This window comes from Sporosarcina aquimarina (genome assembly GCF_033253705.1).
GTDB lineage: Bacteria > Bacillota > Bacilli > Bacillales_A > Planococcaceae > Sporosarcina > Sporosarcina aquimarina.
Window position 1 is genome coordinate 56,431 of sequence record NZ_JAUBDH010000006.1, and the last position, 57,671, is coordinate 114,101.

The 57,671-nt window shown below is 43.0% G+C and carries 50 protein-coding genes, 1 pseudogene and 1 riboswitch (1 of these 52 running past the window's edge); of the genes and pseudogenes, 33 read left to right on the plus strand and 18 right to left on the minus strand.

Features of this window, described 5'->3' with window-relative positions; translation table 11 throughout:
- Together QT716_RS10935 and QT716_RS10940 are read left to right on the plus strand one after the other, a co-directional pair.
- Window positions 1–393, plus strand: partial view of a hypothetical protein gene (locus QT716_RS10935; RefSeq protein ID WP_317936090.1) — the 3' portion only. The gene continues 96 nt to the left of window position 1, outside the view; 393 of the gene's 489 nt are visible here — the last part of the coding sequence; its start codon lies off the left edge, out of view; its stop codon occupies window positions 391–393.
- 851 nt (window positions 394–1,244) lie between these two features.
- Window positions 1,245–1,601, plus strand: coding sequence for a DoxX family protein (locus QT716_RS10940; protein WP_317936091.1), 357 nt, complete (start codon window positions 1,245–1,247; stop codon window positions 1,599–1,601).
- A gap of 52 nt (window positions 1,602–1,653) precedes the next feature.
- Here the strand turns inward: QT716_RS10940 and QT716_RS10945 are convergent, their stop codons facing one another.
- Complete coding sequence (locus tag QT716_RS10945; RefSeq protein ID WP_317936092.1) at window positions 1,654–3,069, minus strand: M1 family metallopeptidase; 1,416 nt, start codon at window positions 3,067–3,069, stop codon at window positions 1,654–1,656.
- A 166-nt stretch (window positions 3,070–3,235) separates the two neighbouring features.
- On the opposite strand from QT716_RS10945, the gene QT716_RS10950 reads away from it, so the two are divergent.
- Window positions 3,236–3,451: a helix-turn-helix transcriptional regulator gene (locus QT716_RS10950; protein ID WP_317936093.1), complete on the plus strand. Its 216-nt coding sequence runs from the start codon at window positions 3,236–3,238 to the stop codon at window positions 3,449–3,451.
- A complete protein-coding gene (locus QT716_RS10955; protein WP_317936094.1) occupies window positions 3,441–3,938 on the plus strand; it encodes a hypothetical protein in 498 nt (165 codons plus the stop codon). Before QT716_RS10950 ends, QT716_RS10955 begins: the two co-directional genes overlap by 11 nt.
- Before the next feature lie 55 nt (window positions 3,939–3,993).
- Here the strand turns inward: QT716_RS10955 and QT716_RS10960 are convergent, their stop codons facing one another.
- Complete coding sequence (locus tag QT716_RS10960; protein WP_317936096.1) at window positions 3,994–4,635, minus strand: metal-dependent hydrolase; 642 nt, start codon at window positions 4,633–4,635, stop codon at window positions 3,994–3,996.
- Window positions 4,636–4,899: 264 nt separating this feature from the next.
- Between QT716_RS10960 and QT716_RS10965 the strand changes: the two are divergent.
- The 7 genes and pseudogenes from QT716_RS10965 (at window position 4,900) to QT716_RS10995 (ending at window position 12,017) form a co-directional block, all read left to right on the plus strand.
- Window positions 4,900–6,083, plus strand: a pseudogene (locus QT716_RS10965) (MFS transporter).
- 190 nt (window positions 6,084–6,273) lie between these two features.
- Window positions 6,274–7,926: a glycerol-3-phosphate dehydrogenase/oxidase gene (locus QT716_RS10970; RefSeq protein ID WP_317936097.1), complete on the plus strand. Its 1,653-nt coding sequence runs from the start codon at window positions 6,274–6,276 to the stop codon at window positions 7,924–7,926.
- Window positions 7,927–7,960: 34 nt separating this feature from the next.
- Window positions 7,961–8,530, plus strand: coding sequence for a glycerol-3-phosphate responsive antiterminator (locus QT716_RS10975; RefSeq protein WP_317936098.1), 570 nt, complete (start codon window positions 7,961–7,963; stop codon window positions 8,528–8,530).
- Window positions 8,531–8,708: 178 nt separating this feature from the next.
- Window positions 8,709–9,554 carry an MIP/aquaporin family protein gene (locus tag QT716_RS10980; protein ID WP_317936099.1) on the plus strand — a complete coding sequence of 282 codons (846 nt, stop codon included), beginning with the start codon at window positions 8,709–8,711 and terminating at the stop codon, window positions 9,552–9,554.
- Window positions 9,555–9,581: 27 nt separating this feature from the next.
- Complete coding sequence (gene glpK / locus QT716_RS10985) at window positions 9,582–11,075, plus strand: glycerol kinase GlpK (RefSeq protein WP_317936100.1); 1,494 nt, start codon at window positions 9,582–9,584, stop codon at window positions 11,073–11,075.
- A gap of 227 nt (window positions 11,076–11,302) precedes the next feature.
- Entirely contained in the window at window positions 11,303–11,782 is a 480-nt protein-coding gene (locus QT716_RS10990) for a DUF2975 domain-containing protein (protein WP_317936101.1), read from the plus strand.
- A 10-nt stretch (window positions 11,783–11,792) separates the two neighbouring features.
- Window positions 11,793–12,017 (plus strand): helix-turn-helix domain-containing protein, encoded by a 225-nt coding sequence (locus QT716_RS10995; RefSeq protein ID WP_317936102.1) that lies wholly within the window; start codon window positions 11,793–11,795, stop codon window positions 12,015–12,017.
- A gap of 155 nt (window positions 12,018–12,172) precedes the next feature.
- On the opposite strand, the gene QT716_RS11000 is transcribed toward QT716_RS10995, so the two are convergent.
- Window positions 12,173–13,687, minus strand: coding sequence for an MDR family MFS transporter (locus QT716_RS11000; RefSeq protein WP_317936103.1), 1,515 nt, complete (start codon window positions 13,685–13,687; stop codon window positions 12,173–12,175).
- 210 nt (window positions 13,688–13,897) lie between these two features.
- On the opposite strand from QT716_RS11000, the gene QT716_RS11005 reads away from it, so the two are divergent.
- From QT716_RS11005 to QT716_RS11015, 3 genes are all read left to right on the plus strand, one after another.
- Window positions 13,898–15,565 carry a ribonuclease J gene (locus QT716_RS11005; protein WP_317936104.1) on the plus strand — a complete coding sequence of 556 codons (1,668 nt, stop codon included), beginning with the start codon at window positions 13,898–13,900 and terminating at the stop codon, window positions 15,563–15,565.
- 148 nt (window positions 15,566–15,713) lie between these two features.
- Window positions 15,714–17,234, plus strand: a complete 1,521-nt coding sequence (locus QT716_RS11010) for a DEAD/DEAH box helicase (RefSeq protein ID WP_317936105.1) — start codon at window positions 15,714–15,716, stop codon at window positions 17,232–17,234.
- A 25-nt stretch (window positions 17,235–17,259) separates the two neighbouring features.
- Complete coding sequence (locus QT716_RS11015; RefSeq protein ID WP_317936106.1) at window positions 17,260–18,054, plus strand: YqhG family protein; 795 nt, start codon at window positions 17,260–17,262, stop codon at window positions 18,052–18,054.
- Window positions 18,055–18,412: 358 nt separating this feature from the next.
- On the opposite strand, the gene QT716_RS11020 is transcribed toward QT716_RS11015, so the two are convergent.
- Window positions 18,413–18,751, minus strand: coding sequence for a winged helix-turn-helix transcriptional regulator (locus QT716_RS11020; RefSeq protein WP_317936107.1), 339 nt, complete (start codon window positions 18,749–18,751; stop codon window positions 18,413–18,415).
- A gap of 195 nt (window positions 18,752–18,946) precedes the next feature.
- On the opposite strand from QT716_RS11020, the gene QT716_RS11025 reads away from it, so the two are divergent.
- The 8 genes from QT716_RS11025 to QT716_RS11060 all read left to right on the plus strand — a co-directional run bounded on the left by QT716_RS11025 (window position 18,947) and on the right by QT716_RS11060 (window position 27,362).
- A complete protein-coding gene (locus QT716_RS11025; protein WP_317936108.1) occupies window positions 18,947–19,798 on the plus strand; it encodes a VOC family protein in 852 nt (283 codons plus the stop codon).
- A 44-nt stretch (window positions 19,799–19,842) separates the two neighbouring features.
- Window positions 19,843–20,436, plus strand: a complete 594-nt coding sequence (locus QT716_RS11030; protein ID WP_317936109.1) for an NADPH-dependent FMN reductase — start codon at window positions 19,843–19,845, stop codon at window positions 20,434–20,436.
- A 439-nt stretch (window positions 20,437–20,875) separates the two neighbouring features.
- Window positions 20,876–22,237, plus strand: coding sequence for a dihydrolipoyl dehydrogenase family protein (locus QT716_RS11035; protein WP_317936111.1), 1,362 nt, complete (start codon window positions 20,876–20,878; stop codon window positions 22,235–22,237).
- A 382-nt stretch (window positions 22,238–22,619) separates the two neighbouring features.
- On the plus strand, window positions 22,620–23,636 hold the full coding sequence (locus QT716_RS11040; protein WP_317936222.1) for an ABC transporter substrate-binding protein: 1,017 nt from the start codon (window positions 22,620–22,622) through the stop codon (window positions 23,634–23,636).
- A 16-nt stretch (window positions 23,637–23,652) separates the two neighbouring features.
- A complete protein-coding gene (locus QT716_RS11045) occupies window positions 23,653–24,660 on the plus strand; it encodes a FecCD family ABC transporter permease (protein ID WP_317936112.1) in 1,008 nt (335 codons plus the stop codon).
- Entirely contained in the window at window positions 24,653–25,684 is a 1,032-nt protein-coding gene (locus QT716_RS11050; protein WP_398293230.1) for a FecCD family ABC transporter permease, read from the plus strand. Before QT716_RS11045 ends, QT716_RS11050 begins: the two co-directional genes overlap by 8 nt.
- Before the next feature lie 32 nt (window positions 25,685–25,716).
- Window positions 25,717–26,559: an alpha/beta hydrolase gene (locus tag QT716_RS11055; RefSeq protein WP_317936113.1), complete on the plus strand. Its 843-nt coding sequence runs from the start codon at window positions 25,717–25,719 to the stop codon at window positions 26,557–26,559.
- Between the two features lie 20 nt (window positions 26,560–26,579).
- Complete coding sequence (locus QT716_RS11060) at window positions 26,580–27,362, plus strand: ABC transporter ATP-binding protein (RefSeq protein ID WP_317936114.1); 783 nt, start codon at window positions 26,580–26,582, stop codon at window positions 27,360–27,362.
- 264 nt (window positions 27,363–27,626) lie between these two features.
- On the opposite strand, the gene gndA is transcribed toward QT716_RS11060, so the two are convergent.
- Genes gndA through zwf form a run of 3 tightly spaced genes read right to left on the minus strand, consistent with a single transcriptional unit; the run spans window position 27,627 to window position 31,951 of the window.
- Entirely contained in the window at window positions 27,627–29,042 is a 1,416-nt protein-coding gene (gndA, locus tag QT716_RS11065; protein WP_317936116.1) for an NADP-dependent phosphogluconate dehydrogenase, read from the minus strand.
- Window positions 29,043–29,062: 20 nt separating this feature from the next.
- Window positions 29,063–30,412 (minus strand): glucose-6-phosphate isomerase, encoded by a 1,350-nt coding sequence (locus tag QT716_RS11070; protein WP_317936117.1) that lies wholly within the window; start codon window positions 30,410–30,412, stop codon window positions 29,063–29,065.
- Between the two features lie 36 nt (window positions 30,413–30,448).
- Window positions 30,449–31,951: a glucose-6-phosphate dehydrogenase gene (zwf, locus tag QT716_RS11075; RefSeq protein WP_317936118.1), complete on the minus strand. Its 1,503-nt coding sequence runs from the start codon at window positions 31,949–31,951 to the stop codon at window positions 30,449–30,451.
- A 255-nt stretch (window positions 31,952–32,206) separates the two neighbouring features.
- On the opposite strand from zwf, the gene QT716_RS11080 reads away from it, so the two are divergent.
- Window positions 32,207–32,833 carry a cyclase family protein gene (locus QT716_RS11080; protein ID WP_317936119.1) on the plus strand — a complete coding sequence of 209 codons (627 nt, stop codon included), beginning with the start codon at window positions 32,207–32,209 and terminating at the stop codon, window positions 32,831–32,833.
- A gap of 55 nt (window positions 32,834–32,888) precedes the next feature.
- On the opposite strand, the gene QT716_RS11085 is transcribed toward QT716_RS11080, so the two are convergent.
- On the minus strand, window positions 32,889–33,884 hold the full coding sequence (locus tag QT716_RS11085; protein WP_317936120.1) for a Gfo/Idh/MocA family protein: 996 nt from the start codon (window positions 33,882–33,884) through the stop codon (window positions 32,889–32,891).
- Window positions 33,885–34,032: 148 nt separating this feature from the next.
- Complete coding sequence (locus QT716_RS11090; RefSeq protein ID WP_317936121.1) at window positions 34,033–34,554, minus strand: cupin domain-containing protein; 522 nt, start codon at window positions 34,552–34,554, stop codon at window positions 34,033–34,035.
- Window positions 34,555–34,739: 185 nt separating this feature from the next.
- Between QT716_RS11090 and QT716_RS11095 the strand changes: the two genes are divergently transcribed.
- From QT716_RS11095 to QT716_RS11105, 3 genes are read left to right on the plus strand one after another with little or no spacing between them, the layout of a single operon-like run.
- Window positions 34,740–35,285, plus strand: a complete 546-nt coding sequence (locus tag QT716_RS11095; RefSeq protein ID WP_317936122.1) for a DUF4358 domain-containing protein — start codon at window positions 34,740–34,742, stop codon at window positions 35,283–35,285.
- 59 nt (window positions 35,286–35,344) lie between these two features.
- Window positions 35,345–36,769 (plus strand): MBOAT family O-acyltransferase, encoded by a 1,425-nt coding sequence (locus QT716_RS11100; protein WP_317936123.1) that lies wholly within the window; start codon window positions 35,345–35,347, stop codon window positions 36,767–36,769.
- Between the two features lie 39 nt (window positions 36,770–36,808).
- Window positions 36,809–37,933 carry a DHHW family protein gene (locus tag QT716_RS11105; RefSeq protein ID WP_317936124.1) on the plus strand — a complete coding sequence of 375 codons (1,125 nt, stop codon included), beginning with the start codon at window positions 36,809–36,811 and terminating at the stop codon, window positions 37,931–37,933.
- A 63-nt stretch (window positions 37,934–37,996) separates the two neighbouring features.
- Here the strand turns inward: QT716_RS11105 and QT716_RS11110 are convergent, their stop codons facing one another.
- Window positions 37,997–38,491: a DinB family protein gene (locus QT716_RS11110; RefSeq protein WP_317936125.1), complete on the minus strand. Its 495-nt coding sequence runs from the start codon at window positions 38,489–38,491 to the stop codon at window positions 37,997–37,999.
- A gap of 170 nt (window positions 38,492–38,661) precedes the next feature.
- Between QT716_RS11110 and QT716_RS11115 the strand changes: the two genes are divergently transcribed.
- The gene (locus tag QT716_RS11115) at window positions 38,662–40,608 is read left to right on the plus strand and encodes a cation:proton antiporter (protein WP_317936126.1); all 1,947 of its coding nucleotides are present in this window, start codon (window positions 38,662–38,664) and stop codon (window positions 40,606–40,608) included.
- Window positions 40,609–40,691: 83 nt separating this feature from the next.
- On the opposite strand, the gene QT716_RS11120 is transcribed toward QT716_RS11115, so the two are convergent.
- The 4 genes from QT716_RS11120 to yfkAB all read right to left on the minus strand — a co-directional run bounded on the left by QT716_RS11120 (window position 40,692) and on the right by yfkAB (window position 46,243).
- A complete protein-coding gene (locus tag QT716_RS11120; RefSeq protein ID WP_317936127.1) occupies window positions 40,692–42,437 on the minus strand; it encodes a GMC family oxidoreductase in 1,746 nt (581 codons plus the stop codon).
- 11 nt (window positions 42,438–42,448) lie between these two features.
- Window positions 42,449–43,291 carry a gluconate 2-dehydrogenase subunit 3 family protein gene (locus tag QT716_RS11125; protein WP_317936128.1) on the minus strand — a complete coding sequence of 281 codons (843 nt, stop codon included), beginning with the start codon at window positions 43,289–43,291 and terminating at the stop codon, window positions 42,449–42,451.
- 437 nt (window positions 43,292–43,728) lie between these two features.
- Window positions 43,729–45,090, minus strand: a complete 1,362-nt coding sequence (gene guaD, locus QT716_RS11130) for a guanine deaminase (protein ID WP_317936129.1) — start codon at window positions 45,088–45,090, stop codon at window positions 43,729–43,731.
- Between the two features lie 40 nt (window positions 45,091–45,130).
- Complete coding sequence (yfkAB, locus tag QT716_RS11135; protein ID WP_317936130.1) at window positions 45,131–46,243, minus strand: radical SAM/CxCxxxxC motif protein YfkAB; 1,113 nt, start codon at window positions 46,241–46,243, stop codon at window positions 45,131–45,133.
- 237 nt (window positions 46,244–46,480) lie between these two features.
- On the opposite strand from yfkAB, the gene QT716_RS11140 reads away from it, so the two are divergent.
- From QT716_RS11140 to QT716_RS11150, 3 genes are read left to right on the plus strand one after another with little or no spacing between them, the layout of a single operon-like run.
- Window positions 46,481–47,452: a glycosyltransferase family 2 protein gene (locus QT716_RS11140; RefSeq protein ID WP_317936131.1), complete on the plus strand. Its 972-nt coding sequence runs from the start codon at window positions 46,481–46,483 to the stop codon at window positions 47,450–47,452.
- On the plus strand, window positions 47,430–47,810 hold the full coding sequence (locus QT716_RS11145) for a GtrA family protein (protein ID WP_317936132.1): 381 nt from the start codon (window positions 47,430–47,432) through the stop codon (window positions 47,808–47,810). The genes QT716_RS11140 and QT716_RS11145 overlap by 23 nt, the downstream gene beginning before the upstream one ends.
- The gene (locus QT716_RS11150; protein ID WP_317936133.1) at window positions 47,807–50,413 is read left to right on the plus strand and encodes a YfhO family protein; all 2,607 of its coding nucleotides are present in this window, start codon (window positions 47,807–47,809) and stop codon (window positions 50,411–50,413) included. Before QT716_RS11145 ends, QT716_RS11150 begins: the two co-directional genes overlap by 4 nt.
- A gap of 422 nt (window positions 50,414–50,835) precedes the next feature.
- Here QT716_RS11150 and QT716_RS11155 read toward each other — a convergent pair whose 3' ends face one another.
- The 4 genes from QT716_RS11155 to QT716_RS11170 all read right to left on the minus strand — a co-directional run bounded on the left by QT716_RS11155 (window position 50,836) and on the right by QT716_RS11170 (window position 54,576).
- Window positions 50,836–51,609, minus strand: coding sequence for an energy-coupling factor transporter transmembrane component T family protein (locus tag QT716_RS11155; RefSeq protein WP_317936134.1), 774 nt, complete (start codon window positions 51,607–51,609; stop codon window positions 50,836–50,838).
- The gene (locus QT716_RS11160) at window positions 51,587–53,080 is read right to left on the minus strand and encodes an ABC transporter ATP-binding protein (RefSeq protein WP_317936135.1); all 1,494 of its coding nucleotides are present in this window, start codon (window positions 53,078–53,080) and stop codon (window positions 51,587–51,589) included. The genes QT716_RS11155 and QT716_RS11160 overlap by 23 nt, the downstream gene beginning before the upstream one ends.
- Window positions 53,081–53,085: 5 nt before the next feature.
- Window positions 53,086–53,655 carry an ECF transporter S component gene (locus QT716_RS11165; RefSeq protein WP_317936136.1) on the minus strand — a complete coding sequence of 190 codons (570 nt, stop codon included), beginning with the start codon at window positions 53,653–53,655 and terminating at the stop codon, window positions 53,086–53,088.
- A gap of 91 nt (window positions 53,656–53,746) precedes the next feature.
- Window positions 53,747–53,856, minus strand: a riboswitch (TPP riboswitch).
- 63 nt (window positions 53,857–53,919) lie between these two features.
- The gene (locus QT716_RS11170) at window positions 53,920–54,576 is read right to left on the minus strand and encodes an MOSC domain-containing protein (RefSeq protein ID WP_317936137.1); all 657 of its coding nucleotides are present in this window, start codon (window positions 54,574–54,576) and stop codon (window positions 53,920–53,922) included.
- Between the two features lie 145 nt (window positions 54,577–54,721).
- Between QT716_RS11170 and QT716_RS11175 the strand changes: the two genes are divergently transcribed.
- From QT716_RS11175 to QT716_RS11185, 3 genes are all read left to right on the plus strand, one after another.
- Window positions 54,722–55,855 carry an alcohol dehydrogenase catalytic domain-containing protein gene (locus QT716_RS11175; RefSeq protein WP_317936138.1) on the plus strand — a complete coding sequence of 378 codons (1,134 nt, stop codon included), beginning with the start codon at window positions 54,722–54,724 and terminating at the stop codon, window positions 55,853–55,855.
- A 68-nt stretch (window positions 55,856–55,923) separates the two neighbouring features.
- Complete coding sequence (locus QT716_RS11180; RefSeq protein ID WP_317936139.1) at window positions 55,924–56,637, plus strand: HAD family hydrolase; 714 nt, start codon at window positions 55,924–55,926, stop codon at window positions 56,635–56,637.
- Complete coding sequence (locus QT716_RS11185) at window positions 56,634–57,575, plus strand: N-acetylglucosamine kinase (RefSeq protein WP_317936140.1); 942 nt, start codon at window positions 56,634–56,636, stop codon at window positions 57,573–57,575. Before QT716_RS11180 ends, QT716_RS11185 begins: the two co-directional genes overlap by 4 nt.
- The last annotated feature ends 96 nt before the right edge of the window (window positions 57,576–57,671 follow it).

Genomic DNA, 57,671 nt, shown 5'->3' on the forward strand with positions numbered 1-57,671 from the left:
TATCTGTGTACGGAACCCGTTCTGCATTTTCAATCACGGGCAGATTCCGAGCGGCCAATATATTGGATTCTCTCTTGGACGGAAACTGAAGAAGGCGATGATCAGTTGCTGATTGACGAGACGCATGATACTGACTCACTTTCTCAATTCCAACGAGTTGAAGGTTTTGGTGAACCATTGATTGTGAGTTCTTCGATTCATCTGGAAAATACACGTGTTCAATGTGTGATTGTGTATGGCTATAAAGATGAAGAAAAAGAATTTTTGACATCTATTGTATTTAAATTAGAAAACGCATATGTAACACTTACCAGCGGACCGGTTTTTACGGTGCGCATGACGAACACGTTTCCGGAAAACATGGATAGGGAACTGTTTAGGGTAGGTGAATAAATGCAGTGAGGGATTAGTTAGTGCGGGTGAACTGGTGAATGTGTGAGTTGGTCATGGCTTGAGGCGAGTTCCCCCTTGCGCAAATTGAGCTGTTTCGTGTATAAGGGGAAAGATTTATAGGTGAAAATCACAAGTTTATGAGCGGAAATTGAGATTTATGATCACAATCACAAGTTTATGAGCGGAAATAGGGATTTATGAGCGAAATCACAAGTTTATGAGCGGAATCCGAGATTTATGATCACAATCACAAGTTTATGAGCGGAATTCGAGATTTATGAGCACAATCACAAGTTTATGAGCGGAAATTGAGATTTATGATCATAATTCTAAGTTTATGAGCAAAATCTCAAGTTTATGAGCGGAAATTGAGATTTATGAGCACAATCACAAGTTTATGAGCGGAATCCGAGATTTATGATCATAATTACAAGTTTATGAGCGGAAATTGGGATTTATGAGCACAATTCTAAGTTTATGAGCGAAATCCGTGGTTTATGAGCGAAATCCGAGATTTATGAGCACAATCACAAGTTTATGAGCGGAAATTGAGATTTATGAGCACGATCACAAGTTTATGAGCGAAATCCGAGATTTATGAGCAAAATCACAAGTTTATGAGCGGAAATTGAGATTTATGAGCGCAATTCTAAGTTTATGAGCGGAATTTGAGATTTATGAGCATAATCACAAGTTTATGAGCGGAAATTGGGATTTATGAGCACAATTCTAAGTTTATGAGCGAAATCCGTGGTTTATGAGCGAAATCCAAGATTTATGAGCACAATCCAGTCTGGAGCCTGGGAAATCAACTAATACACCCACTTGCACCTAAGTTAGGAGTTTTATCAATGAAGAAAATCGCACTTTATGTATTCTGCCTGTTCTTCGCGGGTGCTGGAATCGGACATTTTCTATTGGATTCATTTTTCATTATGGCTATGCCGGAATGGGTGCCGTTCCGGGCAGCCATTGTTTATATTTCAGGTGTCATGGAATTTTTATTGGCACTTGGATTATTCTTTAAGCAGACACGTGAACGGGCAGGCGTTCTAATCGCCATCTTTTTAGTACTCGTGTTTCCGGTGAACATTTACATGGCACTGGCACCAGAGAAGTTCGACTTGTCCCCGACTGCATTATGGATTCGATTGCCGTTGCAACTTGTGCTCATATGGTGGGTACTGAAAGTTAGGAAAGTGAAATGAGTGAAAAGAGGAGACCCGGCATCTAGATGTGCCGGGTTTCCTCTTTTCAATTCTATTGAATGGTTTCTTGTAAATAGACTCCGTGTTCAGTAAAGAACGGTTTCAAGTTTTCTTCCGACACTTGCTGCATGATGCGGATGAAGTCTGCAGTTGTTGCGATACCGAACTGCATCTCATCCACATAGGTTCGCATGCCTTTGAAGAACACATTTTCTCCAAGTAAGTCGTGTAATTCACTTAGCATTTGAGCCCCGCCATCGTACATAGTATTGCCGTAACGATCCGAAGTATCTTCTTGGAATGCAGACACGGGGGAAGTGATGGTATCTTCCAATTCCTCTTCTTCAATCCAGTCAAAATCGGTCGTTTCGTAGTAGGCGGCATAGCTCGCAAACGTGGTCAAAGACTCATCCAGCCAAGGCTCACGGTATTGGTCATTACCGACTAAACTGTAAAACCATTGGTGGGCAATTTCGTGTGCAACTGTAAGACCCAATTCCTCTTCGTCTGATAGCGTCGGAGTATTTATGGTCACGAGTTGAGGATATTCCATACCGCCGTCGAACGTCTGTCCATAATCCGTGCTAACAATCGTGAGTGTATTCCAAGGGTATTCACCATATTTTTCGTTATAAAGGGGCATCGTTTTTTGAGCTGCTTCCAGCATGAGCTGAGCTTGGTTTTCTTCGCCAGGAAGAAAGAGGACGATCATATCAGTCCCTTGAATCCGATCTTGAAGTGACTTGAATCCGGTATTGAACACCGCAGCGAAGTCGCGTACTTGTTTAGCGCTAAACTTGTACGTCAATCCGTCCTTAGTGTGTGAAACACTCTTACGCTCGCCGGTTGCGGCAACTTCCAAACCATCAGGAACTGTGAAGGTCACGTCATAGTCACCTGTTATTGAATAAAATGATTCTCCATCTGCGTAGTAGGGATGCGTATTCCATTCATGCGCATCATACACCGCCAAAATGGGGAACCAGTTGCCAAGGGAGACTTGGCGCTCCGACCAGCCAAAGCGGTGCTGGAGTTCGGGAATCTGGACATTAAAATCCATCTCGATAGTTGTCATTTCATCGTGTTTTAATAAAAATCCTGACAATGACAATACTGTATCTTCAATGGTGAATGAAACCTCTTCACCGTTTACATGAACAGTTTGTATGTCGATAGAGCCTTCTTCAAATTCATCAGCATTCGGCCATAGGTTGAAATAGAGGTCTTCTAGCTGGTCTTCTACATTGTTTTCAAACGCCACTTGTAGGTGAGTGTTCAGTTGATGGCGGTCTTCGTCATAGTCCGCTTCAATTTTATAATCTGGGGATACAGGTCCGTAGGTAATGGAATCAGTTGATAGTTCACTAGTGGAATAAGAGGTTGAACTGGTCGGCTGAGTAACAGATTTTTGGCTGCAGCCCGTCAAAACAAAAAGAGAACTGAGTACAAGTATGATTAGTTTGTTCATGAAGTTAGAAATTCCTTTCTATCGGACTTTAAAGAATATCGTAGCACGCGGGCGGGTCGGATACATAGTTTTACACTGTTTGGAATAAGGATAAACAAATCTAATATGTTAAGAATACTTTACATAATGTTAAGTATAGTGTACATTTTAACAAAGAGGTGTCACCATGCTGAACAATCGATTGAAAGAGTTGCGAGCGCGTCGTAACTGTACACAAATAGAATTGGCCAAACAAGCTGGCGTCACACGGCAGACGATTGGATTCATCGAAAAAGGGGAGTTTTCACCATCAGTTACACTGTCACTGAAACTGGCAAAGGCGCTTGACTGTGATATTAATGAAATCTTTTGGTTGGAAGGGGAGATAGACAATGAGGAATGATATGCGATTGACGTATCCGCTTTGGCAAATGGCTGGGATTTTAATTATTTTGGGATTCGTTCTATTAGTCGGATATGCTGGAACAGTAAAGACATTTCCAGAAGGTGGATTCGAATTTGAGATTAGCCTAAGTAGTTATTCAAGTATCTTCATACTTGTGATGTTAGCAGCGGTCTTTCTTTACCTGATTCTATTTGTTTTTAATATCGCGAAACACAATAAGAGAATGCCAAAACACAAAATATCCATGACCACCTATAAGCCACAAGAGTATTTAGAAGACGACGAACTATTTCAAGATTTAACAAAACAGGCGACAAAAAAAGTGTATACGTATTTTGCCTGGGCGCTGCCAATTATGGCAGCTGTCTATATGTTGTTACCGATTAGTAAAACATGGATGATTGCAGGGATTTTAATTCTTGCAGCAGGCCAGTATTGGATTTTCTATTGGACTATCAAGAAATTCATGTCATCAGTGGATTGAAAATAATGTTGAAAAACGAGTATTCCTTTTTTAGGATACTCGTTTTTTTGATCAATTAAAATTCTTTTTTCCACAATGGTGCAAACCATTTCACACCACGTCGGTTGACGGGAAGTACTTTCATGTCCGCTACTAAATGACTAATGTAACCAGCCAGTCCTGCAGCCATCATCCCTTCAATTGGCCATTCCATATAAAGATACTTCAGAATCAGTGCATAAAATGCGACGCCCAGCAGTGAATGGGTGTAGGAACGATGGGGCAGAAAGGATGCGAATACGATGTAACTTCCTGCGAGTATGATTCCGATGGATTCATCCAATACGAATCCAAGCAACAAGACCAGGATTCCCGTTATCGTGAGCATTCGTCGCTGGGTGATGAGCCGGGATACAATCAGAAGTGCGAGACCAATCGCACCGTATATGTAAATATCCTGACTCATCCCCTCTGTCATCACTTGGTAAATGAGTGTAAGTAAAATCACGAAGCCTGCAGTTTCCATCAGTACTTTACTAACTTTTTTCGATAAAGTAATGGAGTTACTGGCAAGTCCATTTGTGTCTAAATCAGGTGCGACCCCAGAGATCCCGCCAATGCCTGCGCAAATTAGAAGCGTGGTTAGGTCTGGTTGTGTACTGTATCCGGCAATTGCGCCAACCGCAATCCCGATACTTAAGTGTGAACTGCCTTTCATCTGAAACCCTCTTTAACTGTAAGTTTGACTTTCCTAATAGATAATAGAACGTATATTCTATGAAGGTGCTTTTCTAGTATAAACGATTATTTGAAAGAGTCCAGGATGAAATCATTAATCGGATAGAACAGGGAATAAGGGGGACTCAGCGGGGTCGTCATTCACCGTGTATAGGCAAGATTTTCATCGATTAGTTTGATTAGGTCTATACTTAAAATAGAAGTTGCAGGGCTATTGGTGCGTTAGGAGTTGAGGAAATACGAAATGGAACTTATACAAAGAGGGACAAAAGATTATAAACATACGAATTGGGCATTGTTTGCGGCGGGCTTCATCACCTTTGCGAACCTGTATATAACGCAGCCGCTTCTTCCTGAGTTCTCGGGGGAATTTCATATATCCCCGGCATTTGCGAGTTTGTCGTTGTCTGTCACGACATTCGCATTAGCCATCAGTCTGGTGATTGTAAGTTCGTTATCAGAAGCGTGGGGACGAAAACGATTAATGACGATTTCTATCTTTGCGTCGTCTATTTTAACTCTTGCCCTGGCATTTTCCCCGACTTTTGAAACGCTTCTTATCTTGCGGATTGCGCAAGGGATTACTTTTGCAGGCCTGCCCGCTATTGCGATGGCATATTTAGGAGAAGAGATGCATCCGAAAGATCTGGGTGTTGCGATGGGACTCTATATTAGCGGGAACTCCGTCGGGGGATTAGCGGGTCGGATCATGATGGGAACGTTGACAGACTTATACAGCTGGCAAATCGGGATGATTGTTATCGGAGTATTGAGTTTGATGATCAGTGCCTATTTTGTGGTGGCATTGCCGAGTTCGAAACACTTCGCTGCACGGGAACTTCAACTCGGAAATCTATGGAAGTCATTGGTGTCCCATTTGAAGGACCCCGCATGCTGAACTTGTATGGAATCGGATTCTTTCTTATGGCCAGTTTTGTCATGCTGTACAATTACATTGGATTTAAATTGCTGGCTCCGCCCTATTCGTTAAGCACAACAATTGTCGGATGGATTTTTATTGTCTACTTGGTGGGGACGGTTAGCTCGACGTGGTTTGGGAAGTTGGCGAATACGTATGGCCGCCGGAATATATTACTGACCGGTACAGTTCTAATGTTGACTGGTGCACTCATCACACTGAATGTCAGTCTGACGTTAAAGATTGTAGGGATTGTAATCTTTACATTTGGCTTTTTCGGCAGTCATTCGATTGCGAGCGGATGGGTGAGCCAGCGTGCGAAACATGACAAAGCCCAAGCGTCTTCTTTATATTTATTTTTCTATTATTTCGGTTCAAGCGTTGGCGGTACAGCAGGCGGTTTTTTCTGGTCATACTTCGGCTGGTTTGGTGTTGTCGGCCTCATCACATTCTTTCTTATGCTTGCCATCGTACTGATTCGGCTGCTAAGTTTGAAGAAGAAAGATTGAACTGCCGTAGCACGAACATTCAAATTGGATGTTTTGTATTTTCATTTGACTGTGCTATACTAGTCAACAAGTTAATAGATCGGGTTTGAGCTACTGAGAGACCTCAAGAAATAATTGCAGTTAATGCGATTGTTTTCTTGGGGTCTCTTTTTTGTTGTTTAAACTTGGATACAAAGAGGAGACGAGACAGATGACAACATTTTCAGCATTGAATCGAAACGAACTATTCAGCCAGTTGAAGTCAGACCAGTTTGACGTGGTAGTAATCGGCGGGGGGATTACAGGAGCTGGAATTGCATTAGATGCAGCCGCGCGTGGAATGAAAACAGCGCTTGTTGAAATGCAAGACTTTGCCTCCGGTACATCGAGCCGTTCTACAAAACTAGTACATGGCGGACTGCGATATTTGAAACAATTCGAAATCAAAGAAGTGGCGGAGCTTGGAAAAGAGCGGGCAATTGTCTATGAGAATGGACCCCATGTAACAACTCCTGAATGGATGTTGCTGCCCTTCCACAAAGGAGGCACATTCGGTCCTTATTCCACAGCTCTTGGACTAAAAGTGTATGACTTTTTAGCGGGTGTGAAACGCTCAGAGCGAAGAAAAATGCTGAACCTGGACCAGACAATTCAAAAAGCCCCGCTCATTAAAAGACAGGGACTTCAAGGAAGCGGATATTATGTTGAGTACCGTACGGACGATGCACGCCTTACAATTGAAGTGGCAAAAGCTGCAGCTTCAAAAGGTGCGACACTTGTAAACTATGCAAAAGCGGAATCGTTCCTATATGACGAGTCCAACAAAATTGAAGGTGTACAAGTGCGGGATATGCTGACTGGAGAGATGACAGCCATTCATGCTTCGAAAGTGATCAATGCTGCAGGTCCATGGGTAGATGAAGTGAAAGAAATTGACGGGCATTCCAATGGGAAACAACTTATCCTTTCAAAAGGTATCCACTTAGTGTTCGACCAAAGTGTATTTCCTCTGCATCAGGCAATTTACTTTGACACACCCGATAAGCGCATGATTTTCGCGGTACCACGTGATGGGAAAGCATATGTCGGGACCACAGATACGTTTTTTGATGGTGACCCAAAAGAAATGCAAATTACGGAGGAAGACCGTACGTACATTTTAGATGCAATCCACTACATGTTCCTAGAAGTCTCAGTGTCTGAGAAAGACGTAGAATCGAGTTGGGCGGGGGTACGTCCGCTTATCCATGAAGATGGAAAGAATCCTTCTGAGATTTCACGGAAAGATGAAATTTGGGAGTCGGAACGAGGGTTAATTACCATTGCAGGCGGAAAGCTGACTGGGTATCGTAAAATGGCGGAGACCGTAGTCAACAAGATTGCACAGCTCCTTCAACAAGAAAAAGGAATGACGTTCAGACGTTGCAGTACGAAAAAAATCCCCATCTCTGGCGGTGATTTCGGCGGATCTGAGAATTATAATCGCTATATGGACCAAGCAGTGAAGCGCGGACAGCTGCTTGGATTTACAGAAAGAGAAAGCAGACACTTAGCTGCGTTATATGGCACGAATGTCGATGAAGTCTTTATGATTCCTTACGATGAAAACCATACAATGCCACGAATTTTGTACGTGAAACTGCGCTATGCCATTGAAAAGGAAATGACCGTCAAACCAACGGATTTCTTCATTCGTCGGACAGGTGATCTCTATTTCAACATAAAAAATGTTGAGGATGCAAAGAAGGATGTACTAAACGAAATGGCACGCGTTTTCAATTGGACGGCTATAGAAGACCAACGCTATGAAAAAGAATTGGATAATGAGATGAGAAAAGCGACTTCTGTTGTCCAAGTAAGATAGTATAAAGCTATACTGATATATGGGGGTACAACAAATGCCTTTTCACAATCAAAAAATCTTACCAGCTGCCCGCACGTTAAAACAGTTTGAGCAGATGTTAGACAGTCCATTCGAATATGTAGTGTTACTAGAAGTGCATATTAGTAATTTGAAAACAGTGAAGCGTGAAGCAGATAAGAGATGCAAAAAACTTATCATTCACGCGGATCTTATTCAAGGGCTGAAAACAGATAATTACGCTGCAGACTTTTTGTGTAATGATATTCGACCTGCAGGTATTATCTCTACCCGTTCCAATATGATAATGAAGGCAAAAGCCAAAAACATCCTTGCCATTCAACGCATGTTTTTACTCGATACGATTGCGTTGGAAAAGAGTTATTCACTGATTGATCAGACCCAGCCAGATTTCATTGAAATGTTACCTGGTGTGATCCCTGAACTGATAGAAGAGGTCTATGAACGCACAGGCATTCCAATTATTAACGGCGGTCTCATTCGAACTGAAAAGCACATTGAAGATGCGCTTGCAGCAGGTGCTGTTGCAGTTACAACCTCTGGTCGTGAACTATGGAAGTCATTTGAGGAAAAGAGAACTTTCTGAATCTATTGTTGACAGACCCATGAAACCGCTTTATACTTGGGGACAAGTTCATAAAACGTGGTTGAGTTGAGGAGTCCACAATTAAAATCTTGCGTCCGGCAAGATTTTAATTGTGGACTTTTTTTGTGCGCTTGTCTCAATGATCCATGTCATTAAATATAAGTAGGGGGAGAATGGTATGACTCCATTTGCAGGAGAGTTGATTGGAACGATGATTTTAATTTTGTTCGGCGGCGGTGTAGTCGGCGGCGTCGCTCTAAAAAAATCGAAGGCGGAAGGCTCGGGATGGATTGTGATTACAGTCGGCTGGGGATTAGCGGTTGCACTTGGCGTTTATGCAGTCGGCCAAGCGAGTGGTGCACACTTAAATCCAGCTGTGACAATTGGATTAGCAACAATCGGTGATTTCCCTTGGGCGGATGTGCCGTCATATATCCTTGCACAAATGATTGGTGCGATACTTGGAGCTGTATTGGTTTATTTTCAATACTTGCCTCATTGGAAAGAAACAGAAGATCCAATCGCAAAACGAGATGTATTTGCAACAACTCCGGCGATTCGGCATCCGCTATCCAACCTAACGAGTGAAGTCATCGGAACGTTCATTTTGTTACTTGGGTTATTATCAATCGGTGCCAACGAATTTACCGAAGGACTTAACCCCCTTATTGTCGGTGCGCTAATTATCGCAATTGGGCTGTCCCTTGGCGGTACGACAGGCTATGCGATTAACCCGGCACGTGATCTTGGACCAAGAATTGCACACTTTTTCTTGCCAATCCCTAAAAAAGGGTCATCCGGCTGGCGTTATGCATGGGTTCCAGTAGTGGGACCGATTTTAGGAGGAACGATGGGGGCACTATTTTATAAGCAATTCTTTATTGGCGAAAATAGTATCGCATTCTGGATAGTGGGTGCTGTTGTGCTGGCATTACTAGTAGCAGCACAGTACTCGATTCGAAAAGAGACAAGTTCAGAGAGTGTTGAAACGACAACTAGACATGCAACAACACACAAGTTTTGAAATGTACACGTATAGGAGGAAGAGATCATGACTGAAAAATATATTATGGCGTTAGACCAAGGGACTACGAGTTCACGAGCAATATTGTTTGACAAAAAGGGTAAAATCTTTCACTCGGCACAACAGGAATTCACACAGCATTTTCCGAAATCAGGCTGGGTTGAACACAATGCTGACGGAATTTGGAGCTCTATTCTTTCCGTAATCGCTGGTGTTCTGTCAGAAAAGAATATTTCAGCAGAACAAATTGAAGGAATCGGCATTACGAACCAGCGGGAAACGACAGTAGTATGGGACAAGCACACGGGAAATCCAATTTACAATGCGATCGTCTGGCAATCCCGTCAAACAGCAGAAATTTGTGAAGAGTTGAAAGAAAGCGGTTACAACGACCTTTTCAGAGAAAAGACCGGATTGCTCATTGATGCCTATTTTTCTGGAACAAAAGTGAAATGGATTTTAGATAATGTAGAAGGGGCTAGAGAAAAAGCTGAAAATGGGGACCTGTTATTTGGAACAATTGATACGTGGATTGTTTGGAAGCTGTCTGGAGGAACGACACACGTAACGGATTATTCGAATGCATCCAGAACGTTAATGTACAATATCCACGAATTGAAATGGGATGAAGAGCTTTTAGAAATTCTAGGTGTCCCAGATTCAATGCTACCTGAAGTCCGTCCTTCGTCAGAAATCTATACACATGCAGATCCGGAACAATTTTTCGGACATGCTGTACCGATTGCAGGAATCGCTGGGGATCAGCAGGCTGCTTTGTTCGGACAAGCCTGCTTTGAAACTGGCATGGTGAAAAACACCTATGGTACCGGCTGCTTCATGCTAATGAATACAGGAGACAAAGCAGTGAAATCAGATCACGGACTGTTGACGACAATTGCTTGGGGCGTTGATGGTAAAGTTCAATATGCCTTAGAAGGAAGTATTTTCGTTGCAGGTTCTGCCATCCAATGGCTGCGTGATGGACTGCGCATGTTCCGTCATTCTTCAGACAGTGAACAGTATGCTTCTAGGGTAGAATCGGCAGACGGTGTATATGTTGTCCCCGCTTTTGTCGGACTTGGAACTCCATATTGGGACAGCGATGTGCGCGGTGCTGTATTTGGGTTAACACGCGGCACAACAAAAGAGCATTTCGTTCGCGCGACATTAGAGTCACTTGCCTACCAAACCAAGGACGTCTTGGATGTCATGGAAATTGATTCTGGGATTTCATTGAAAACGATGCGAGTAGATGGCGGAGCGGTTGAGAATAATTTCCTTATGCAGTTCCAGTCAGATCTATTGAATGTACCAGTTGAGCGTCCTTCTATTAACGAAACAACAGCACTTGGCGCTGCGTATTTAGCAGGACTTGCGGTCGGATTTTGGAAAGACTGTACTGAAATCGCTGCCCATTGGTCATTAGATCGTCCATTTGAGCCTGCGATGGAGCAAGAAGAACGAGACCACCTTTATAGTGGATGGCAGAAAGCCGTGAAAGCGGCAACTATGTTTAAATAAGTGGAGCAAGCAGCCGGAGACTCTTCCGGCTGCTTTTTTTTGTGGATTCGGCTGTGCAGACAATTCTCTCATAATCTACTCGTCTTTTATGTCTTTCAAGTGGGAATCTCTTAATTTCCACATTGTCATAATAACTGGATGTGCATTAATAAACGATAGTTATTTATTGATAATCGATAAATAGTAGTGTACTATTACATCTATACTAGACAAATGATGTGCTTTCTATGAAACGCGAAACATTATTTTTAAAGGTGACGCTTGTAATCATGGCGCTGCCGATTCTCGCACTTTGTATCTTTGTAGTTCCACAAATCGCAGAGTTCTTTGCAGAACTTGTTCCTAACTGGGCGTTTTTGCGCTATCCGTTTCTAGTAGGACTGTATGCGGCGGCACTCATTTACTTCGCAGCCCTTTATCAGACGATGAAACTATTAACATATATTGATAAGGACACTGCATTTTCAGAGGCTTCAGTTAGCGTATTGAAGAACATCAAACTTTGCGCGATCTTAATAGGCACACTCTTTGTGTTGTTCATGCCGCTGATTTTCTTAATGGGAGATGCTGATGATGCGCCTGGGGTCATCGTAATTGGCATAGGAATACTATTTGGCTCCGTTGTCATCGCCGTATTTGCAGCTGTCCTGCAGAAATTATTACACAATGCAATCGACATAAAATCTGAAAATGACTTGACGGTGTGAGGTGAATCCTATGTCAATTATTATAAATATCGATGTTATGCTCGCAAAAAGGAAGATGAGTGTTACGGAGTTGTCCGAAAAAGTAGGGATCACGATGGCGAATCTGTCCATATTAAAAAATGGTAAAGCGAAAGCTGTTCGATTTTCTACGTTAGAAGGGATTTGCAAGGCGCTGGACTGTCAGCCAGGAGACATTTTAGAGTACCGAAGTGAAGAGGACCATCAAGAGGGCTAATGAATGGAGAGAGATCGCGTCTCTTGATGCTGGTTATTGTCAGTTTCTTGATAGTCGCAACACTAAAACAAATAAAGCGAAAACTTCCTGTTTCTAGATTGAAGTAAACCCTTAAAAAAAGACATCGACGTGAATCCTGTCGATGTCTTTTTTCGTTATTTATTTGCTTCCTTTTTAGGTATCAAACGCTCTGGTCCCATGAAGAACACAGCAATGATTGAAATGGCTACGGGAATGAGCGCCCATAAAAATGTCGTGGAGATTGACGTGGACATTGCATTCGTGAAGATTTCCAAAATGTCAGATGGAATCGATTTACGTGTTTCAGGCAAGAAAACATTTTGGATATTTCCAATCGATTCAACCCCGCCGGCACCATCACCAGGCATTTTTGCAAAACCAGAAGTAAGTCCGCTTGCTAACAGCTTTGTTTGAATCGCACCGAAAATCGTGATTCCAAGAGCTAGACCGAACGAACGGAAAAAGGAGTTCGTTGAGTTGGCCGAACCGCGATGTCGGAAATCCATTTTGTGAACAGAAGACGCCGGCAATAATGAGAATGAAAACCCAACACCGAATCCGACAAATACCATGTAAATGGAAAGCAGTGTACGTGCTGTATCAGGCGTGATTGTGCTCATCAGAATCATGCCGATTGAATAGGCAATAACGGATAGAACCATGATTCGGCGATAGGACGTTTTCGTTTGAAGAATCCCCCCAAGCGCACTCCCCACAACCGTACCGATCAGCATTGGCATTAACACGATGCCCGCATTCGTTGCAGACCCGCCGTATACAGCTTGTACAAAAATAGGAATAAAGATTGTCAGACAAATGAACGTTGCCCCGTAAAGAAAAGCAAGTACTTGGGAAGAAGCAAAGAGACGGTTTTTGAACATCCAAAACGAAATAATTGGCTCTTTAGCTCGTGTTTCCGCCCAAATGAAGACTGCGAAAAATAATACAAAAATGCTGAACAAAGAAATACTTTGCCAAGAAGACCAAGCAAATTGTTTTCCACCAAATTCAAGACCAAACATGAGACTAACCACAGCCGTGACGAGGGAAATTGCGCCTAACCAGTCAATTGTCTGTTTGATAGGTTTTGTTGCTTCTTTATAAAACCGCAGGATCAATAATAATGATACCAAACCGATAGGGATATTGACGTAAAAAACCCAATGCCAGCTGAATGTTTCCGTAATCCAAGCACCGAGCAGAGGTCCGATGACACTGGATGCCCCGAAAACAGCACCTAAGAGGCCAGTCATTTTCCCGCGCTTTTCAGGGGGGAAGACGTCAAAGACGATGGTAAAGGCTATAGGCAGCAGTGCACCGCCGCCAATCCCTTGAATGGCACGGAAGACAGCTAATTGTGGAACGGATTGTGCCACGCCGCAAAGGGCCGATCCAATCATGAATACAATAATACCAAATATGAAAAAGCGTTTGCGTCCAAACATGTCGGAAAGCTTACCGAAAATCGGCATCCCCGCCAGAACCGCGACTGCATACGCAGAAGTGATCCATACATAACTGTCGACGCCGCCTAAATCTCCTAAAATTGAACCTAATGCAGTTGCGACAATTGTATTATCCATCGCCGACATCAAAATGCCCAGAAGGATTCCAGCGAGTACAAGTCTTAATGTACGTTGTTCTTCCATTCTAATTCCTCCTATATTTCATGTACCCGCAAGCAGTTTTGCTTATGAACTTTCCTATAATAGCACTATTTCAGATTCCTGACACTATAGAAATTTACAAGCGTCAGATGCAGTTCCTGAACTTTAACAGGGTCTCTATTTACGATTCATAATTACAGTAACCAAAGCGCATACTATCGATACTTAACTGATATAAGGAGCGGATGGAAAATGACTGCGATAGAACAAGGCCTGTCCATTTTCGCCTTGGGCGGCCTGAATGAGATTGGAAAGAACATGTATGTTGTGCAAGTGGAAGAAGATATTTTTGTGGTCGATTGCGGGGCCAAGTTTCCGGATGAAAGCTTGCTTGGTATCGATTTGATCATCCAAGACATTTCGTACTTGCAGGAAAACAAAGAACACGTCAAAGCTTTAATTATCACCCATGGGCATGAGGATCATATCGGGGGCATTCCATACTTTTTGAAACAGTTGAATCTGCCCGTGTATGCCACCGACCTGACGCTTGGACTAATTGAAATCAAATTGAAAGAACATGGATTGCTAAGAGCGACTGAACTGCACTTGATTGACGATAAATCCAATCTTTCCTTTGGTATTGTGAACATCACCTTTTTCAGGACGAATCACAGTATTCCCGATTGTGTTGGAATTGTATTCCATACACCGGTCGGGGTGGTTGTTCATACAGGTGATTTCAAATTCGATTTGACGCCGGTCAACAACGATCCGCCCGACATTCATAAGATGGCAAAAATCGGTGACGAAGGTGTACTCGTGTTGCTATCAGAGAGCACGAACGCTGAGCGTCCTGGTTTTAATCCTTCTGAAATGGCGGTCGGCAGCCATATTGATGAAGCGTTTCGAAATGCGCAGCAGAAGGTCTTCGTCTCCACATTTGCATCGAACGTACACCGTGTTCAGCAAGTGGTCAATGCAGCGGAAAAAACAGGACGGAAGTTAGTGCTGCTTGGCAGAAGCATGTTGAACGTTGTTAAGGTGGCCTCGGAACTTGGACATTTGGTCATTCCGGAGGGCATGATCATCGAGCCTTATCAAATGAAGAAAATGGATCCGCGTGCGGTTGCCATTCTTTGCACAGGGAGCCAAGGAGAACCTCTTGCTGCGTTATCCCGACTTGCCAGCTCAAACTCGAGGCACGCAGAAGTCCATCCTGGCGATACGGTCATTTTAGCCTCGTCGCCGATTCCAGGAAACGAAACGAATGTTTCCCGCATTATTGATCAGCTATTTATGCTGAAAGCGAATGTAATCTATGGCTCAGAAGAGGGAATGCATGTATCTGGACATGCTCGTCAGGAAGAACTGAAGCTTATGCTGACGCTTATGAAACCGAAATATTTCATTCCAATCCATGGTGAATATCGAATGCTTTATAAGCATAGGCAATTGGCCGAATCCGTCGGGGTGGAGCATGACAACATCTTCATCGTTAAAAATGGGGATGTAGTAGATTTCGATGGTGTATCTGCCCGACAGACGCGTAAAGTGAAAGCAGGCCGGGTTTTTGTCGATGGCTTAGGTGTAGGGGATGTAGGAAATATGGTGCTTCGCGATCGAAGACTGCTTTCTGAAGAAGGCATGCTTGTCATTCTAGTTACGGTTAGTAAAGAGACGGGGCAGCTATTGTCCGAACCTGACACGATTTCACGAGGTTTTGTGTATAAACCGGATGCAAAAGAACTGATCGAAGAGGTGAACGAAACGGTCCACATGTCTGTCGACAAGTTCAAAGGCAACATAGGCAGCGATGGTACGGTCATGAGACAGGAAATTAAGAAGTCGGTAGAAACGCTTTTGTTCGAACGCACGAAACGTAGGCCGATGATTTTGGTGTTCATTATTGAAATATAGATGACGAAAAAATAATAAGCAGGAACGCAGAAGAGCCGGATGAATCGTCGGCTCTTTTTTAAATAGAGTACTCTATAAACCAAATACATATAAATCCTATTTTTGGGGCATGCTAATTTAAAAGACATTGTTGAATGAGGGGATAGATATGCGAGTTGAGCGGTCAACAGAGTGGAAAGAAGGGTTATTAGAACGTCTCGAGAATCGCAAAGAGTGGGATAATTGGACGCTCTATCAGATGTGTTATGACATGGAGCGGGCAAAATTGATTCCAGAATTTCATGGACTTCAATCGCCTAAGCATTTACCGAATCTTACACCATATGATCATCAGCTTGAAGCAGCACAGACAGTGATTGAACGGATGAATGGAAAAGCTATTTTAGCAGATGAAGTAGGACTCGGAAAAACGATTGAAGCAGGGCTTGTCTTAAAAGAATATCTCATCAGAGGACTTGTAAAAAAAGCACTCATTTTAGCTCCGGCTTCTTTAACGAATCAATGGATTGAAGAGCTGAACCAAAAGTTCCACATTCCAGCAATTGCCTACAACAAAAAATACAACTTGGACCACTGCCCGATTGTTGTGACGAGTATTGACATGGCGAAGCGAAGTCCGCATAAAGAAATGATCTGCCAGCAAGAATTTGATTTGGTCATTATCGATGAAGCCCATAAACTGAAGAACCCTAAAACGAAAAACTATGAATTTGTCCAGCAATTGAAGAAAAAGTTTTGCTTATTGTTAACGGCAACCCCAATTCAGAATGATGTGTTTGAACTGTTTAACTTGATTTCTTTGCTTAAGCCTGGGCATTTAGGGAACCTTGAAACCTTTCAAAGTGTGTTTTCTGCAAGTAAGCATCATGTCGAAGAAGATGAGTTCTTGAAGGAACTCATCCAGCAAGTGATGGTACGGAACATCAGACACGAGACAGGAATTGAATGGACGAATCGCCTTGTAGAAATTATGCCGCTCGAGTTTACTGAGCAAGAACGAGCTGTCTACTCGATGATTTCTAAGATTCCTGTATCGGATTCGTTTACGTTGCTCACACTTCAGCGTGAAATGTGCAGCAGTCAGCTGGCCACGGTGCTGACGTTAGAGAAATTACATCAAGCTGCGACTCAACCAGAAGTTCGAATCCAGATAGAGGAGATTTTGTTGAAGCTGACGGAACTAGGGGTCCATTCAAAGGCAAAAAAAGCTGTGGAACTCATTCAACAAGCGAATGACAAAGTAATCATATTCACTGAATATCGTGCGACACAAGCCTATTTGCAAGCGGTCCTGCATGGCAAAGGCATCACAAGTCTATTGTTCAATGGAAAATTCAGCAAAAACAAGCGCGAGTGGATGAAGCAGTTATTCCAAGGTGATGCACAAGTGCTGATCGCAACCGAGTCGGGAAGTGAAGGGATTAACCTGCAGTTTTGCCATCATGTCATCAATTACGACTTACCGTGGAATCCCATGAAACTCGAGCAGCGAATTGGACGCGTTCATAGACTAGGACAGACACAAGATGTGCATATATATAATTTGGCAGTTCAAGACACAGTTGAAGACAAAATGGTGGAATTACTGGAACGGAAGATTGGTGTGTTTGAAAAAGTGGTCGGGGAATTAGATCATATCTTAACAGATGGCAAGAGGTCTATCTCTTGAGTAGTTTTGTGAATGGAGGCTATCTATGCGCCAGCAAGAAATTCATCAGTACATCCAGCGGTTTTTCCATGAAAACCAATGTAGGGTACTTGACGAAAGCTATGATCATATGACGGTTCAATTAACAATCGACATGGATAAACGCATTATGAATCGTCCATATTACTGGAGTTATGTTGAAAGTGGAGGTGTAGAACCGAATCCGGCTAAGCTTACATTGCTCACAAATCCGAGTCAGTTCTCAGCCTCGTTAGCAGGAGAGCGAATCCATTTCGGTTCACCAAGACTTCATCAGCTGTTTCAAGTGACGAAAGAACAAGGAGCCTTTGTTCAATTGTATGAGAAACCTGGTCAAAATCAGGTGACCCAAGTCACGTTAACGCCATGGCTCGGAGTAAATTATAAAATAACGTATTCCAGTGATCGGACAAAAGAAATGCTGTATTCGTTAGGGATGAATTTAATGAATGGTGCAGTCATTGATGGGTTTCAAGAGTCTGTCCGAAAACTAGATTTAGCACCATCGGTATCTGCGAATACTTACTACCTGCCTTATAATATACCTCCAATGCGCGCCTTAAACCGACTTGAAGATGTGATGGAAAACGTTGTGAATCAGGATGATCACACGTGGGTGGAGGAAGCAAAGCAACGCCAAGTGAGGGACTTACGAGTATTGGATTACTTTTACACGGGAGTGGAGGATGTGCCTGAAAGTTATGAGATGGAGAAAAAATCCATTGAGGAACAGTATGAAACGACAATCAGGATTGAAATCATTAATGGTGGATTGTTTTATTTGAACACGTCGTTAGTATGATTTCTATGGATATCAAAACAATATAGAATCTAATCAGAAAATACTGTATAGTCATCCTTAACTAGTAAAAGGAGGGGTGACCATGACATTATTGTATTTGAATTCTTCTCTGTAAACGAAAAAATACAGGAGGAATCTAAATGACACAATCATGGGTTGAACCCTTTTATCGGAAGCAATTTGAGTGGATGGATTAGGAATTGGAATTAGATAACTTGAATCCAGAGCCATTTAATGAGTTTTTTAACAACTAATTGTCTTGCCGCGGCTATGAATTAGAGTTTGTTGACTCAATATAAAGAATGATCTTTTCATAAAAAACAGAGAGCTTGCCATATGCAAGCTCTCTTTGTCAATTTTAGTCAAGATCGCAAGACCCGTCATCTTCTGATGATACCCAGATGTGCGACCAGTTTTCGATTTCTTTTAGCACAGGTTCCAAGGAGTGACCTTTTTCGGTTAAGGAGTATTCAATGATCACTGGAGTTTCAGGGAATACTTCCCGTTTAACAACACCTTGGCTTTCGAGATCCTTCAAACGATCGGACAAGACTTTGCCGCTAATTCCAACTGCAGACTGAATTTCACTAAACCTTTGAGTTCCTGTTAGTAGTTGGTAAATTACCAAACCCGTCCATCTTTGACTAAGGAGTGAGATGGCTTTTTCGAATTTTGGACAAATCGTTGATTGTTTCATGGGATATACACCTCTTTCCGTACAGTATACCATAGAAAACATCGGAATTACAAAGTGAAATGAAAGTACTTGACGATACTTATTACCTTATGTATAGTTAGTTACATAAGGTAATCAACTTATGAAACGAAAAATGAAACATTGCTTGCGATAATATTCGAATGGTTCTAAAACAAGAAGGAGAGAAGGATTGTCATGAATTTTCATACGAAACCTACGACATTTGTTGGTCATGTCCAAATTAAAGTGGAAAACCTGAAGCGGTCGGTATCCTTCTACCAAGACATTCTTGGTTTCAATATCCTAGAGCAAACTACTTCGTCCGTGAAGCTTACAACAGACGGGAAGACTAGCATTTTGTCGTTGGAGCAACCGGACAATGTTGCTCCGAAGCAGGGCAGAACTACCGGGTTGTATCATTTTGCAATTCTATTGCCAAAGAGAGCGGATTTGGCGAATCTCGTGAGCCATTTATCCAAACAAGGTATTCCAGTAGCATCTTCCGATCACCTTGTCAGTGAAGCGCTGTACCTTAATGACCTAGATGGAAACGGGATTGAAGTCTATATTGACCGTTCTCCTTCTGAATGGGTTTGGCAAGAGGAAGAAGTAACGATGACAGTAGATCCTCTTGATTTTGATAAACTGTTGGCTGTTTCTAGTCCCGAGTCGACATGGCAAGGAATGCCGGTAGGAACAGTGATGGGGCATATCCATTTACATGTTTCTGAATTGGTGAAAACTGAAGAGTTCTATGTAAAAGGGTTAGGACTCGATGTCGTCAACCGTTTTGGCAGGCAGACATTGTTCCTTTCTTCTGGGAAATACCACCATCACATAGGAGTCAACATATGGAATGGGGAGGGAGCGCCACAACCGTCCCAAAATAGTGTAGGTCTTCAATCCTTTACACTCGTGTTACCTGATGGAGATACCCGTTTGGAAGTCATCGAGAATATCAAACGGATTGGGGGAAGTGTTATAGAAGATGGCCATCACTCTATCACATCCGATCCTTCAGGAAATCGAATCCTTTTAGACATATAAGTAGGTTGTCTCACAAAAAGAAAGAATAGGTTGGTGTCAATTAAATGAGTTTTTTCTCAAAAATATTTACTAAACAATCCAAGGAGGAAGTTAAAATGAATACAATGAATATCGGAATTATTTTAGGGAGTACACGTCAAGGTCGGGTTAGCCCACAAGTAGGAGAATGGGTGAAAGGAATTGCAGACAAACGTGGGGATGCCAATTATGAAATTATTGATATTGCAGAATTCCAGTTGCCGTTCATGGGAACGACGGATGGAACTGAGCCGGGAATTACGGCTTGGAATGACAAACTTGCTAGCTTGGATGGTTTTGTATTTGTTGTCGCAGAATACAATCATAGTATTTCAGGAGCGCTGAAAAATGCATTGGATCTTGCGCGCGAAGCATGGAATAACAAAGCAGCTGGGATTGTGAGTTATGGTTCAACAGGCGGGGCTCGGGCAGCAGAACATTTAAGAGGTATTATGGGGGAACTAATGATTGCAGATGTGCGTACCCATCCTACGCTCTCGCTCTTTACTGATTTTGAAAACGGATCGGTATTGAAGCCACAAGAATTACATTTGGATAATGTGAATTTGATGCTCGATCAAGTCATTGCTTGGAGCGGTGCGTTAAAAACACTTAGATAACAGCGTTAGATCTGAAAAAAGGTTTAGTAAAGCTCTGAGCATTTTGCTTAGAGCTTTTTTGTATTCATCTTTGAAAAACACTTACATCATTCGTGAAAGTTCTTCTCTAGTAAAACAGACTGGTTGGTATGCCGAAAGAATGTTGTACTGTCATTCTTCTTGAAGAAAACACAATAAGACGTTCACAGTCATCGAATTGAATGGTTTATAAAAGCTGGTTCTGCTAATTAGGCGGAATCAGCTTTTTTGCGTCAATCATCTTTCATAGACTCATCATCAAATAAGATTAGAACACTTAAACCTGGGTAAATTAAGTAATATCAATGACTTGTGTAACGTTACCTTTTTGGGTGAAAGCGGATGCCTGTCCTCAATTTATGAGGGCTTAGTAGCCTGAACAGCCATTGGTTAGGAATGCAAGGAAAAGGAGGAGCCCAGTTTGAAGAAAAACTATGATTTGATTGTAATCGGTACAGGGACAGCAGGTTCTAGTACTGCTCAAGCTTGTAAAAAAGCGGGTTGGACTGTGGCCATTATTGATAGACGTACATATGGTGGTACATGTCCTCAACGTGGATGTGACCCCAAAAAAGTGTTGGTAGGAGCAGCCGAATGGATTGATTGGAAGGAGAGAATGGCAGGAAAAGGACTTTCAGGAGATTCACGAATTGATTGGAAAGACTTGATGGCGTTTAAGAAAACGTTCACGGAGCCGATTCCTGACAACACCGAAAAGAAATTTAAGGAGCTCGGGATTGATGGTTATCATGGAAAGGCAAAGTTCGAATCTGATACGCAAATCCGAGTAGGCGATGATGTGATTACTGGGAAGAAAATCGTCATTGCAACAGGCGCAGAGCCAGTCAAATTAGGACTAGATGGTGAGGACTTGATGATTCACAGCGATGACTTCCTCGACCTTGAAGAATTGCCGAAGAAGATTATCTTTGCAGGTGGAGGCTACATTTCAATGGAATTTGCGCATCTCGCTGCACGGGTCGGTTCGGAAGTTGAAGTCATCCATGGTGGAGAACGACCTCTTGAACAATTCGATCCAGATTTAGTCGATCTTCTTGTAAAACGTTCTGAACAGGTCGGCATTAAAATTCACTTAAATACGCGTGTTAAGTCTGTAGAAAAGAACGGAAAAACGTTTACGGTACTAGGAGAAAAAGACGGTGCAAAGCAAACCTTTACAGGCGATTTAGTTGTCCATGGATTGGGTCGCGCACCTGCACTCGATATTGATCCTGAAAAAGGACATGTTCATCTTGGTGATAAGGGTGGCGTTCAGGTCAATGAATACCTGCAAAGTGTTAGCAACCCTAATGTGTACGCAGCAGGGGACTCAGCCGAGACCTCAGCACCGCCGCTTACTCCAATTTCTTCAAGGGATTCAGCTGCAGTTATCCAAAACTTACTTCATGGCAACCACACGCCAATTGTCTATCCAGTTGTGCCGTCAGTTGCGTTCACTGTCCCCAAAATCGGTTCCGTCGGTATGACAGAAGAAGAAGCTAAAAAATCCAACCTCAAAACCAAAGTGACGTACCGGGAAATAACGGATTGGTTTACGTTTAAACGGACAAACGAACAAGCCGCTGCATTCAAACTCATTACGGATACTGAGAGAGGAACTGTCCTGGGTGCGCATATTTTAAGCGACAATGCAGATGATCTCATCAACCATTTTTCCACAGCCATTCGTCTAGAGTTAACTTTTGAAGAAATGAAGAAAACGATTTTTGCTTACCCTACAGGAGCATCCGATATTGGTTCCATGTTGAATGAAGTTAATTAAAGCACCCCTTATCATTAAACTTTTGTACAGAAGAGCATTGCTGCTTAGCAGTGCTTTTTTGCATTCATCGCATTATACAATAATAGAAATCTTTCCAGTCTTGCTGGATGATACGAGTAAAAGCAGCAGCAAACAATGAGGTAGGGCTATTGAAGAAAAATAAAGAAAACTAAGAAATTAAATTCAGAAAACCTTTAGTTGAGGTCTAGTCCTCAAGCTGAAGGTTTTTCACTTTTAGAGCTACTGCAATGGCCATACTGAATACTATTTGAAAGTCGGCCTTGTAACTGAAAACAACCTCTGCTATATTGTAAATGATAATGAGAATCGTTATCAACAAATTGTGTTCAGTTGAATACATACATAGGGAGAGAATAATTTGATGAACAAAAAGTATTGGTTAATGGCGGTAAGTGCGCTATTAGCACTGAGTTTAAGTGCATGCTCAGAGAATGAGGATACTGCATCTTCAGGAGATACAGAAAAAGCAAATGCTGCTGAAGTGACAACGAAAGTAAAGGGTACTGAAAAAAAGGATGCAGCAGATGAGAATGCAACGGAACAAACGATAACCTATTTAGGTGAAGACTATGTACTGCCTGCCAAAGTGGATAGTATTGTTGCAGCAAGCTTGGAGTCAATGGAAGATGCAGCAATCCTAGGAGTGAAACCGGTTGGTGTACTTGCGGTAGGTGATGCAATTCCTGAATACTTAGCAAGTGATCTTGAAGGGGCTTCACTAGTAGGTGACAAATTCGCACCAAACAACGAAGCCATCTTAGCTCTTGATCCCGATGTTATTCTGGGGTCATCAAAACACGGTGAAGACGTAGTTGCGGCTATGAATAAAATTCAAACGATGATTCCGTACTCTCACTTGTCTGCGAACTGGGAGGAGAACTTACAACTGTTAGGAAAACTTACAGGTAAGGAGTCCGAAGCAGATGAAATCATCAAAGATTATAATGCTAAAGCTGCAGAAGCTAAAGAAAAGATTGGAGATTCATTTAACGATAAAACAGCTTTAGTATTGCGTATTCGTCAAGGAAGTATTGCGGTGTATTCGGATGATGTCTATTTAAATGCTGTACTCTACTCAGACTTAGGGTTGCCAGTACCGGAAGTTGTATCGAACACAAAAGGCCAAGGGGAACTATCATTGGAAGCATTGGCAGACATCAATCCGGACTACATCTTCTTACAGTTTGATGAGAGTGAGAACGCAGATAACTTAACTGCAAAGGATGATTTGCTAACAAATCCTATCTTTAAGAGCATTACCGCTGCGAAAGAGGATCACGTATTCGTGAACACAATTGCTCCACTTGCACAAGGCGGAACAGCATGGTCTAAAGTTCGATTCTTAGATGCTGCTATTGAAAATCTAGTAAGTGAGTAAGGTGTGATCACGTAAAATGAAAAAGACAAATTGGATAGCGATTAGTATATTAAGTGTGTCCCCACTATTCATAGTACTAGCCATTGTCTTATCCGTTTTATATGGCGTAAAAGATATAACTGCACTTACGATATGGCAAGCGATTACGCACTTTGATGCAGATAATGTAGACCATAACATTATCATGACATCGCGTTTACCACGCGTAATCGCTGCTTTATTTGTAGGGGCATTTTTAGCGGTTTCGGGTGCAATAATGCAGGGTATCACACGGAACTACCTCGCTTCTCCATCCATCATGGGTGTAAATGACGGATCGACATTTGCTATAACTATCGCAATCGTATTTTTCCCCGGATTATCAAACTACCAAATGATTCTTTTATCCATGCTGGGTTCTGCAATGGGAGCTGGTATTGTATTTGGTTTTGGAATGCTGATACGAGATGGCTTGTCGCCAGTTCGATTGGCGATTATCGGTACAGTCATCGGCTCTTTTTTAAGCAGTGTAGCCGCTGCGATTGCTATGCGCTTTCAAGTGTCTCAGAGTATTAGTTTCTGGTACAACTCCAAAATACATAAAGTGGATCCGGATATGCTTCTGATGGCCATTCCTTTTGGCATATTAGGCTTACTATTGGCAATCAGTGTAGCTAAATCGATAACAATCGCCTCACTTGGTGAAGAAATTGCGATCAATCTAGGACAGCGGACAAAATGGGTGAAATTGATCAGCATGTTCTCTGTTGTGATAGTAACCGGTACAGCTGTTGCATTGGTTGGGAAAATTGGATTTATCGGCTTGATTATCCCCCATGTGACAAGATTTATTGTGGGTGTGGATTATCGATACGTCATACCCTGTGCGGCCGTTATCGGGGCTGTTTTTTTAGCGTTGTGTGACGTGATGAGCCGGTATATCAATTTTCCTTTTGAAACGCCTGTCGGTGTCATTACCGCAATTATTGGCGTGCCGGTCTTCCTGTACTTAATTCGTACGAGAGGAGGGGAACAGCGTGAATAGAAAGGCTTTCTCCCGTTTTACTCTCATGATGTCGATCTTTACCTTGCTTACTTTCGGGGCATTCTATCTCCATGTGACAAACGGTATTTTTGACATGTCAGTCTGGGATGTTTGTAAGACAATTTTACGCATAAATCCTAACGAGAAGTTTGACTTAGTTATTTTTCAATTTCGCTTGCCGCGGATTATCATCGCCGCATTGGTGGGAATTGGTCTCGGTATCGCAGGAACAGTGATTCAAGGGGTTACCAAAAACGGGCTTGCAGACCCCGGAATATTAGGTATCAATTCCGGTGCGGGTGCTTCTATCGTGATCTTTATGTACTTTTTCCAGATGTCATCCATTACTTCTACACAATCTAGTTTTTCTTCCATCCTGATGATGCCGATTTTTGGCTTTGTTGGAGGTGCTCTTGCTGCAGCGCTAATCTATTTGTTCTCGTGGCGCAACGGTGTGCTGGATATGCAGCGGCTGATTCTATCCGGAATTGCTATTAGCAGCGGATTTGGTGCGCTGTCACTCTATATTTCACTTAAGATGAATGCACAAGACTATGAAATGGCAGCTGTTTGGATTGCAGGAAGCATATACAATGCCAATTGGACTTTTGTTGCTTCGATGTTGCCATGGATTCTCATTTTAGGGACGATCATTTATAGAAAAAGCCCATTATTGGATTACTTCCAATTGGAGGAGTCAAGCGCAAAAAGTTTGGGAATCAAAGTGGAAAAAGAAAAGTCCATTTTATTGGTAAGCAGCATCGGTCTAGTCAGCGCTTGTGTCTCCGTTTCAGGCGGTATCGGGTTCATTGGATTAATGGCTCCTCATATTGCAAAACAGCTTGTAGGGTTACAGCACAAATATGTCATGCCGATGAGTGCAGTCATTGGAATGTTCTTACTTATCCTTTCAGATTACATTGCGAAAACAGTATTTGCTCCATCTGAATTATCTGTTGGAATTGTTGTCTCCATTATCGGAATTCCTTACTTTTTATATTTGCTTGTGAAACTGAAAGTATAAAGGTGTTACTACAAAGAAAAGAGGGCTTACAGATGACTGAAAAAGTGACATTAGACCAAACGGATTATTGGAAACTGGATTCGAAATGTATGGAGTATGTATTTGATATTAAAGTGTCGTTTCCAAATACAGAACCTCCAGAAGAAGGGTTCCCGACAATTTATATGCTCGATGGAAATTCACATTTCCAATACGGACGGGACGTTGTACGATTGCAGTCCAGAAATGCACCGAAGACATTTGTTGCACCTGCGATTGTCGTGGGAATTGGACATCATGGAACTGAGAAAGAAGTTTCCAAACAGAGATTTCATGATTTCACACCCTTTGCAGAACAGTATAGTTATCCGGATCGGCTTAAAGCGGTTGGTGGCGAGTTAGGGCCACATGGCGGAGCGGATAAGCTTCTGGACTTTATGGAACAGGAACTGATGCCGGAAATAGCACGCAGATATGTAGTGGATCCTGATTCCCGCACTCTATTTGGACACTCACTTGGCGGTCTATTTGTTCTCTATACTTTATTGACACGCTCACATTTGTTTACGAATTATTTAGCATGCAGTCCTTCGATCTGGTGGAATGATCACGAAATTCTTGAGTATGAAAAGAACTTCCGTGAAAACACGGATATGGACACACCAAAAAATCTCTTCATTGCAGTGGGGGAAGAGGAAGGCTTCATGGTAAACGATGCAAAAGATTTAGTTTCCAACATGGAGTCAAAAAAGTCAGATGAACTCCAAATCGCGTTTTATATTGCACCAGAGGAAAATCATGGTTCAGTAGTGCCAACAATTATGAGCAGAGCAATTCGTTTCAGTAATGGCATTTTCCCTAACTCAGAAGTCCGAACAAGACAGACGCAGAGATAAAGATGAAAGGACGATGAAGGATGGAAGAATTAATCGTGGAACGTGCAGCTATTGGCTATTCCAATGCACTTATTATTGAGGAGTTAAGCCTGTCCATTCCTAAAAACAAAATTACAACGATAATAGGTCCGAATGGCTGTGGGAAATCAACGTTACTTAAAGCTGTCGCTAGAATACTAAAAATGAAGAGTGGTGCGGTGTATCTAGATGGAAATGCGATTCACCGGCTGGACACAAAAGAAGTTGCTAAGAAGATGGCGATTCTTCCACAAACTGCAAATGCTCCAGGGGGATTAAAAGTCTATGAGCTGGTTTCATATGGCCGCTTTCCGCATCAAAAGAGATTAGGATCACTCAAAAAAGAAGATTACGCCGCAATCGATCGTGCTATAGAAGTAACAGGATTAAATGAGTTTAAAGATCGTCCGATTGAAGCGTTATCTGGCGGACAGCGACAAAGAGTGTGGATTGCCATGGCGCTTGCTCAAGAAACCGAAATTTTAGTGTTAGATGAACCGACGACTTATTTGGATATGGCACACCAACTGGATATATTGCTTCTGTTAAAACGCCTCAATGAGGAAGAAGGCCGAACAATTATCATGGTTCTTCATGACCTTAATCACGCATCTAGGTTTTCTGATTACATGATTGCTATGAAAGGCGGAGAGCTAATAACAGAAGGTCCACCTGCTGAAGTGATGACGTGCTTGAATTTACAACAAGTATTCAATATTGATGCAAGTATTGTGAAATGCCCTTTCAGTGAGAATCCAATCTGTTTGTCGTATCAGCTTTGTTGAGGCAGTGAACAAAGCGGAACAATCTATTACACCGGACGCACATGGTGATGGAATGGTGTCCTCTCATCACGATATTTTTAAAGAAAGAAACCGGGAGAAGGTTAAACATTTATATACTGTGAAGAGCTGACCTTTTACATGTGATGGCTATCAAAAACACCAGCAATCCCATTTCGGATGCTGGTGTTTAGCTATTTCCTATGATTGTTAAATTAGATGAACATAGTAACGCAGAAAAAATTTATCAACTGATTGGGATGAGGATTAGTTCTTCGACCAATCTGTATGGAACGTACCTTCTTGGTCCACACGCTCATACGTATGGGCACCAAAATAATCACGCTGTGCTTGGATCAGGTTCGCCGGCAATGTCGCTGTACGGTAACTATCGTAATAAGCGAGCGCACTAGAGAATGCCGGAGTTGGAACGCCTTGCGTAATCGCCAGTCCCAATACTTCACGAAGTGCTGACTGATAGTCACCGACAATTTTCGTGAAATACGGATCGACTAACAAGTTCGGCAGCTCTGGGTTCTGATCGAATGCATCTTTGATATTTTGCAGGAATTGTGCACGGATGATGCATCCTCCGCGGAAAATCATCGCAACTTCGCCATAAGGAATGTCCCAGTCATACTCTTTAGACGCAGCACGCATTTGAGCGAAGCCTTGTGCATACGAACAAATTTTGCTCATATACAATGCTTTTCGAATCGCTTCAATCATCGCTTTTCGATCACCTGAAAATGGCGCGGCTTCAGGTCCTGTCAATAATTGACTTGCAGCGACACGCTCATCCTTAATGGAAGAGATGAACCGTGCAAAAACGGACTCGGTTACAATCGGAAGTGAAATCCCTAAGTCCAATGCATTTTGACTTGTCCACTTACCTGTCCCTTTTTGTCCGGCCTTATCTAAAATCTGATAGAGTAGCGGATTACCTGTCTCTTCATCCATCTTCGCAAAAATTTCAGAAGTGATTTCAATCAGGTAGCTATTCAGTTCACCAGCGTTCCACTCAGCAAATGTGTCATGTAACTCTGCAGACGTCATTCCAAGAGCATGTTTCATGAGGAAGTATGCTTCAGAAATCAGCTGCATATCCCCGTATTCAATCCCGTTATGGACCATTTTTACATAATGGCCAGCACCTTCAGGACCCATGTGGGCACTGCAAGGAGTCCCATCCACTTGGGCAGAAATTGCATCAAAGATTGGTTTTACTTGATCATAGGCTTCTTTCGGACCGCCTGGCATAAGAGAAGGACCAAATCGAGCTCCTTCTTCACCGCCGGATACACCTGTTCCGATGAAATGGATGCCAGAAGCTTGTAACTCTGCTGTTCTGCGGTTTGTATCTTCAAAGAAGGTGTTCCCGCCATCTATCAAAATATCGCCCGATGCGAGGTGGGGAAGAAGTGACTGTATAACAGAATCCGTCGTTTCTCCAGCTTTCACCATCATCAAGATTTTACGAGGCGTTGCAATGGACGCAACAAACGCTTCTAAAGTCGAAGCACCCATAATCTTTTTGCCTTCAGCTTCGTTTGAGATGAATTTTTCTGTTCGATCTGTCCAATAGTCATAGACCGCGACTGGGAATCCTTTGCTTTCCATATTCAAAGCTAAGTTTAAGCCCATGACACCTAGACCAATTACACCGATTTGCTGTGTACCCATACTCGTCCTCCGTTCTAGTTTCACTCGCCAGAAATCTTTTCTAAGCGATCTTCCAGCTGATTTCGCTCTTCTTCAAATCCTTCTTTTCCAAGTAATGCAAACATGTTGATTTTGTATGCTTCTACACCAGGCTGGTCAAATGGATTCACGCCGAGCAGTGTTGCACTGATTGCACATGCCTTTTCAAAGAAATAGACAAGTTCGCCAAACGTATATTCATTCAACTCGTCCAACTCAATAAGTAAGTTTGGAACGCCGCCGTCAATGTGCGCAAGAGTTGTGCCTAGTGCTGCCTTCTTGTTCACTTCGTCCATTGTTTTTCCAGAAAGAAAATTCAATCCGTCCATGTTGTTTTCATCAGCCTGTATTGTCCGCTCAACGGACGACTTTTTAATTTGTATGGCTGTTTCGATGAATAGACGGCGACCTTCTTGGACGTATTGGCCAATCGAATGCAAATCTGTAGTGAAGTTAACAGAAGCAGGGAAAAGCCCTTTGGAGTCTTTCCCTTCACTTTCTCCGAAAAGTTGTTTCCACCATTCTGCGACATACCTTAAACTGGGTTCATACGCTACGAGTAATTCTATGGATTTCCCTTTGTTGTTAAATATATTGCGTACCGCCGCATACTGATAGCATCCGTTTGTTGTCATGTCAGGATTATTGTACTGATGATACGCAGATGCTGCGCCTGCCATCATAGCGTCAATATCCAATCCAGCAACAGCGATAGGTAGGAGTCCTACTGGAGTCAGAACAGAATACCGTCCACCGATGTTTTCAGGAATAACGAACGTTTCAAAACCTTCTTCTGTCGCTAAATTCCGAAGTGCTCCTTCTGTTTTGTCCGTTGTGACGTAAATTCGATTCCGTGTTTCCTCAACTCCGTATTTCTTCTCCATGAACTCACGGAAAATGCGGAAAGCCAATGCAGGTTCAGTCGTGGTACCGGACTTGGAAATCACGTTAATTGAAATATCCTTACCTTCTAAGACCTGAAGCAGGTGTTCAATATAAGTGGAACTAATATTTTGTCCTGCAAAGTACACTTCCGTAGTGCCTTCCATTTGGTTATGAAATGTATGGGAAAGTGCTTCAATTGCCGCTTTTGCCCCTAAATACGATCCGCCGATTCCAATGACTATCAAGGCATCTGATTGTTCTTGAATCTTTTTTGCAGCTGATTTCAAGCGTTCGAACTCATCTTTGTCGTACTGGATTGGCCATTCCACCCATCCAAGATAATCAGATCCGGGTCCTTGATGAGTGTGGATTTGGTGATGGGCTTGCTTGACGAATTGACTGAGGTTCTCCATTTCGGTTTTCTTCATGAAGGACATTGCGTTTTTATAATCAAATGTAACTGACATGTATTGTATCTCCTTTTAGGTTGAAAGGTAGTCTGATTACCACCACTTAAAATGATCAGCTGCTAGGAGCTGTCTTGCTTCTCTTGGTCCAGTTGAGCCCGCAGAGTAGGTGACTAAAGGCAATTCGTTTTCCTTGAATGCTTCGAGGAGGGGCTGTATCCATTGCCAAGACAATTCAACTTCTTTCCAATTGGCAAAGAATGTAGCGTTGCCAAGCATAGCATCATGCAAAAGTACCTCGTATGCTTCCGGCTGGTTATTCGAATTTGAAGTGAATGTGATCGTAGAAGGTTCAAACCGATCTGTAGAAGGATTCTTCATATTCACCTGCAGTGAGATACTCTCATTTGGACTAATTTCAAGAATTAACAGATTCGGTGCAAGTCCTTCAGGTGTGTAATCGTCTATCTCCGCCGGACGTTCTTTAAATTCAAAAACGATACGGGTTGATTTTTTATCTAACCGTTTGCCTGTCCGAAGATAGAAGGGAATGCCATTCCAGAATTCATTGTCGATAAACAATCGTGCTGCGATATACGTATCGTTCATAGATGACTGAGGGACGCCGGGCTCTTCTCGATATGCGGGCACATCAATGCCGAATACATCCCCTTCAACGTATTGAGCGCGTATTAAGTTATCTTGCAAGGTTTCACCTTGAATTGGGCGTAACGCCTTCATGATTTCCACTTTTTTAGTCCGGATTTCTTCGGGTTGTGCTTTTCGCGGCAGATGAAGTGCTGTCATCATCACTAGCTGCAGCATATGGTTTTGAACCATGTCGCGAATTGCACCGGCTTTGTCGTAATAAGGAGCTCGTGACTCCACGCCCACAGTTTCACTTGCTGTAATTTGTACATTTGCAATGAGTTGATGGTTGAATAGTGAATCCAGTACAGGATTCACGAGAATCAGCGTTTCCAAATTTTGCACCATTGGTTTGCCGAGGTAATGGTCGATTCTATAGATTTCATCCTCATGGAATGCGGTTCGCAGCTTTTCGTTTAACTCTCGTGCAGATGCTAAATCACTGCCAAAAGGCTTTTCGACGATGAGGCGCTTCCAGCCAGTCGTTTGGCTGACGCCGCTTGTTGTGAGATTCGATGTAATCACATCTATCAAGCTGGGTGCAACGGACAAGTAGAATAGCCGGTTTTGAGGAAGGCTTAACTCGTTTTCCCGTTGTTCGATAAGGCCGTTTAGCTTTTTGTACGAGTCAGTTTCAGTTGCGTCAAACGTACAGTAGCGAAAAGAGGTTAAGAACTGTTGGAGTCCTTTGTCATGAACAGGGCCTCTGGAGTAATTGCGAAGCGATTGTTCCACCTTTGTTTGAAACACATCGTCTGTGTAAGGGGTGCGGCCTAATCCGATAACAGAAAAAGTTTCGGGCATTTTGTTTTCAATATACAAATTATATAAAGCGGGGTATAACTTTCGTTTAGCTAGGTCACCTGTAGCGCCAAATAAGACAATCGTCATGCCAGTGACGTTTTGTTCGTTGTTCTCTTCTTTTTTTGAAGAGGGATCGTTGGAAAGCATTTAGTTTTCCTCCATAAAGTGAGATAGTTGTGGGTACAATAAAATTGCATCAGTTCCTAGTATAAGTTTTATGGTCGAGAAATGTAAGTGCATAAATAGTAAACAGAACTTTCAAGAATCATTATTAACATGTTTAGTTACTTTTATGTAAATTCCTGCCGGATATCGAATCGAAATGTAGACAAGGGCAGACCGATGTGCAAGGATTACACTAGAGAATAACGCAAAATAATTTAGAATAGGTGGTTGTTCGTAATGAAAATGTATGATGTAACAAGTTCAATTTACAAAGGAATGACAGTGTATAAGAATAAGCCCGAAAAACAGCCTAAAGTGAATCGGGTGACCAATGGCTATGTAACGGAAACGAGACTTGAACTTGATGTCCACACAGGAACGCATATTGATGCACCGCTGCACATGAAAGTCGATGGCGAAACATTCGAATCCATCTCATTAGATTCTTTAGTGGGTGATTGTAAGGTGTTTGACCTTACTCAGGTCAAGGATGGCGTCACGAAGGCGGATTTAGAAGGATTCGATATTCAAAAAGATGATTTCGTATTGCTTAAAACAAAGAATTCTTTTGAAGAGTCGTTTGATTTCGATTTTGTATATTTAGCTGCGGATGGCGCTGAATATTTAGCGGAAATTGGGGTGCGCGGAATTGGCATTGATGCCCTAGGAGTCGAACGCAGCCAAGAGGGGCATCCTACGCACAAAACATTATTTGCGCATGACATCATTATTATCGAAGGATTGCGCTTAAAAGACGTGGAACCGAAATCATATTTCATGGTCGCAGCACCCATTAAACTCGTTGGAACAGACGCATCTCCAGCGAGGGTGTTGTTGTTCGAAGACATGAATATTACTTTCTAATTAAAAAAGACAAACGAAGCAGTAAACTTCGGTTGTCTTTTTTATTTGGATGTACTTAGTTTTCAAGTGACAGATCATTTGGAAAAACTAATCCGATCTGTTTTCGGATTTCATCCGCCACTTTCATGGTCGATATTGAATTGTAATAGGAGTTCACATTTGACTCGAGCTGACCCCGCTGAACTAAGTCTACAAACTCTTTCGCTTCATAATACATGGAAGGGTAAGGCATCTCGACTGTTAAGTTCTCCATCGTTCCGTCATTGTACTGGATCTCTACGTGTTCAGGAGACGAGGTTTTCGAAATCAGCATTGTCCCGTTCTCCCCTTGGATCTCCCAAGGAATCGAAGACTGGGACACTTTGGAGAAGGAGACAACCGCATCTATTCCTTCGTAAGTGAGCACAGCACTCCCGTGACTGTCGACGCCGGACTCAAGCAGCGAACCAGTTGCTTTTACTTCCAGTGGCGCGCCTAACAAAGTGATCAATGGGTAAAGACAGTAGACACCAAGATCCATTAGCGCGCCATTGGCAAACTCAGGTTTAAACGCGTTTAAGACCGTCCCTGCTTTATATTGGTCATATCTAGAGGAATATTGGGAGAAGCCTGCAAAGTATTTTCGAATCGGTCCGATTTTATGCAAGTTCTCTTGAATAACTGTGAAATTAGGAAGGAATGTAGATTTCATAGCTTCCATCACCAACACATTATTTTTTTTTGCAGTGTCAAACATCTGCTGGACTTCCTGTGCATTCGCAGCCAGCGGCTTTTCGCATAACACATGTTTTCCATGCTGTAAAAACAAAATGGCTTGTGCAGCATGAAGTGAATTGGGGGATGCGATGTATACTGCATCGATCACGTCGCTGGATGCCATTTCTTCTAAATCTGTAAACGAATGAGGAATGCTGTATTGGGCTGCAAATTCTGCTGCCCGTTCATTTGTTCTGGAGTAGACAGCTGCCAGATTAAACTCTTCAATGTGAGTTGCTGCATCTAAGAATCGTTCTGTAATCCAATTTGTACCGATAATACCGAATCTGATCATTGTGTCACCTCTACTATACTTAATAGACTTAAGCCTACCACTTTTTTAACGTAACTCCAAAAAGAAAAGGACCCATTGAATTCGCGGGTCCGATGCGCAGATTTAAATGGTTGGGTCATCATTAGAAGTTTGTATAGAGGTGCCCGACTTATTTCATCGAAGATGGACCAATCACAGTGTGTGGCTTCACCTGTGAAATCACACTCTCCCACTGACTTTTGTCGATTCCATATGTGTAAGGTGCAACGTCAGGAGGCGTCAGTGCTAACAAATCGGAACCGAAAACGGCTTCTGGCACGCCAACGTTGAAAATCCCTTGCAGATGGGTGTCATCTGTATGAGCCAGCTGATAGTGCCACCAGCCTTGCGGGATGTTGACTACTTGACCAGGAGTGATGCGGTAATGTTGGAACTCCTTCGTTCCGATATTCATCATGGAAATCGTAGCTGATCCGGATACACAATAGGTGAGCTCGGAACCGTTCGGGTGATAATGCGGTTCTATGATGCTATTTTCGCTTAGAAAGATATCTAACATCGACACACCGTGCAAGGAATTCAATTGATCATGGCTTACGATATTAATGTAATTCTTGCTGTCTTTTACGAAAAATTTGTGGTCATTGACATCCGCAGCATACTGAGGTGCTGCCCGGTCTTCTAAAACCATTCATTTCATCTCCTCTATCTAAATACTGCTAGCAATCGTTACAGAGTATGCGCCCTGGTAGATAAGAGTGATTTTCAGTCAGATAAAATCTAACGAAAAATTTTCGCGATAACGATGTAACTTTACGGCATGTGAACCGACTACTTAGGATAGAACCAAATAGGTAACGTATTAAGGAGGATTCTATGAAAAAATTAGCAGCAATTGCGGTAGTGTTCATGGCAGTCTTGATGGCGGCTTGTGGAAATCAGGATAAAGACAATACAGGAAAAGAACAAAACGCAGAACCTGAATTCGCAGACATAATCACTAACATTAAAGAACAGGTTGCAAAGGATATGGAAGTCGAAAATGTAAACGATTTAAACCAATATTACCAAGAAGTCAATCTGACCGAACGTGAAGATGGAGATTCAGCCTCAGATATTTGGGTTGAAAAGATGAAAGTGAATCCTGAGTTGCTGGCAAATGGAACTGTACTGGCTGCTCTCATGAACGTCAATGCAGATGAAATCATCGTGCTAGAAGCGAAAGATGAAGATCAGGTGGACGAATTGAAGTCATCACTTGAAAACGAACTGGCTGCACAAGACCAAACGTGGAAACAATACTTACCTGAGCAATATGAAAAAGTGAAGAACAATAAAATCGTCACAAAAGGGAAATTCCTATTGTATGTGACGTATACAAATCCAGAAGAAATCGAAAAAACATTCAACGAGAGTTTCTGACAAACGAAAAAGGCACATTGTGTGCCTTTTTCTAATTGGATAGGTGAGGAGGACCGTGTATGGTATTTAGCAGTTTAACATTTCTTTTTTTCTTTTTGCCTGCAGCGCTTTTACTCTATTACACTAGTCCGCGGTCCTTCAAAAACTTTACATTGCTTGGCATTAGTCTATTTTTCTACGCATGGGGAGAACCCATATACATAGCACTCATGATTTTTTCTGCACTGACGGATTACATACATGGCCGTATTATCGGACGGTTTAGGGAACAACGGCCGCTTTATGCAAAGCTCGGACTCCTCTCTTCACTTGTTGTTAATTTGGCGGTTTTATCATTTTTCAAGTACGCGGACTTCTTAATTGAAAGCGTCAATTCTATTACGGGGATAGGTATTGAGCCATTGAATTTACCACTGCCGATTGGTATTTCCTTTTATACGTTTCAAACGATGTCTTATGCAATCGATGTGTACCGAGGGAAAGTGCGGCCGCAAAAAAATATTGTCACGTTTGCCCTTTATGTCTCCTTATTCCCTCAGCTGATTGCTGGACCTATTGTGCGGTATGAAATCATTGAGAAGGAATTGATGAATCGGACGTTTCAATTGGGACAATTTGCTGACGGTGTACGAATATTCATCATTGGACTCGGTAAGAAGGTCTTGATAGCCAATACAATTGGTCAGTTGTGGGCTAGTGTAGAGAGCAATGGGATTTCAGAACTTACCGTATTAACTGCATGGCTTGGTATTATTGCGTTTGCATTTCAAATTTACTTTGACTTCAGCGGCTATTCTGACATGGCAATTGGTCTTGGAAAAATGTTTGGATTCAGTTTCCCGAAAAACTTTAACTATCCCTATATCGCGAAGAATGCCTCAGAGTTTTGGCGGCGCTGGCATATCACGCTTGGTTCCTGGTTTCGGGATTACGTCTACATTCCGCTTGGGGGCAATCGGAAGGGGCAGTTTGTACTCTATCGAAATTTGTTCATTGTCTGGGGATTGACGGGATTATGGCATGGAGCAAGCTGGAATTATGTATTATGGGGATTGTATTTCGGAGTGTTGATAGGGATTGAGCGTGCAGGTCTGCTTAAATGGCTTGATAAGCTCCCGCGCTTTGTTCAGCATGGGTATTTACTCATCGCTATCCTATTCAGCTGGGTGCTGTTCGTCTTTGAAGACATAGGGGAGGCAATACGCTATGCACAAGTGATGGTCGGATTGAGCGGCCATTCGCTTTACAATACAGCATTTTTATATGATTTATATACGAATGGTATTTTACTTATTGTTGCAGGGCTTCTATCAACCCCATTGTTTACAAACCTATGGAAACAATGTGCCGAACGCTTTGAAATCATTCGAAACGAATGGGTTCAAACAGCTTTGCAAGTGTTCTTTTTCATGGCAATTCTGTTCTTATCGACTGCCTACTTAGTCGACGATTCATTTAATCCATTCTTGTACTTCCGTTTTTAACACAGACTGAAACTCAAATAGGATAGGAGGGCAAGCTTCGTGAAGCGATTGAATACTATACTCATTATCGTATTTTCCGTTTTCATCGGCGGGATTGCCTGTATGAATCTACTGGCGGATGATCAGCAGTTTTCACAGGCTGAAAACCGTCCGCTCATGCAATTCCCTAAAGTATCACTTGAAAGGATTACGTCAGGGGCATTTACAAAAGATGTAGAAACGTACTTAAGTGATCAATTCGTTCATAAACGTTTTTGGACTAGCATGAAAGCATCTGCTCAAAAGGCGGCTTTGAAAAAAGACAACAATGGTGTATATTTCGGACAAGATGGCTATTTGTTCGAGAAGTTTGAAGCACCGTCACAGCAACTCGATTCAAACAGTGAGAGTATCTCGCAGTTCCTCCAGAAGACGAAAGGCATCACAGTATATGGGCTGCTTGCGCCAACGTCTATTAAAGTGTATCCTGAAAAGCTGCCGAAATTCGCAACGACAGCTAGTGAAGCAGCGGCGATTCAACGTGTCAAAGAACAAGTGACAGAGGATATGGAATGGATAGACGCCACAGCTGCTTTACAAAATGCTAAAGCTGGGCCAATCTATTTCCGTACAGATCATCACTGGACGCCTTATGGTGCGTATATCGCGTACCAGGCGACAATGGAGAAAATGGGAATGACGCCGTACTCCTTAGATGAGTTTACGATTCGAACTGTATCTGAAAACTTCCGGGGGACCTATGATGCGAAGGCAAATGATCCTTTCTTGTCAGCGGATGAAATCAACATATTTGAGCCGAAATTCGATGTATCCTATGATGTCGACATCGACGATGGTCAGTCAAAGATGGATTCACTGTATGCATGGGAGTTTCTTGAGAAACGTGATCAGTATTCGTTGTTTTTAGGTGGCAATCATCGTGCCGTAACGATACATTCCAATGTGAATAATGGACGGAAACTGATGATTATCAAAGACTCGTATGCCCATTCGTTAGTTCCTTTTTTAGCAAATCACTTTGAAGAAATTTATATGGTCGATTTAAGATATGACCATCGAAATATGGCTCAAATTGCTCAAGATAAAGGTATTCAAGACGTGTTATTTGTGTATAATATCGCCAATTTCGCAGAAGACCAAAATTTGATTTGGCTGCGTCGATAAAAAGTACAGAGAAAAGCCAGGACGCTGTTCAAAGCGTCCCGGCTTTTCTCTCGTTATATGAAATTATTTTGATGCATGCATCGCTTCTTTTACTTCTTGAATCTGTTCAATGTGTCTCAATTCATGATATCCAACGAAGGGAATGTATTGAGCCAAACTCATTTCACCAAATACAGGATGGGGATAGGATTTAGCCTCCAGTTGATCGGCAGGTACTGTATTTTCGATTTTTTGAAGTCCATTATGTGATTCGTTTAGTTTACTTTTCAGCTCCTCCAGTTTACAAAATGTATCGCCGGGTCGTGCGAAGTCTGGAGCTTCAACTTTTTGCGTGCGATCGACTGTGCGTTCAATTGGTTTGTCAGAAGTAGAATGATGTTCACCTGAACCCAATTGTGATTGAATGGTTTTAGCGACACCGCCTTCCATTAAATATAAATGTTCTAGTATTTGTCGTACGGACCATTTATCCTCAGAAGGTTTCCAATTCACCTCGTCATCCGTTAGTCCAGCCACCTCTTCTAGTAACTTTTCCCGTGCATCGTCATTGACCTTCATCGACTCACTCCTTACTATCTAATACCTTAATATACCATCTATATAAGATTTCAAACCTTTATGCATCGTTATGAAGCAGAGAAGCCTTATAATAGTAGGATGCAGAGTACATACTCATCAAGTGGGGTATGAATAGAAGACTGTAATTCAACCATCAAGAGGGTGAAGAAGTGGAGATTTTTGAAGTCATATTACTTATGCTGAGTGCAGTTTTTGTTTCAAACGTACTCAATCGTTTTTTACCTGCTATTGCAGTTCCGCTAATCCAAGTAGCACTTGGCATTGTACTAGCAATTCCATTGACAGATCACTCTATTAAGTTAAGTCCAGAATTGTTTTTACTGCTATTCATTGCGCCAATCCTCTTCAATGACGGAGTGAATGTTGACAAGAAAGCCTTATGGAGAGAACGTAAATCGGTTCTGTCGCTTTCTTTAGGATTAGTATTTGTAACGGTCGGACTGCTGGGCGGGTTTATCCATTTCATACTTCCCTCACTTCCATTGGCGGCTGCGTTTGCTTTAGCAGCTGCACTTGCTCCTACAGATGCAGTCGCTGTTAGCGCGTTAGCGGAGAAGGTGAAAATCCCTCATAAAATTCGGCATACACTTGAAGGGGAATCACTCATTAATGATGCATCCGGCCTGGTATCCTTTCAATTCGCATTAGCAGCACTTTTGACCGGAACGTTTTCACTGTTAGAAGCGAGTACTACATTCGTGCTGATTTCAGCGGGAGGGATTCTGCTCGGTGCAGTATTAAGTTTCATGAAGATATTGCTGATGAGATGGCTGCGGACGCTTGGTATCGAAAATAGTATTTCGTTCATTCTCATGGAAGTTTTGCTTCCGTTTCTTATTTTCGTTATTGCGGAGGCTGTTGGGGTTAATGGAATTTTAGCAGTCGTAAGTGGTGGTATTGTTCACTCTATGTCTTATAAGCGATTCAATCCTGAAGTTGCACAAATGAGACTGCTATCTAGAAACACTTGGTCAGTGATTACGTTTAGTTTGAATGGTATTGTCTTCGTGCTGTTAGGAACTCAGTTGCCTAAAATTGTTCAGGCTCTTCTGATTGATTCCACCGTGAAAATAATGATGGTCATAGGATATATCCTGGCGATTACATTTGTACTTTTGGCATTAAGGTTTGTTTGGATTATCATCTTCAATAACTTCCAAAATACAACAGAGTCGAGCAGCAAACGCCGAGTTGTTGACACGCTTCTGTACACAATCTCTGGAGTTAGAGGCACCATTACATTGGTAAGTGTATTATCCTTGCCTTTGTTCTTAAAAGATGGAACGCCTTTTGCAGAACGTGATTTACTCCTATTCATTGCAAGTGGCGTTATTTTACTTACACTGCTGCTCGCAAATTTCACATTACATTTGTTTGCACCAAGAGTAGAAGACGTCTCGTTGCAAAATGATCATACATTTGAAATCGGAATGCTGCGCAACGTGAAAAAAGAATTACGGAAACATCGGACAGATGAAAACAAACGGGTCATCGGACGGGTGATCAAGATGTACAATGATCGAATCTTTTCGCTTACCAATCTTAATGATTTGAACAAGAGCGAACGCAAGATCCGTCAGCTTATTCTGGAATGGCAATTGGAAAACACGGAAAAATTGTTGAAACAAGACTTGGTGCGTATTCAATTGGCGTTTCCATATTTGAGAAGGATAAATACAAGGTTGTACCGCTTAACAAAAAATAAGGAGTTTGCTTTCAAGTCGTTTTACAGTAAATTACTAAAGCGGCAACTCAGGAGTGTACATGTCAAACCGCTAACTATAGAACAGCGAAAAGAACAAAGAAGAATTCTTTTTCAAAGCAATGGTCAATTCGTCACAGCAAAACTGAAGGATCTCGAACAAGGGGAGTTCTCACCGGAGCTTGTCGAAGCGTTCTTACTGAACTATGAAAGGATGGGAGGGCTGGGCCTTCAAAGAGAAGCGCTCGATCATTTGCATGAATGGATTGACTACGCTCTGCAAACTGAAAGAACGTACATTCATACTGCGTTTGAAAAAGGAGACATCACTAGGAGCGAAATGAAACAATATCGAGAAAACTTGCTTGCGATTGAAAATAGTCTTCAGCTGTAAAAGTTAGACAGTTGAACAACTTGTAAAAAGGCTGCTAGGCTGCGAATAATCGCGGCCTAGCAGCCTTTTCGATTTAAAAAAGATTAAGCTTTCGCGCCTTCTTTTTTAGGTTGTGTAAGGAGACCTGGTTCTTTCAAGTATTTAATGACACCTTCTGAAGCGCGGTAGGAAAGTGCACCGATTGTTGCTGTAGGGTGATGACCGCCGAATTGTGGGAATGCCGATCCGCCAACGACGAATAGATTTTCCATATCCCATAGCTGCAAGTAGTTGTTGATAGCAGATGTTTCTGGATCTTCACCCATACTTACACCGCCTGCATAGTGTCCGCCATCATAAACATGGTCGAATTCCTCAGGGATTTCATCTGGATCGACAATGTCCGCACCCATTTTTTCCATGATTTCTGTACATTTTTCAATACCGAACTTTGCCATCGCTTTATCATGATCTGTGTATTTGTTCGTGATTCGTAGAAGTGGATCGCCGAACTCATCTGTATACGTAGGATCGAGTGACGTATAGTTGTGCCACCATGACATAACTGCTGGTGTATACCAAGCGACTAAACTGCGGTTCGTATAGTGGATGGATTTCTCTTTGAAATCCGGACCCCAATTTTTTGTGCCTTTTGGTACACTGTTTCGCGCAATTGGACCATGTCCATATTGACGTAATTCAATTCCGCCGCCATTGATGAAGTCAAGGTCAGTGTGGTCGAAATTATCGCCGGCGAAATCGCTCATTGTACCGCCGAGTGCTCCGGCTCCCATGAATAAGTTGAACTTCTTGTCCTCGAAAAAGCCGCGGGCTCCGAGGAATGTGATGCCGAATTGACCATTGAAGTTACGCCCGATGACGCCTTTACGAGTTTTCGGATCGTATTGCTCACCGATTTTAGAAAGCATCAAAAGTCGGTTGTTTGTGAACGAGAATGCACCAAGAACGACAACGTCTGCGGGTTGGATGTACTCTAAACCTGTACGAAGATCGACATACATTACGCCCGTCGCTTTACCGTTTTCGTGCAGTACACGGCGAACTAGAGAGTGCGTACGGATTTCACAGTTGCCTGTTTTAACCGCTGTCGGTATGACAGTGACGAGTGGGTCTGACTTCGCTCCAAAGTCACAGCCATATTCCGTACAGAATGAACAGAACATACATTGAGCAATCGTTTCACCGTCTGGGTTTTTGTATGATTGGGATAGATTCGCAGATGCAACTTGATACGGATGATAGCCCATTTTTTTAGTAGTATCTTTAAACAAGCGCACTGCAGGTGATTCCTTTATGGGGGGGTTTGGATAGTCACTAGAGCGTTTGTCTCCTAGAGGATCGGGCTCTCCTGAAATACCAGCCGTTTTCTCCCACTTATCATAGTAAGGTTCCATTTCGTCGTACGTAATTCCCCAGTCACGAATGATCATGCCCTCTGGGATTTTCTTTTCGCCATAACGTTCAATCGTTTTAGAGCGGATTTCGAAGTCAATCGGTCTCCAGCGATATGTCGCACCGGCCCAGTGGACACTGCCTCCGCCTAAATCGGTCCCTGCCATCATTTCACTTCTAGTACGGACAGGCAGCGCCTCTTCGTCTAATGTATTTCTTGACGTAATCGTTTCGGGAGCCAAATTTTGCATCATTTCATAGCGATCTGAAAAGCGAAGTTCGTCTTTTACCCCCACATAGTCCTGACGATCGACAGGCTTACCACGTTCAAGTGTTACGACCTTATGACCTGCTTTTGCAGCTTCGGCAGAAACGATACCTCCAGCCCAGCCACTACCTACAACAACAACGTCTACTTTTTCTAATTTTTTAGCCATTTAGTTTCCTCCTAGCCCCACATTTCTTGGTAATCGCGTAGGCTTTCTTGTTTCATAACTGCGAACTCGTCATCTTCAATTTGTCCAAGATACCCCATGCGAGGTCCCGGGTACTCGACCATTTTCCACCCAGCCATATCGCGGTTTCCACCATAGACAGGGTCTGAATAAGCCCCTTCGATAGTCGTTTTCAATAATAGACTGAAAAAGACGGTTGAATGGATTCCGTTCATGCGAACTTTTCCTTCTTGCATCTTTGTCAAAATTTCATCCATCTGTTCGCCTTCAAGCTCAAAGAACTTTTTCTTATGATTCGATTGCGCTGACTCTTGAAGGACCTTGATGCCCTCTCTGAAAATCTCGCCGCGATTCATACGTGTCTGATAACGCGGAGAGGGAGCTGCTACTTGAGTAACAGAGTTAGGACCTTGCTTATTCTGATCCGTGTTCAGATTCTCGTAATAAGCTGCCTCCTGGTTTTGAGGGAAGGGGCCTTTCATATATTCCTTAGCGTTAGAACCCCAGTCACTAGCTAGTTGACGGTCGATGAAATAAGGAACGCCAAGTCCGATCGCTCCTGGACCTATTTTGTCTTCAGGATACAGTCTTTCCACTGCTGCAGATAGTGTTTCGAAATCTTCACTTCTACTGAAGAACGTGCGTGCTTCGGCATCATTCGTTGTTTCTTTTGCCGCCTTTTTTTCTTCTTTCGGCTTTTTCATCTGACTGCCGATAAGTCCTCCGAATAAGCCGCCGCCCACGATACCGCCGGCTACAAGTCCGGAATTTTTCAAGAAGTTACGGCGACTCATTCCACTTTTTTTGGTGCCTTTTGGTTCTTGTGTTTCTGCCATTATAGTTTCCTCCTTTTAAAATGATTGTAGATACAGTGCATTCTTTCACAGAACTGTCCAAGTGTGACAGGAAGCGAAGTTCAAAACTTAATTGAGAAATAACAATAAAAATAAAATAAGGCCATCCATCAAAAAAAGAACTTATTAAGAAAGTGCTAGCAAGGTATAAATCTACAACAACAAAGTATAACTATCTTTCAGTCAAATATCTCGGTTATCGAAACAAAGTATTCAATATACCTATAAATATGGATTTGTAAGGGTTTAACTGGTAAAAAAAGAGATACGTTATTTTGCAATAATAAAGGGGGGTTGCAACGAAGAATGCAGATACAATACCCTTTTTATGAATTGTTTAACCTCAATTGCTAGATTGATTAATTGGAGGATACAAAAAATCTGACCCGTTGTTACTGGGTCAGATTATGGATTCTGAATTATTTCCGTGAATGGACGTGTTGGCCTTGAACCCACACGTCGCGGATGTTTTCTGGACGGACCAAATACATCATCTTTTGGAACACATCGAGTAACGGCTCTGCCGTATCAAACAACGGAAGCTTTGCCGTTGCGATTTGCGTATCTATGCGCTGGACGTCCCAGGCGTACCCTTCTTTCAGGCGGCCAATCGGTAAACTTAGACTAGCACCGCCTCCAGCTGTCACGAGATGAAATGCCTCTGCAATTGTTATTCGTGAATTGCTGACACCGCGTTCTTCAGGACTAACCCGAGAATTCACGCCGTCTTCAAGCATGCGCGAAGACATGACCGCTTGACGTGAATTGTCATATAGGCTTGGAGAGAACCCGCCTGAAATGTCAGAACCAAGTCCAATGTCGACCCCCATTTTAGCAAAGTGGGCAATTGGAATGACACTGTTCGCGAAGTACGCGTTCGAGATCGGACAGTGTGCAATCGCGCTTCCTGTCTCTGCAAATAGCTCTGCATCTTCATCAGAAAGGAAATTACTATGAGCCATTACAGACTTATCCTGAAGTAAACCGAAGTCATGCAATGCTTGCGCATCATTTTTACCAAAACGCTGCTGGACATGTTGGTGAGCCCAATCACTTTCACTGCAATGTGATTGGATATGAGTGTCATACTTTGCAGCAAGCGCGCCGAGACCTTCGAGTACTTCGTCCGAACAAGTAGGGATGAAACGCGGTGTAACGACTGGATACACGCCTTGCTTCGCGGTCTTCGCGATTTCCTTCACTTTGAGGATGAAGTCTTCCGTATCCTTTAGTGCCATCTGCGTATCTAAGTCCCGGTAGAAGTCCGGACATTCTTCATGCAAATCCATGACGACTTTGCCGACTAAACCGCGCTGACCCCGTTTTGCACAAATGTCTGCAAGCAAGACGCTCGCTTCTTTGTGGACCGTTGCGAAGTAAAGTGCTGTAGTTGTTCCGTTTGCAAGGAGTGTATCCACGACATCTTCATAGACCATTTTGGCATAGTCAACATCCGCAAACTTCGCTTCAGAAGGAAAGGTATACGTACTTAACCAATCATGAAGGGGAATGTCCAATGCTGTACCCGCCTGTGCCCATTGCGAAGCGTGAATGTGTAAGTCGACAAATCCCGGAAGCAAATAAGAACCTTCTGCAATGTGTTCAAAAGCATCGTTGTCCTTATATGTATTCAGGATCGCTGTATAATCCGAATCCTCAGGATGGACAATACGGTCGATTATCCCATTATCGTCAATACAAAACAGGCAATCTTTCAAGACGGTTACCTCTTTAGGTGATTGGCTTGTAAAAGCAGTTGCATAAAAAACTTGTGCATACATGAATTGTGCAGCTCCTTTTCTGATTGGCTTCCAAAAGTCATTATAACAGTACAGCTTGACGTTTAGTGAAGTCGATTTCCCCGTAGTAGGCATTTTTCACAAGTAAGTTAGGACCTAGACAGCGAACAGCGGGGCAATGGCAGCTGACTGACTTTGCTAGGGGATGCTGCTGCCATGCATCATACATTGCTGGAAGGTTACCCTGCTGGATATTCCCTAAAGGGGGAACGTCGCCGAAGTCGGTTACAATCACGTCTCCTGTAAAGATATTGACGTTGAGTCGAGAGCGGCCATCGGGATCATTGCGGACCGAGACATTTGTGCTTCTGTTTAGTTCAGCTAACAATTCTTGGTCTTCCAGGTTCGGGCTGCATGAATAGAATGGAAGAGTCCCAAACAGCATCCAAGTAGAAGGATCCCGGAACTGAAGGATGTCTTTTATGGCTGTGCGCGTCTCCTCCAGTGTAAGAACTTCGAGTGTTGAAGCGAAATCGCTTGGGTACATGGGATGGATTTCGTGTCTAGCGCACTTCATTTCATTGACTACTTGTTCGTGAATCTTTTGTAAGTGGGGAAGTGTTCTATTGTTCAACATCGTTTCCGCAGAAACCATAACACCCAAGTCTGCGAGAGCCCGACTGTTTTCAATCATGCGGCTGAATTGCTCAGCGCGCTTTTCAAATGAAGGGACACGTTCCATATTCGCAAATCCGCCTTCAGCAAAGTCCTCAACGGTTCCCCAGTTATGTGAAATATGCAGTACATCTAAATAAGGAGCGATCGCCTCGTAGCGATCGAGAGGCATGGTTAAATTGGAGTTCATCTGTGTCCGTACTCCGCGCTCATGTGCATATTTCAATAAGGGCAGAACGTAGAGCTCGACAGAACGTTTAGAAAACATCGGCTCGCCGCCTGTTAAACTAATGGTGCGCAAGTGTGGAATTTCTTCTAAACGCTGGATTAGTAATTCAATAGGGAGTGCATCCGGATCTTTCGGTTGGAGCATGTAGCCAACGGCACAGTGCTCACATCTCATATTACATAAATAAGTTGTTGTGAATTCAATACTTGAAAGCACTTGATGTCCATGAGTATCCACATCTAGGTAAGCTTCCCATGGATCTTGTGCAATTCTTTTGTCGATTAAAACCATATGTAAAAACTCCTGTCGTCTAATTGTACGAAGATAAGTATGCGCTGAAAACAGCTTGAATACAATGAACGAAAAAAATCGCAGAACAGATTGAAGATTAAGATTAGTATAGATGTCTACTGCCAGTACAAGAAAAGATAGTGAAAACACACACTATCTGCCATAAAGTGATATTTTCTATGAAAACGGGTATTAGGTAGAGAGCAACTTGTAGAAAAAAGAAAGCAGGTGCACAGAATGAAACACTTGTTCATTTCATTCGTCATCCCTTCATACAACGAAGAAGGTAATATAATTCATATGATGAAAGCCTTAAGTGAGATGATGATGTCCAATGGTCATCATTATGAAGTACTGTTTGTGGACGATGGCAGCAGTGATAAGACAATGGATGAAATTCGGGCAGCTTTAATCGAATACCCTGAAGTGGAATATGTATCTTTTACTCGCAACTTTGGTAAAGAAGCTGCGATTTTAGCAGGTCTTGAATACGCAAAAGGAGATGCAGTCATTTTAATGGATGCCGATTTGCAGCATCCTCCTGACTTGATCCCCCAACTGATACGGGGATACGAAGAAGGATATGACCAGGTCATTGCAAAACGCAATCGTGCAGGCGATGCAAAGATCCGTTCGCTTTTGTCACGTGCATATTACTGGGGTGTTAACAAAACAATTGATGTGGAATTACGTGATGGAGAAGGGGACTTCCGTCTGTTGAGCCGGAGGGCTGTCGATTCTCTATTGCAGCTAAGTGAAGGAAATCGCTTCTCTAAAGGGCTGTACTCTTGGATCGGCCTTGAACAAAAGACAATTTGTTATGAAAACGTGGCCCGTAAGCACGGAGAGACAAAATGGTCACTTAAACAGTTACTGAATTATGCAGTGGATGGCGTCGTGTCGTTCAATACAAAACCATTACGCTTGTGCTTTTACACAGGGTTGTTAAGTATGTTTTTGTCAATCGCTTATATCTCTTTTACATTGATTGACATTATGCGAAATGGCGTCGATGTACCCGGGTATTTCACGACAATCTCTGCAGTTCTCTTTCTAGGCGGAGTCCAGCTGCTTTCACTAGGTATTATCGGAGAGTATGTAGGACGGATTTATAATGAAACGAAAAAGCGGCCGCATTATCTTGTTAGACGGACAAGCGCCGAGGTGAAAGGAAAGCAAGCAGCTCATGCCAAAATTCGAAGTTCGTGAATTCATCACATTCGCCATTGTTGGCGTTATTAATACAGCAACCTATTATTCGTTTTATTTACTAGGGTTAAAGACGCTAGGATTGGCGTATATGATCGCGCATTTTAGTGCTGTTGTTTTAAGCATGATTATTTCATTTTTCTTGAATAGTTATATTACCTATAAAGTCAAACCAACTTGGAAAAAGTTTTTGATGTATCCCATTACCCAGCTAGTGAACATCGTTGTTACGGCTATATTGCTGTACATTCTTGTGGATGGACTTCATGTGAATAGTACAATCGCGCCAATCGGGGCGTTGATCATTACGGTTCCTGTAACGTTTGTTGTGACCGGAAAGGTGCTGAAAGCGGCATGATGAAGAAGAGTAACTGGGGATGGCTAATCGCAGTGTGCCTCATGACCGCTGTCATTGCCCATGGCTTCATGTTGTCGGAATGGATGCATGGCCGGTATGTCACAGGTCCAAATGATGGAATGTCACAGATGATTCCATTCAAGTATTTTTTATATGAGTCAATGAATAATGGCAACTTTTTTTACTCGGAGCGTTTTGGCTTTGGCGGCGGGATATTCTCGCAATTGGGCTATTATTTTTCCACGTCTATTCCCTTCTTATTAACAGCTGCTGGAACGGGGCTTTTACAATGGAGTGGGATAATAAATGCGCCAACTCTTCAATATTGGGCGGACGTGACTGTCTTTGTCAGCATGATTCGTCTAACGGCCATCCTGCTTGTCACTGTCTATTACTTCCGGATGATTGGGTTGAAAACTAAATTCGCTTATATAGGTGCAGTCATTTACGGAGTTAGTATTTTGTATTTCCGCCATGTGACGTATTGGGAATTCTTTGCGGACGCCATGCTCTTTTTGCCGATTCTATTAATCGGGGCAGAGCGGATTATCCGTTTTGGAAAGCCGAGCTGGTTCATCGCGGCAGTCGCACTCAGTATGGTCGATAACTTCTATTTTGCGTACATCAACTTTCTGTTAACATTTATTTACATAGGATTTCGCTGGTTCATCCCTTTAGTCGTTGACGAACAGAAAAGAATGCGTCAAATTGTACAGTTTTTAGTGGGTGGGTTAACAGGTGCAGCAATTAGTGCCCCATTTTTCGTTCCCGCGGTTTACGGCTATTTAAATAATTTCCGGCCGCCTTTTGAAGGGGAAATTCCTCTATTTGAGCTGACCGAGAATATTTTATCTGACGGGAAGTTAGTTGTGTTACCAGCAATAGCAGCCGTTTCGTTGTTCTTATATCCTTTATATCAAGATAAGAAGTTCAGGCTTTTTGCGCTGTTGACGATTATTCTTACCATCTTGCACGCAAGTCCTGCGGTCGGGAGTCTGTTTAATGGACTGTCCGCACCTCAGTTCCGCTGGGAACACATGCTGATGCTAGTTGCCGGCGGGCTGACCGCTGTTGCTCTGCAACACTGGAAAGAGCTCCAGTTGAAACACGCAGTCGTTGCAATTGCTGGTGCGTTTACGCTTTACTTAATCGTGGATAACATGAACTTGGAAGGAAAACCGAGTTTGTACGCTGATAGTTTAGTCGTCATGGCGTTCGTCCTATTTGCGGTTGTTCTGCTTTCTAAAATCCCGCAATTGAAGCATTGGGATATTGCGTTATGGGCAGTGGTCGTTGGATCCGTGCTCGTGACCGTGAATTTATTCCAAGAGGAAAAATTGACAGGAAATAATGATAAAGTGAACCAAATTCAGGGTCAAGGAATTCCACAGTCCTTTTTCAAAAGTGACAAATATAACTCTCAAGCGTCTGATGCGCTGATTGATAAGTTGAGTAAAAGTGAATCGGATCCACTCGCACGATTTGACTGGATGATCGGTACACGAAACAACACACCGATCGTTCAGGATTATTTAGGGATGAGTGTGTACTCTAGTATTCTAAACAAAAATCTGCTGCACTTTTACTTGGAAGAGTTAGCAATCGATATGGGCCGGGAAAGTGTGAGCCGGTACGCAGGGCTCGGGGGACGCACGAATTTGTACAGCTTACTGAACGGGGTCTATGCTGTGCGTTCTGAAAAAGGGAATCCTGTCCCATTTGGATTTAGTCATGTGGATGAAAATGGCGACTTGAAAGCTTTCGAAAATCAATACAGATTGCCATTTGTACGCACTGCTAATCGTATATATACAGAAGAAGAGCTTGAGGCAAGTCCTGTCATTGTCCGGGAGCATGCGATGTTGAATGGTGTGATTTTGGATGAGTGGAATGAAAAAACACAATCTCCTCCAGCAGCAGAAAATTTAATAAATCAAGTCACTATAGATCCTGTTAGAGCTACGTATGAAAAGAATCAGCTGGTGGTTACCGGAAAAGATGGCGGAATTGACTTAACCGTATCTGACCGCGGCGTGCTGAAAGAAGACGCGTATGTGTCGTTTCATTTGAAACGGACAACTGCAGACATAGGATTCCATTTGAAAGTGAATGACTATACAACTACTCGGAAACGAACGGATTCCATTTATCGAACGCGTGTCAATGACCTGACAATTCGGGTCCCATCTGAGAATGTGATTCGGATTCGTGTGCCAGAAGGATCTTATACGCTGCGTGATTTAGCGCTGTACACAGAAGATTATAAGGCCTTGGAGGAAGCGAAGAGTGACAGTTTAAAAACGCCGACTCCTGAGGTTAACTGGAAAGGCGGACACGTCGATGTGCGGCTAGATAACGTGAATAACGACCCAATCGCTGTTATGCCAATCCCGTTTGAAAAGGGCTGGACTGTAAAAGTGAATGGCGAAAAACAATCGCTATTGAAAGCCAATTATGCGTTTACGGGCGTTCCAATCGAGCAAGGAACAAATACGATTGAAATGACGTATCGGCCCCCTTATTTTACAGTGTCGCTAATGCTCAGTTTGCTTGGATTAGCTGGAGCAGCATTTTGGTTGGTAATGAGAAAAAAAGCAACTTGATCATAAACTAGTGAAAACGCTCATAAAGCTGGAAGAGGGCTCATAAACTCAGGGAAACGCTCATAAACCTGGAAAAGTGCTCATAAACTAGAGAAAACGCTCATAAAGCTGAAAAAGTGCTCATAAACTAGAGGAAACGCTCATAAAGCTGGAAAAGTGCTCATAAACTAGAGGAAACGCTCATAAAGCTAGAGAAGTGATCATAAACTAGAAAAAACGATCATAAAGCTACAAGAGTGATCATAAACTCAAAAATTTGTTCACAATAAGAAGATAAAATCATCCGCGGACCTAAACGAGTGCCCATAAGAAACAGTCTCGCGACCAATCAGGAACTTCATAAGTTAAATGCTTCGCATGCGCGAAGCATTTCAACATAAAAAAACAGGAGCCTCCATTCAACTGGAAGCTCCTGTTTTCAATTACTTCATCCCAACTACGAGCAGTATCACTCCAGCAACGCCCGCTGCAATGACCCCTATAAAGACCGCATCCATTCGGCTGTAGGACGTCGGATAGAAATACGTTCGGGCAGCGCCCATTTGGTATTGTTTCGCTTCCATTGCAATCGCAATCCGTTGTGCACGGCGAATGCTTTGCGCAAACAAAGGGACCGTGTAGGCTTGAATTCGTTCACCCCACCCTTTCATCCCTCGTGAAAACGTGATACCCCGAACTTTCAACGCATTCGTTCTTACTTGAATCTCCTCAACGACTACAGGCAGCAGCCGAATCGATGCGATGAAACTATACGCATATTTTGAGGGCAGTCGAAATTGCTGCATCATCGCGTAAAAAAACAGGACAGGCTGCACCGTGAGCAAAAAAGTGAAACCGACAAAGCCAAAGGTCAACGATTTCGTTCCGAGCAGCAATCCATGCTGAATACTCTCTTCAGAAATCTTGAGCGGTCCCCATTGCCACAAGACTGCATCCCCTTTACCGAACAGAATCATCGTCCCGGCTGTGGACGCAAATGAAATGACAAGCGGAATCGAAAGTAATGCTAACTTTCGGATAGGATAACCACTGAATCCGTACAGCAAAAGTCCGAATAGGACAGCTAACCAACTGACAAATGGTAAATTTCTGGTGAATAAAGTAATGAGTAAAAGCGATACAAAGATCGCGAATTTTAATGCAGGATTCACTCGATACAACCAAGTTTCCCGATCAGGCGTAAACCAAGCGGGCATCCGTCATACCTCCTAGCTGTATGCATGATACAAGTCTACCTCCGGCAACAGTCCATTGCTCTGTTGCGAAATGGGAAGCGATCTCTAAGTCGTGCGTTACCATAACAATGGTCATTCCGGCTTTTCGTAAAGATTCTAGTTTCTCCAACATGAGAAACGTATTGCGCGCATCCTGACCGAATGTCGGTTCATCCAATAACAAAATGTCCGTTGAAGAAGTGAGTGCAGTCGCCACACTGAGCCGCCGCTTTTGACCGATGGATAATTGATACGGATGACGGTTTCCGGAAGTAGGCAAATTGAATAACTCAATCATTTCCACTGCATGCTGTTCGGCTTTAACTGCCTGGACGCTTTGCAATGAAACCGTCAATTCCTCCGTTATTGAATTCGTTACAAATTGAAGCTCAGGATTTTGAAAGACCAAGCTTAACCCTGCAGGTAACGTTTTACGGCGTTTCTTTTGGACGATCGGTTGTCCATTCACTGTTAAGGAACCAGTCGTTTTCAATAATTGCATGAGAGAAAGAAGAAGAGAGCTCTTTCCAGAACCATTCTCACCTAAAATCGTCACCCATGAACCTTGAGCAATCGATGCACTTTCCACTTGAATAACAGGACTTTTACCTCGATAGCCGCAGAAATCCTCCGCATGAAGAACTTCAAACGTACTTGTGGATGAACGATTGCAAGCGAGCGCTTGATAGTCGTCCGAAGTTAAATAATCCTCCCACACACCTGGGTACCAAATTCCATATTGAATCAGTTCATCCTTGTAATTACTGAAAATCGTGTGAGGCGGCCCATCCGCCAGTATCTTTCCATCATCCGTAAACAGCACAACTCTGTCGATCCAATTGGCGATCTGCTCGATTTTGTGTTCCACAATTACGACAGTTTGTTCCGCAGCTGCCGCTTGAATGGAGGACCATATTTGCTCGGTTCCTTCAGGGTCAAGAAGTGCAGATGGTTCATCCAAAAACAGGACTTCCGGTTCCATCAGCAGGACAGAAGCGAGCGCAAGACGCTGCTTCATGCCTTGGGAGAGTTCCAAAATGGGAACGTGGATCTCTTCCAAGTGAAGTCCCACACGTTCAAGTGACGCCGCGATTAGCGAGGACATCTTTTCTCGCGGAACATTCAAGTTTTCCAGCACAAACGCAAGCTCCTCATCCACAAAGGGCATACAAAACTGCGTGTCGGGATCCTGGAAGACAAACCCCCAAGATTCAGGCAGCTGCAGGGTTTCGGCTTTCATCGGCAGCTCAAAAGAATTGGGGACAATGCCGCTGGCTACTTGCAGCAGCGTGGACTTCCCGCAGCCACTTGGGCCAAGCAGCAATACTTTCTCACCTTTTTGAACAGAGAAAGAGAGGTCTTTGAACAATAATGTGTCCTCTCCAGGAAATTTCAATCGCAGCTTTGTTATCTGGAATGCAGCATTCTCAAGTTCTGTGATTGCGTTTACCATGCTGATCACCGGTCGAGCAGCGAATACTCTTCTTTCGCTACGGGCCGTATTGAATGTGTGACGCCTGTTGCTTCCAAAGCACGAACGATGAGGACTGCAAATACACCCGTAAAGATGAATGCACTGATTACACGCAATCCATACTTGACAATGAGTGCCCAAGTTTCGAGTTCCGCATATCCATAAAACATGTCCAATCCGAAACTTGCAGCGCACGAGAATACGCCAGCAAAACCTGCAATTACGACTGAGAATTTCTTGTAGCGGAACGCAGCAAACAGAACTTCTGCAGCTAATCCTTGTGCGAATCCATAGATCAGGACTTCTAAACCATGTCCGATGAATGCAGAAAGACCTGCACCAGCAATACTTGCAATCAACGCAACACCCGGTTTACGGATGAGCAGGAAAGCAAATACGCCGTTCATGAACCACATTCCATAGAGAAGCTGTCTTGCTACGGGCATTAACGGTTTGACGACGGTATAGAGATCGTCCCAAAACTTCATAAGAATCCCGAATACGACACCGACCATAATCGTTATGAGCAAATCGGTAAATGTTAACTTTTTCAATGAATTGCCACTCCTTTTTGCTTGTTTTCTCACAAAAAAAGACCGTCTGAAAGCGCAGACGGTCGAGGAGTGGGTTCCCGGGTACCCAAATGATCCTCAGATCACGGCTCTCTACGCTGGCATTATCCAGATCAGATGCGGTCAGCAGCGGATTCGTCTGCTATCTCAGCCTGATTCACTCAAGCACCCGTACGGTCAGTTATGTAAGTGATTCGAGTATACAACAGTACCAATTTTCTGGCAACCTCTTAAAAAGTAAATGCATTAAGAGGTTGCCAGAGCAGTATCCAGCCGTTTCCCGAATTTATTTTTCCAATCCTCCGCAAGAGATTCAATCGCTAAAACGCGGCGCAGTCCTTCAACGTCTTTCGGGTTATGGAAGTACGTCGTATTCGCTTCCAGCACAGTTACGCCGTGTGAATTTCTTTCGTGCAATGAAATTTCGCTATCGGCACGTACGTTTCCTTCTTGCAAAACACGGCAGAGGTATCCGGTGAATCCAGTTTCAATCATGTGTTTCATCACAGGATGACCGAGACGCTGGTCGATTGTGTTACACGGGATTCTGCCTTGAGTCAGTTGAATGAGGGCATCGCCCACTTTGTATATATCGCCAATACACACTTCCGACTCTGTCAGCCCAGAGACAGTCAGGTTTTCTCCAAAGGCAGCAGGAGGTAACGTGCAACCGAATTCCTCATTCCAAAGGGGATAATGTTCTGCAGGATACAGACAAACTGCTCGATCCGGGCCGCCGTGATGTTTTTTATCGGCCACATCGTCTTGTTGGAATCCATCGACGGATAGATACGCTTCTGTGATCGTTTGTTTACAAATACCAGAAATTAGTCCGTTTTCACTTGCAGAATCTATTCTTCTCGGTAGCCCTGTTGCTAAAGTTACTAACTGTCTGCTTCCCATTATCTCAATCTCCACCTTAATCAGTTTTTTACAAGTATATCAAACAATAGAAGCAGCAAATAGATAGAAACCAGATTCTTTTAATCTGTTTACGAATAAGAGGAACGGGTAGAAATGTAACAACTATCATAAAGGATGTGAATGTATGAAAGCAGTTACGTTTCAAGGAAAAGAAGCAATGGTGACTAAAGAAGTTCAGGCTCCAAGTATTGAAGAAAAAAGCGATGTGATTGTCCGCATAACGACGAGCGGAATTTGCGGATCAGATTTGCATCTTTACCACGGTGGGATTGTCCCGGAACAAGATTATGTTGTCGGGCACGAGCCGATGGGGATTGTCGAAGAGGTCGGTTCTGAAGTGAAGACGTTGAAGAAAGGTGATCGTGTCGTCATCCCATTCAATATCGGATGCGGCGAGTGTTTCTTCTGTCAGCACGAGATGGAGAGTCAATGTGACAATTCGAACCCACACGGCGAAGTTGGCGGATTGTTCGGTTTTGCTGAACCCAATGGAAACTATCCAGGAGGACAAGCCGAATATTTACGCGTACCATATGCAGACTTCACCGCGTTTAAAGTGCCAGAGAACAGTGAATTGAAAGATGAACAAATTGCACTGCTTTCAGATGTCATTCCTACAGCTTACTGGAGTGTTCTTCACAGCGGTTTGAAAAAGGGAGATACTGCAATTATCCTGGGCTCGGGTCCAATTGGGTTAATGGCGCAGAAGTTTGCTTGGATGAAAGGCGCAAAACGTGTAATTGCTGTAGACCAAGTGGATTATCGCTTAAAGCATGCTGAAAAGACAAACAAAGTAGAGACGTATAACTTTAAAGAACATGATGAAATCGGTAAATTGCTCCATGAAGAAACGAAAGGCGGAGCGGACGTCGTGATCGATTGTGTCGGAATGGATGGCACAGTTCAGCCTGGTGAGCAGTTTGGATCGAAAGAAGATAACCAGTTCGGGACAATCAGCCCGATTGTCACAGCGTCGGAAGTTGTCCGGAAATTCGGTACAGTTCAATTGACGGGTGTCTACGCTACGGAAGCGAATAATTTCCCGCTTGGTGACTTTTTCACGCGGAATGTTTCCCTTAAGATGGGACAGGCTCCTGTCATTCACCTTATGCCTGAGCTCTATAAAAAAATCGAAGCGAATGAGTTTGATCCGACAGATATCATTACGCATAAGGTGAAACTGGAAGATGCGGCGAATGCATATTCGATATTCGACAAAAAAGAAGATGGCTGTATTAAAGTGCTATTCCAGCCTTAAGTTAGAAAAGTGTGATGCTTCATGCATCGCACTTTTTTTGTTCGACCAAATGAGTCTCACCCCCTATAATGAAGACAGAAGAAAGAGTACGTACAAGGAAATGGGGATCCGTTGTGAAGAAGGCAGTTATATTCGATTTTGATGGAACAATCATTGATACAGAGTCCGCTTGGTTCGATATTTATACAGAAATCTTGAAGGAACAGCATGGATTCAATTTAACGCTGGAGGAATTTGTGAAAGTAGTAGGCTCAACGGATGGAGCCTTATTTGACTTCATCGACGAGTCGCTGGATGTGCCGATGGATCGCACTATTTTCCACGATCAGGTCAATTCCCGATTTGAAACCATTCGTGAGCAATTAGCGCTGCGTGATGGATTTTTAGAGACAGCGGAACAACTGAAAAAACGCAATATCAAGCTTGCGGTTGCCAGCAGCTCAAGCCGTAATTGGATTGAAGGTTTTTTAACACAATACGGATTGCTTGAATACTTCCCGATTATAGTATCTGCGGACGACGTGGACGAGGTGAAACCGCATCCTGCAATCTACCAAGTTGCCCTGAACCAACTGGGGATTACTGCAGATGAAGCCATTGCAGTTGAAGACTCCTACAATGGCTCAATCGCGGCAATTAGTGCTGGGATTCATTGTTTGATCATCCCGAATGATGTCACACGATCGTTAACGTTCCATGAAAAAGGCCAACTTATCGAATCATTTGCGGATTTTGACTACAGTCTGCTTGAAAATGAACAAGAAGACGGGATCGCCAAATGACTCGGCATATACTTGCTGTAGACGGCGGCGGTACGAAAACAGCCCTGGTGTTATGCGACGAAAACGGTGTGAAACTGTATGAAACTGCATCAGACGGATCGAATTATCAAGCGATTGGTCAAGCGGCTCTGCGCCGTGTACTGACAAGTGCACTTATGGAAATTTTCGCAGCCTGCCCAGTACCTTCGATTGACGTTGCTGTATTTGCATTGGCCGGAGTTAACACAGAGAAAGACCGAAATACAGTTACTTTCATTATCCAGGACATACTGAACAGTATGCAGCTTAACGTTGCGGATCTTGTAATTGAAAATGATGCGTTTGGAGTTCTTAAAGGACTCGTGCATGAGCAGCCCGGAGTTCTCGCGATTTGCGGAACGGGCGCTATTGCATTTGCACAAGATGAGCATCAGCATATCATTCGTTCAAGTGGCTGGGGACATAGAATAGGAGATGGCGGCAGTGCTTGCTGGATGGGTACAAAAGTCATTGATGCTGTTTTCCGAATGGACGATGGGCGGGGCAGAAAAACCGTGCTGAAAGACAAGACGTTATCCGCGATGGGATTCACAACTGTGGAACAGCTGTTTAATTGGGTAAATGGTGACCAGTATTCCATAGGGGCAGTTGGGAAGTTAACCATTCAACTTTCTGAAGCGGAATCCGAAAAAGATCCAGTCGCCAGTGAAATCGTCGCGAATGCGGTCGCGGAACTAGTCAGTATGGTGGAGGCAGTCATTCACCGTTCGAAGTTACAAGACGTGCCGTGTACGGTTTTCTGTGCCGGAGGAACGATTCAAAACTTCGATGCGTTATTTGAACGAGTAAAGAACACGATTGAAACACGGCAACCGAACAAAACTGTTATTCGAACGGACGAATCCCCAATTGACATCGTCATCAAGCGCGCAATGAATCTGATGGATAAAACCGAATAAAAAAATCACTGAATCGCGGGCGTCAGACTGAAGACGAACTCAAGGAATCTTGGGTGTGTCTTCAGTCTTTTTTTATACAATAAATTCACCATGAAA

Bases quoted from the DNA above. Each gene is read 5' to 3' on its own strand.
- QT716_RS11080 (WP_317936119.1), top strand. From the start codon at position 32,207: ATGAAAATGTATGATGTAACAAGTTCAATTTACAAAGGAATGACAGTG.
- yfkAB (WP_317936130.1), bottom strand. From the start codon at position 46,243: ATGGTTTTAATCGACAAAAGAATTGCACAAGATCCATGGGAAGCTTAC.
- QT716_RS11140 (WP_317936131.1), top strand. From the start codon at position 46,481: ATGAAACACTTGTTCATTTCATTCGTCATCCCTTCATACAACGAAGAA.
- glpK (WP_317936100.1), top strand. From the start codon at position 9,582: ATGACTGAAAAATATATTATGGCGTTAGACCAAGGGACTACGAGTTCA.
- QT716_RS11125 (WP_317936128.1), bottom strand. From the start codon at position 43,291: ATGGCAGAAACACAAGAACCAAAAGGCACCAAAAAAAGTGGAATGAGT.
- QT716_RS11160 (WP_317936135.1), bottom strand. From the start codon at position 53,080: ATGGTAAACGCAATCACAGAACTTGAGAATGCTGCATTCCAGATAACA.
- QT716_RS10945 (WP_317936092.1), bottom strand. From the start codon at position 3,069: ATGAACAAACTAATCATACTTGTACTCAGTTCTCTTTTTGTTTTGACG.
- QT716_RS11015 (WP_317936106.1), top strand. From the start codon at position 17,260: ATGCGCCAGCAAGAAATTCATCAGTACATCCAGCGGTTTTTCCATGAA.
- QT716_RS11010 (WP_317936105.1), top strand. From the start codon at position 15,714: ATGCGAGTTGAGCGGTCAACAGAGTGGAAAGAAGGGTTATTAGAACGT.
- QT716_RS10950 (WP_317936093.1), top strand. From the start codon at position 3,236: ATGCTGAACAATCGATTGAAAGAGTTGCGAGCGCGTCGTAACTGTACA.
- QT716_RS11170 (WP_317936137.1), bottom strand. From the start codon at position 54,576: ATGGGAAGCAGACAGTTAGTAACTTTAGCAACAGGGCTACCGAGAAGA.
- QT716_RS11155 (WP_317936134.1), bottom strand. From the start codon at position 51,609: ATGCCCGCTTGGTTTACGCCTGATCGGGAAACTTGGTTGTATCGAGTG.
- guaD (WP_317936129.1), bottom strand. From the start codon at position 45,090: ATGTATGCACAAGTTTTTTATGCAACTGCTTTTACAAGCCAATCACCT.
- gndA (WP_317936116.1), bottom strand. From the start codon at position 29,042: ATGGGTACACAGCAAATCGGTGTAATTGGTCTAGGTGTCATGGGCTTA.
- QT716_RS10955 (WP_317936094.1), top strand. From the start codon at position 3,441: ATGAGGAATGATATGCGATTGACGTATCCGCTTTGGCAAATGGCTGGG.
- QT716_RS11100 (WP_317936123.1), top strand. From the start codon at position 35,345: ATGGTATTTAGCAGTTTAACATTTCTTTTTTTCTTTTTGCCTGCAGCG.
- QT716_RS10960 (WP_317936096.1), bottom strand. From the start codon at position 4,635: ATGAAAGGCAGTTCACACTTAAGTATCGGGATTGCGGTTGGCGCAATT.
- QT716_RS11025 (WP_317936108.1), top strand. From the start codon at position 18,947: ATGAATTTTCATACGAAACCTACGACATTTGTTGGTCATGTCCAAATT.
- QT716_RS11085 (WP_317936120.1), bottom strand. From the start codon at position 33,884: ATGATCAGATTCGGTATTATCGGTACAAATTGGATTACAGAACGATTC.
- QT716_RS11095 (WP_317936122.1), top strand. From the start codon at position 34,740: ATGAAAAAATTAGCAGCAATTGCGGTAGTGTTCATGGCAGTCTTGATG.
- QT716_RS10995 (WP_317936102.1), top strand. From the start codon at position 11,793: ATGTCAATTATTATAAATATCGATGTTATGCTCGCAAAAAGGAAGATG.
- QT716_RS11110 (WP_317936125.1), bottom strand. From the start codon at position 38,491: ATGAAGGTCAATGACGATGCACGGGAAAAGTTACTAGAAGAGGTGGCT.
- QT716_RS11175 (WP_317936138.1), top strand. From the start codon at position 54,722: ATGAAAGCAGTTACGTTTCAAGGAAAAGAAGCAATGGTGACTAAAGAA.
- QT716_RS11040 (WP_317936222.1), top strand. From the start codon at position 22,620: ATGAACAAAAAGTATTGGTTAATGGCGGTAAGTGCGCTATTAGCACTG.
- QT716_RS11090 (WP_317936121.1), bottom strand. From the start codon at position 34,554: ATGGTTTTAGAAGACCGGGCAGCACCTCAGTATGCTGCGGATGTCAAT.
- zwf (WP_317936118.1), bottom strand. From the start codon at position 31,951: ATGCTTTCCAACGATCCCTCTTCAAAAAAAGAAGAGAACAACGAACAA.
- QT716_RS10990 (WP_317936101.1), top strand. From the start codon at position 11,303: ATGAAACGCGAAACATTATTTTTAAAGGTGACGCTTGTAATCATGGCG.
- QT716_RS11150 (WP_317936133.1), top strand. From the start codon at position 47,807: ATGATGAAGAAGAGTAACTGGGGATGGCTAATCGCAGTGTGCCTCATG.
- QT716_RS11145 (WP_317936132.1), top strand. From the start codon at position 47,430: ATGCCAAAATTCGAAGTTCGTGAATTCATCACATTCGCCATTGTTGGC.
- QT716_RS10975 (WP_317936098.1), top strand. From the start codon at position 7,961: ATGCCTTTTCACAATCAAAAAATCTTACCAGCTGCCCGCACGTTAAAA.
- QT716_RS11070 (WP_317936117.1), bottom strand. From the start codon at position 30,412: ATGTCAGTTACATTTGATTATAAAAACGCAATGTCCTTCATGAAGAAA.
- QT716_RS11020 (WP_317936107.1), bottom strand. From the start codon at position 18,751: ATGAAACAATCAACGATTTGTCCAAAATTCGAAAAAGCCATCTCACTC.
- QT716_RS11030 (WP_317936109.1), top strand. From the start codon at position 19,843: ATGAGTTTTTTCTCAAAAATATTTACTAAACAATCCAAGGAGGAAGTT.
- QT716_RS11180 (WP_317936139.1), top strand. From the start codon at position 55,924: ATGAAGACAGAAGAAAGAGTACGTACAAGGAAATGGGGATCCGTTGTG.
- QT716_RS11045 (WP_317936112.1), top strand. From the start codon at position 23,653: ATGAAAAAGACAAATTGGATAGCGATTAGTATATTAAGTGTGTCCCCA.
- QT716_RS10980 (WP_317936099.1), top strand. From the start codon at position 8,709: ATGACTCCATTTGCAGGAGAGTTGATTGGAACGATGATTTTAATTTTG.
- QT716_RS10970 (WP_317936097.1), top strand. From the start codon at position 6,274: ATGACAACATTTTCAGCATTGAATCGAAACGAACTATTCAGCCAGTTG.
- QT716_RS11055 (WP_317936113.1), top strand. From the start codon at position 25,717: ATGACTGAAAAAGTGACATTAGACCAAACGGATTATTGGAAACTGGAT.
- QT716_RS11000 (WP_317936103.1), bottom strand. From the start codon at position 13,687: ATGGAAGAACAACGTACATTAAGACTTGTACTCGCTGGAATCCTTCTG.
- QT716_RS11185 (WP_317936140.1), top strand. From the start codon at position 56,634: ATGACTCGGCATATACTTGCTGTAGACGGCGGCGGTACGAAAACAGCC.
- QT716_RS11120 (WP_317936127.1), bottom strand. From the start codon at position 42,437: ATGGCTAAAAAATTAGAAAAAGTAGACGTTGTTGTTGTAGGTAGTGGC.
- QT716_RS11060 (WP_317936114.1), top strand. From the start codon at position 26,580: ATGGAAGAATTAATCGTGGAACGTGCAGCTATTGGCTATTCCAATGCA.
- QT716_RS11005 (WP_317936104.1), top strand. From the start codon at position 13,898: ATGACTGCGATAGAACAAGGCCTGTCCATTTTCGCCTTGGGCGGCCTG.
- QT716_RS10940 (WP_317936091.1), top strand. From the start codon at position 1,245: ATGAAGAAAATCGCACTTTATGTATTCTGCCTGTTCTTCGCGGGTGCT.